This window comes from Photobacterium sp. WH77 (genome assembly GCF_022014395.1).
GTDB classification, from domain to species: Bacteria; Pseudomonadota; Gammaproteobacteria; order Enterobacterales; family Vibrionaceae; genus Photobacterium; species Photobacterium arenosum.
Map to the genome: position 1 here is coordinate 57,672 of NZ_JAKLTE010000003.1, position 57,671 is coordinate 115,342.

Consider the following 57,671-nt stretch of genomic DNA (forward strand, 5'->3'; position numbering starts at 1 on the left):
AGAAAAACTACAAACCAATTACGGCAGTGTCGAGACCATACGGGTTGAGCAAATCAAAAAGCCCGACCGGGAAGTCAAATTCTGGTTCTCACCCGAGCTGGACTATCAACTGGTTCGCGGCACTTATAAGCGCAAAATTCTCGATTTAAAAGCCGTACTGCGCACGAAACGGGAAGTCTGCCCGCAAAGTTATTTCAGCAACAATCTTGATGAGATGACAGTCAACACAGTCACTGATCAGAAATAGCCGGCGTGCCGCGGCTATTTCTGGAACGCTTTACCGCCAATCATTTTAAAGGCAGGCGTGCCACGTATCAGGGTATCGCGGGCAAACACTTGCTCACAATTCGGGCACTGGCAGGGTAAAAGCGTATAATCTTTCACGATTCTTTCTTTGAAACACTTCACCAGTGCCCCCTTTCCCCCTTTGCGGTACTTAAACAGACGCGTACGGCACTGGCTGCAGAAAATCTCAACTGTGGTGTCCGGCCCTTTCTTACTGGGCTTAGCCATGAATCCGCGCCGGAGAGATCAAACGGTCAATCACGGGAATATGCACATCTTCCACCCCGGCCAGATTGCCGTATTTCGGCGATTCACGGTCGTTTTCCAGCGGATGATGCCAGCCGAACGTGGTTTCAATAAACGTCTTTGCGAACGCATCGGAAATGCTCAGGCACCCCGCCAGCACTGTGTCGACGTAGGTCTGCATAATAGGTTGATTCGCGCAGGGAGGCGCTGGATTGGCTTTCACATACACCCAGACAGGCGCATCAAATTGCAGAATGCCATTGTGAGTGATCAGTGACGGATCCACTTCCACACGAGAATAACCCCGCTCCCGGCGGTCGAAATGCGCCAGTGTGTTATCTTCCACTTTCAGCAGCACGCCGTTACATCGGCCTTTGCCCAGCGACGCGACCAAAGGCGAGATGGCATAACTGCCATCGACTTTGCCCCAATGGCGCTGCAAGCCCTCTACCACAGCCGGGACAGCCTGTCCTGTCTGCCCGGTCAGCTGGCGAGACGCGCGATTGATTAAGCTACCGTAGCCGAAGATAAACATGGTTTCCTCCCTCGAAATTCACCGGATTAACGACCTGGCCAGTCTGGGTTGCCTAATATGGCAACCCGAAAAAGTGTGAGAAGCGCTGCCAGGCTTTTCGCAATGATACCAAATCGCCACGAATAAATCGGATGTCTTTTCCGGGACGCGCCTGTGCCAGACGAGAAAGATCGATCCTGGCAACACAGCCGAGCTTAGGGTAACCGCCTAACGTCTGCCGGTCGTTGAGCAGCACAATCGGCTGACCATTGGGCGGGATCTGCACCGCCCCCAGCGCAATGCCTTCCGAAACAATACCCGGCGGGCCACCGAGTATGGCATTGCCTTCCAGACGGCATCCCATCCGGTCGCTCTCGGGTTTCACGTGGTAATGGTTATCGAAAAACTGGTTCCGGGCCTCGGGTGAGAAATAATCCCACTGAGACGAAGCCAGCAGATGAAGTTCAATCGGCTTGTCATAATCGGGAATGAAACGAGGCGGTACATAGCGCGGACTGTGGCGCACTAAGCTGGCCTGAATCGGTAGCTTGTCGCCTTTTTGTAGCGGACGCCCTTCCACGCCGCCTATCTGATTACGCACAACAGTTGAGCGGCTGCCGAGCACGCTTGGCGTGTGAATGCCTCCTTGAACAGCCAGATACGCACGCAGCCCTGATCGGGCATAACCAAGCTGCAGCGTCTGCCCTTTTCGCATCATAAAAGTCTTCCAGGTATAAACCGGTTCACCATCCAGACTGGCCTGCATGTCCGCCCCCGTCAGGGCGCATTCAATATCGGCATGGGCCTTAAAGCTGGCCTGACCCAAAGTGATCTCCAGCTGCGCACAATCCATCGGATTACCCAGCAAGTAATTGGCCCAGCAGTAGGCATGCATATCGGCGGCACCTCCCTGGCTCAGGCCATGACTGGCAACGCCCAGACGTCCCGTATCCTGAACCAGTGTCAGCGTACCTGGCCGTATTACTTCCAGTGTGGCCATATTTCACCTCCCAGCGACTTAAAGGTTGAGCGATCGACGGGCTGAAAGCGTACCTGATCCCCGACAGAGAAAGGCGTCATCGGCTCCCGTTCAGGGTTGAATAATGACTTGGGGCAGTTACCAATGATTTGCCAGCCGCCGGGTGACTGCGCCGGATAAACGGCCGTCTGACGATCGGCTAACCCGACACTGCCCGGCGCAAGGCTTAATCTGGGTTCGGCATGACGCGGCATGGCAATGGCTTCATCAACACTGGCCAGAAACGCAAATCCCGGCGCAAAACCGATAGCACACACGGTGTAGATTGGCTGGCTGTGCAGCGCAATCACCTGCTCCACACTCAGCCCCTTAGCTTCTGCCAGAGGAATGAGATCCGGCCCGACATCGGGATGATAATAAACCGGCAGTTCGATCACCTTCCCCACAGCCGACACAGGTTTATCCTGCCACTGGCTGTGGCAGAGGCTGATACGCTCTCTGAGCAACCGCTCGGTAATCTGATCCGGGTGAAAATGTATCAGGATAGAGGTGTAAGAAGGCACAATTTCAATCAGCTGGTGCGGAAAATCAGCCTGGATCTGGCTGACCAGCCTTCCTATCAAAGGGGTAAGGCTCAGATCTATCTCATCTGCCAGATGGACCATGAGGCAGGTTTCGGAAACTGAATCAAAACGAATCATAAGGCCATCGCCTTTCTGATATCAGCGATGGTAGCAATTGATTCCGGGTTATCCCCGTGTACGCACAGGGTATCGGCATGCAGAGCAAGAATCGTCCCGCTGTGTGTGGTCACTGTGCCTGAAGCCAGCTCCATGGCCTGCTGCTGAATTCTGGCCGGGTCATGATGCACGGCCCCCGGCTGGCTGCGCGCGACCAGATTGCCTGCTTCATCGTATGCCCGGTCGGCAAAGGCTTCGAACAGCAAGGGCACACCGAATGCCTGCGCGGCGGTTTTTGTCTCGCTGTTATCAGCCCTGGCCAGCACCATAAGGCTCAGCGGTGATGACCGCTGGCGGTTCATGGCAGCGAGCGCCTGCAAAATGGCGTTCAGCACCTCAGGTTTGGCCATCATGTCGTGATAAAGCGCGCCATGCGGTTTGACATAAGACACGCTGCTGCCATGCAACTGGCAAACAGCGTCAAGGGCGCCGGTCTGGTAGGCCACCAGGTGAGTGATGGCCGCCGGGCTGTGCGGAATACTGCGCCGTCCAAAACCCGGTTTATCGTCGTAACCGGGGTGCGCACCTACCGTCACCTGATGTTCCACCGCACAGGCCACGGTGTCAGACATAATATCCGGATCAGAAGCGTGGAAGCCGCAGGCAATGTTTGCCATATCCACCCAGGGCATGACCGCCTTGTCATCGCCCATTTGCCAGCTTCCGTAACTTTCACCCATATCACAGTTCAGTTTCATGCGAATCCTTAGCACTCGTTCATGTCATCATCCTACCTGATTAAATTATAACGAGTTTGTCAAAGATTCACCGCCATTTGTTCTGTGACCCGGCAACCGATCAGGCACATGACTGACATCAGAGCCTGAACTGACTTCGAACCTGTCCGCCATCTGGCGCAACCGGGAAATGGCATTCTGAACCAGCACAGTGCGGCGACTGAGCTGTTGTGATGAGCGGGTCAGCAGCTCAGTGGAATGCTGAGCGGCCTGCGCTGTGTCGTGATGGCGCTCGCTGTTGCCTGCCAGCTGATTGATCACCTCAAACATGGCTTCAACCGCCTGCCGCATCTGCTGGTTACGCTCTCCGGCATCAATCACGACTGTGCTCTGCTCCACATCCCGGATACCCTGCTCCATCGATTGCACGGCCACAGCCGATTCAAGACGCAGTTTCTCCATTAACGAACCGATATGGTTGGCCGCCTCTGACGTGCGGCTTGCCAACTGGCGCACTTCATCCGCCACCACAGAGAAGCCGCGGCCATGATCGCCGGCCCTTGCCGCTTCAATCGCCGCATTCAGAGCCAGCAGATTGGTCTGCGCCGTGATGTCGGTGATCAGCTTTACGATATCGCCAATCTGACTCATTTCGTTGTTTACCCCATTCACACTCTGTGCTGAACGCTCGACAACACCTTTGATATTGTTGGTATTGGCTAACGCCTGCTGGTACTCCTGCTCTGCTTCCACCACCACCAGGTGCATGACATCCTGCATCTGATGCGCCGACACAGATGCAGAGCTGATATCGCTCTGCTGGCTACCGGCAAGATTCAGCATCGCTGCAATCGCGCTTGAGGTGTCATTCGCTGCGCCGTCCATCCGCTCACAACGGCGAAGCATGGACTCACTGACTTCCCGGACTTCGTTCGCCGCGTGTATCATTTCACTGATCACCCCATCCAGATTGTCGATGAAACTGTTGATCCAGCGCCCCATCTCACCGGTTTCATCGGGTTGAAAGCGTTCGGCATTCAATCGCTGCTGAAGATTTCCGTCGCCTTCCGCAAGCGCCTGAATTACTGAGGTCATTTCCTGCATCTGCTTCACCAGCGGGCCAGAAGCCGTTAAACGAAACACCATTAAGCTCAGCAAAGCGGTCAGTATTCCCAGGCCCGCCTGGGCCAAGGGACCCAGCCCCTGAGTCACGCTTATCAGCATAGGGAAGAAAATCGCGGCCGCGCTGCACATGAAAAAGGTGTTGCTGAGCCGGTAATGCAAAGACCGGTGACGATACACTTCCTCCAGATCGGCTTCACACATCATGCCCCAGCGATCCGGCGAGCCAGGCAGTTGAAAAGTCACCCCTTTGCCAATCACTGGAATGTGGCGATAGTCTGAATAGCCGGGATAGGACACGAACAGATTTTGTCCGTGCCGGATTGTCTCCCTGACCCCCGGATGCAGCTCTCCGGTGGCCGGATCGGTAAAGCGGATCTCAAACTCAGTATGCCGGTTGACCCTGACCGTGCCGTACTGGGTATGAATACCGGATTTCAGGTTTTCGCCGTGGGAGAAGGTATCGTCTTCAAAGCGTGAACGTGACAGAGCCGTACCCGGCAGCAATTGCGGGTCAAACGCAGACTCCACCATGAAAATATAGTTATCGCCCGATTCAGGATAGATGTGTCCGGCTTCGCGCTGAATTAAATCACTGATGACATCATTAGGCAGCCTGGCACACAAGCACCCCTGAACCTGTGTGGTACCATCTGCCAGCGTGACAGTTATCGGCTGATAGAACATCAGGGTCACTGCGTCATGAAAAGAAGAGGTGGTGCGACCCAGCCGCTCTGTCACTGGATCAACATAAGGGCCATGCAGAAAACGCGCCCTGAGCCCGTTCTGCAGCGCCTTCTGCGCCACCAGTGTTTGCCCTTTGTGGCCCTGATGGGTCGAGGTGCTGACAAGGCCATGACTGTCAGTGATAAACAACTCAGAAAAGTGCGCCGCCCGTCCTTCAAGCCTGCGCAACGCGTCATCGCGTTCATCCTCGGGTTTGGTGGCCAGATACAAGGCCGCATCCTGTAAGAACAGCCATTGGTTCTCCACCCAGGTTTCTAAAATTCTCACCCGTGTCTGTGCCACACTGGTAAAGGTTTGTTGCAAATCATCCTGACGCTTGCGGTTGAGCCAGCAAGCCCGTCGCATTGCCAGTTTTCCCGAACGCCCCCAAACGGGTAACCAACGTTTTTCCTGAGCGGACAAATCCATTGTGCAAACTCCCTGCATCTTGTCTTTTTGTGTCGTGTCTGTCGTAACTTATTGTTGTTTATATCAACAGATTGCAATTTCAGTGCCACTGAAATTGATTGTTACAGAGGGGAATTGCTCGATATTTGCACGAACAATGCACCAATACAGTTCAACAAGAGCAGCTGTGCATCTTTAGGGTGCAATACCATGATTTTATGGTGGAACCAAAAAGATTGTAGAAATAGAAAGGCAGACTCACTGAGTCTGCCTTGGGTCTTACACAGGTTAAGAGAAACGTGTGACTGCTAGAGAATTTTTGACAGAAATTGAGCCAACCGCGGATGCTTGGGTGAATCAAAAATGTTCTCGGGCGAGTCACTGACCAGCAACTCACCGTCTTCCATAAACAGCACCCGATCGGCCACTTCACGGGCAAAGCCCATCTCGTGCGTCACCACTACCATGGTCATGCCTTCTGCGGCCAGATCCTTCATCACATCCAGCACCTCGCCGACCATTTCAGGATCGAGCGCAGAGGTGGGTTCGTCGAACAGCATCACGTCCGGCCGCATGGCCAGAGCCCTGGCAATAGCGACGCGTTGTTGCTGACCACCGGATAACTGCGACGGATAGACATTCATTTTATCCGCCAGACCGACCCGCCTGAGCAGTTTTTCGGCTTCCGGCTCTACATCCGCTTTCGTGCGCCCCCTGACTTTCTGCGGTGCCAGCATCACATTGCCTTTTACCGTTTTATGGGGAAACAGATTAAACGACTGGAATACCATACCAACGTTCGCACGCAACTCATTGATATTGGTGCTTTTGGCGTACATGTTCATGCCATCAATCTGAATCTGACCTGAGGTAATCACTTCCAGCTGGTTCAGCGTGCGCAGAAAGGTGGATTTACCCGAGCCAGACGGCCCGATGATAACGACGACCTCGCCACGTTTCACCGTTGCACTGACATCTTTCAGTGCATGGCACAGATTGGGGTAAATTTTATTGACCTTGTCGGCGACTATCATGTCATCGCCCTGATATGTATTAGTCACTGCTCGCCAACCTCTTCTCAATTCGCTGTACGGCCCACGACAGGCTGGTCGTCAGGAGCAAATACAGTCCTGCCACCACAAACCACACCTCAAACGTGGCGAAACTGCCGCTGATGACCTCGCGGCCGGCCTTGGTCAAATCGGTGATAGAAATAACCGACACTAGCGATGAATCTTTGATCAGCGTAATTAACTGACCCGCCATTGGTGGCAAAGTGCGTTTAAAGGCCTGCGGCAGGATGACATACATCATTGCCTTAGGGTAACTCATGCCCAGAGAGCGGGCTGCTTCCATCTGCCCCGGCGGAATCGACTGAATACCGGCCCGGATAATTTCCGCAATGTAAGCGCCGGTGAAAATGGACAGCGCCACCACACCCGCGGTAAAACGTTCCAGATCGAAAATCGTACCCAGGAAAAAGTACACGATGAAAATTTGCACCAGTAACGGTGTGCCGCGGATAATTTCGACGTACAGGAAAGCCAGATTTTTGGTTACAGGATTATGCGATATCCGCATCAATCCGGCCATCAGGCCCAGAATAATGGCGAAGAACAGTGACAGAACCGAGATTTTGAGGGTCACCCACAAGCCAAGAGTGACAGGACCAATGGTCCACTGATCGCTGCTGGCAATCACATCACCTTCAAAAACCAAATCGCCCTGTTGCACCAGGCGGGCATCATAAGCAGGGATCTGCTGAGGCACATTACTGTAGTCAAGGTTGATGGTAATTGAGTTATCAGCGTTAATTTGAACGGTACCATCACCCTGCGCCCTGAACTCTTTAGGGGTGGTATCCACGATGAATGGCAAAACACGGTGCCATTGCCAGTTGTAATTGATGCTTTGCGAAGCCTGATACAGCCCCGTCATCAGCAGCGCCAGGATGACGACAAATACAGTTTGCCAGAGCCACCGGTTAGACGTCCTAATCATATACTTCTTCCTTAGGCGTGTCGGAATGAGAAAACAGCGCGAACGCACGGCTGGCCCAGCGGCCAGCCGTTATCAGGTTTTATTGCACCTGGCTCAGCCAGCTGTTGTCTTTAAACCACTTGTCGTAGATTCGCTCATAGGTTCCGTCGCCTTTGATCTGGCGCAGGAAGTTATTAAGGAAGTTCAGCATGTCCATATCGCCCTGGGCGACTGCCCAGCCTAATGGCTCATAGGTGAATGGCTGCTCAAGGTGAACCACTTTGCCTGAGTTCTGCGAGGCATAAATGGCGTTAAACGGCATGTCGTAAATAAAGGCATCCGCTTTGCCGTTTGCCACTTCCAGCACAGCATCAGACTGGGTTTCAAACACATTGAGCTTAGCTTTGCTGATCATACGCTTGATCGCTTGCTCACCTGTAGTGCCAAGCTTAGTCGCAATGGTGTACTTGCTGTTGTTCAGATCTTTGTAACTTTTGATCTTACCTTCAAGCTCAGGATTGAGCAGAATAGTCTGACCCACAATGATGTAGGGTTCTGCGAAGTTTACGCGCATATTACGTTGCGCGTTAATGGTCATACCCGCATTAATGATGTGACACTTACCGGTCAGAAGAGTGGGGATAATACCGTCCCAGGCTGTGTTGACCGGCACATATTTCACCCCCATCTGGCGGGCCATCATTTTACCGATATCAATATCAAAACCAACAAAAGAGCCGTTTTTGCTTTTCATTTCAAACGGCATATAGCCTGCGTCAAAACACACGCGAAGTTCGCCGGTTTTCACAATATCGTCCATTACCGGGCCAGCAGTGGCAGACACTGACGTGCCTAACAATGCACAAGCTGCCACAATACCGCTTACGAATTTACGCATAGACATCCTTGTATCCTTATCGTTATCAAAATGCTGATGTATCGAACTAATACGAGGATGGTTATAGCAAATTAAATCTTGCAAACTCAATTGAGATTGAACAGAAAATAATCAGGGTAAATATCAGGCTTCTGCCACTTTATGGCATAAACAAACGCAAATATGGAATTAATCAGCACTAAGTCACGACTGAAATCGGGAAAGGCAGCACAGATCGCGGAAGTCACAGCCAATCACAATGGATGATATTTTAGTTGATTATTTGACAGTGGGCTCATTATTAACAAATTTAACACCACAGATGACAGGAAAACCTAACGATACGGCAGACACATAAATAAGAATATTATAAATCCAGATATGTGACACACAGTTCATTAATATCAATACTGTCAGGCATTTCATTCAGCGTTTTAGCTACAGCTCTGTCCTGTATGCCTTCAATAACACGCAGACCCGAACCTTCATCCGCCCTCAGCGCATTCACACTGTCGTCACTTAAAAACAGCAGCCATAAAATACCATAGAATGTATGAATACGACTGACATCTTCTCTGGTATAAACCTCTTTACCCTCACCTTCAATCGTGACTTTACTGCGCACTTCAGACAGCCAGTAGGTCGGAAATAATCCTAAGGTATAAGTCGAAATAATACCGGAAATATTTTCATCAGCGTAGTCATTGACTGCATCGGTATACACTTTCATTTCATAATAGGCCGGCGTATACCGGCATTGATCAATATAGGTATCAACAACCACATCTTCCAGATCGCCTCCTACATAGCCGGCACAACCCTGAAGCATAAATAAAGTAATGAGGCTGGACAGGGTCTTTTTCATATTAACTCTTCCCAACAGAAGCCGGGTCAGCAGATAAAAGTGTGTTGCATATCTTAACGATAGTTAAAAGCAGTGCAAATAAAAGCAGGTATGCTGGGAGGTTGTTCAAAAAAAGCCGCATAACAACAGTGTCCGACATTCAGGAGCACCTCTTGCTGCGGCTTTTTCCAACAATAATGAGAAACTTACTTCTCTACACGGTTCATATATTTGTGTTCCAGTGTATTCACACGAATGCGATCACCGGTAGCAATATACTCTGGCACCTGAACCGATAAGCCAGTGCTCAGCACAGCAGGTTTTGTCCGGGCGCTGGCAGAAGCTCCTTTGATTGAAGGGTCGGTTTCTACAATTTCCAAATCGACTGTAGACGGCAATTCCAGCGCAACCGGCGCGCCATTGACCACCAACACATGCAGTCCCTGAATGTCTTCAGTAATGAACAGCAACTCTTCTTCAATCACATCTTTGTGGAAGTGATACGGGGTGTAATCCTCATTGTCCATGAAGACATACTCTTCACCGTCAATGTAAGAGAAAGACGCGGCATGGCGACTAAAGTCTGCCAGTGTGATGATGTCATCGGCTTTGAAGCTCACATCCGCTTTCGCGTTGGTTGCCACATCATACATACGCATACGGTAAAGGCTGCTACCTGCGCGGCCACTCGGTGTTAACTTGCTAATGTCTTTAACAAAGTACACCTTACCTTCGTGTTCAATAGCTGCAGACTTTTTAATATCACTTGCCTTTGGCATAGTCATAAACTCCAGATAGACATTTGTCGCGAGAAAATAGCACGAAACGGCATGAAGACAAGTAGACAGTGAAAAAAAAGTGACCTTTCTTATCGTTCCGCTTGAACAAACGAAACAAGGCTCTAAAAACAGCGGGCTGGCCCCTGTCAGCCCGGCTGTGGTGCACCATCTATGGTGTGGTTTGTACATATTGATAGGCAATGGTAATTGTGGCACCTACCGCCGGAATTGCGGCACCGGTGAACACAACGGCTTGCGACAACGGATAATATTGCCAGCCATTCGCCGTGCTGCGCTGTATCGCAACACCATTCACTTTCACTGATAAAGAAGAAGACAGGATCTGATGGGTTGCGGCCAACGACAATTTGTAGCCTGCACTGGTTGCCCCTGCATTATTTGCCACCGTATTCATGAAACTGTCGTATTCTGAAATCAAATCAATGTTCAGTATTTTTCCCAGCGTAGATACCGCCAGATCATCATATTGACTGATGCTAGCATCCCCCGGTTTCACAATGGCATAGACGCGATAGTCCTTATCCGTGAACAGGTTTTGACTCGGGTCAAACGGTGGATTATTACCGTACTGACTCGGCTCATCACTGACAATAATGACTGAAAGTGACGCACCAACCCGGGGATACCCGGCCAGAGTGACTGTCCCGTTCACCGGATCCAGCGCCTTTTCAGCAAAAAATATCCCTCGCTCCGTCGCACTACCGTGGGTACCCGGAATGAAGTCCGCTTCAATTTGCGTGGCATCATTGGTAAACCCAACGCCGCGTAGCTCATCCGAGTCTGTTGTGATCGTACCGACCTGATAATCGATTCCGGAAGCCCCGATGGTTTGAATAAAACTTTGGGTCAAGCGGCTCAGCTCATTCTGTTCATCAGACATACTGCCGGAGTTATCAATCACAAAGAGAAAGTCGGCTTTCGAGCGAGTCTGTTCAACAGCGGTAAACTGATCTGACTGTAACAGCAGGGTTGAACCCAGCGCTGCACTGATAGTTTCGGATGTCGTGGCGCTGATGACATCCGCATAACGTCCCACATGATTTTTATCCACCAGTGTAGCCGTCATAATCAAACTATCCAGCAGCTGGTCATAACTCACAACCAGATCAAACTGGAACGTCGAGACTGCCACTTCTGTCGCCGCTGGCATTAACGAATCTGTCGCGCCACCAATCACATTCACAGCCATTTGCTGAAGCAGGAGATGGAGCAAATTGGTTGGCAGCATGGCAGTATTGAGTGTGATGTTATAGCTGGCAGACACATTGCCATTTTCCAGCACAGTCTGTGAAAGCTGTTCAATCCGATCTCCCGCGGATGGCAAATGCTGGCTGACCGCATTCACCATAGTTTGCAGAATTTGCTGAGCTGTAGTGCCCTGATTCAGTGCACCTCGTTCAGCGACAAAACCCACCAGCTCTGTCTCTTCCGGTGTTGGAATGGCCATCATTCGCAAACTCGCAGATGCCGTTTTCGGATCCCCGTAAATCACGGTGCCAGAGATATCACCCGTGACCGGTGACATTGTAAAATCATCCGGCAGAAATACCTGACGGGTTTCAAGCGATACTGTTTGAGTGGCCGACGGGGCCTGGCTGACCGTGATCGTAATGGATTTAGACTGCAGTACCTGCTTACCGCTGTCGTTCTGCTTTTCAATGCTCACCGTGTAGGTAAACTGTCCGAGATCCGGACCGGCCTGAAGATCCAGGACATGTGGCTCGCTGCTTCTTGGAGACAACAATTTTCCGTTCTGATCTGTCCATTGGATCACATCAACTTGCGAAGCATTGGATATCGTTGCCTCAAGCACAGAAAAACCGTTACTCAGCACTGTCGCAGGCGAGGCAGTGAGCGCATTAATCACAGACTCCGGCGCATTCAGCGTTCCGTCGCTGCAGAGAATCTCAGTGTCTGTAATTTCATCACTGTCCAGTATCTGATTGTTATTCTTATCCACACCCAAGTAGATCTTCTGCCCCCCTGCCGGGCAATTCACATCCTCCCTGGCAATAAAGGCAATCCCAACCAACGCCTCATCAAATATTGGGTTCCCTTCACTATCTGAACTTTGCTGACCGTTGTGACAGACATACTTTGACGATACGTACTCCACCTCATCCAATTGCGCATTCTGGTTTTCATCGTAACCCGCAATTATCCGCAGCCCCCCGGAGGCACAGTGCGAATCGTTGGCGGCTAACGTTTCAGTTCGAATCAACGCATTTCTCTCGGCGCCGGAAGCATCATCATCTTTATCATCATCCCAGCAGGCAGTTAAGACGCTGGTCAGTACTGCCAGCAGCGCGACTTGAATATCCTTTCTCATGTTCTCACCTAACTCATTGACGTTTATCTGTTCTGTAAACACAACAAATCACCATCAACACCTTGATGCGAGCATCAGGTGTACGTCAGACAGACTTCGATTTGATATGGCGGCAAATTGCACAAGCAGACAAGTGCAACTATGCAACGGAGTGTGGTTGAGTCCATTGAGAATTGGAATCTGTGCTGGCATTTGAGCAGGTGAAATTCATAATTTCACCAAAAAAGTTTGATGTAATCGACACCATTTACATTCAACAAAAACGATCACGCCGCTGAAAAAAATCCCTCCAGGTTTACACCAAGAGGGATTTAGCCAAGGTCGGATGATCAGGACGCCAGATTCATCACAATCCGACCTGTGATTTCACCTTTGAGCATGTCATCAAAGATCTCGTTAATGTCTTCCAGCGCTTTCACTTCAGTAATGGCTTTCACCTTGCCTTCCGCGGCAAATTGCAGGCATTCCTGTAAGTCCTGACGCGTGCCGACAATCGAGCCAATCACTTTAATGCCATTCAGTACGGTATCAAAGATAGGTATCGGCATTTCTTCAGGCGGCAGGCCCACCAGCACACAGCTGCCACCGCGGCGCACCGAACGGTAAGCTTCTTCAAACGCAGGCTTGGACACTGCCGTACACACAACACCTTGCGCGCCTCCCACCAGTCTGTGAATCGCTTCGGACGGTTTTTCTTGCATAAAATCGATACAGTGCACAGCACCCAGTTCTTTCGCCAGCGCCATTTTCTCGGCGCCGGTATCCACCGCGATGACGTTCATTCCCATGGCTTTGGCATACTGAACCGCCAGATGACCTAAACCACCTACACCTATAATAGCAACCCACTGGCCAGGTTTGACCTCTGTCACTTTCAGCGCTTTGTAAGTGGTCACTCCCGCGCAGAATAAAGGCGCAGCATCAACATAAGACAGCCCGTCCGGAATTTTCACCACATACTCACCATGAGCCAGGCAGTACTCTGCATAGCCACCGTCGACAGAATAGCCGGCATTTTGCTGATCCAGGCATAAGGTTTCTCGGCCAGATAAACAATACTCACAATGACCGCACGCCGAATACAGCCAGGGCACACCCACCCGATCACCTATCTTGAGATGATGAATTTCGCTGCCCACCTGGACAACTTCGCCGACCCCTTCATGACCCGGCACCAGAGGCATTTTGGGTTTCACCGGCCAGTCGCCGTGACAGGCATGTAAATCGGTATGACACACCCCACAGGCATGAATTTTCACCAGTATGTCACGGGGTTTGACAGCAGGCAGGGGAATATCTTTGATTTCCAGTTTCCCTTTGAATTCATTCACAACAGCGGCTTTCATGACTGCGACTCCTTATGAGTGGTTAAGCAGCCATTGTTGGTGAAAAATTCACCCAGTTTATAGATCTGGATCAATATTCATCTAATTGAATAATGTTTTGTTGCCCATGAGGACAAAAGTGTGAATGCTGACACCAGCTAATGAGCCCTGAACCGCGGTTTACTTTATTCCAGCTGATGACAAAAGTGTTTCAACGCGATACCGCAACATCATCAGGTTTTTGGTCTGTTTATCAGAACAAAATCCAAGCTTGCACGTGGGTTTCATCCCGCTATACCAACCCCGCTAACCCCCTGCTTTCAGTCATTACGTTGTAAATTTACAACAAACTGAATGACAGAGATCACAGCCGGCAACTCATATTGCCAGTTTTTTGTTTAACTTTCGGGTCAAATTTTCTTGTCTTTCAGGTCAGGTTTTGGTTAAATACTCTGGTTTTCGAGTTAATCTTAGTCATAGAGAAGTTGAATGTTGTCATTGAACCAAATTTCACATCTGAAGTTATTTTTCTTCACTGTGCTGATTAGCCTGTCATTCCCGATTGGCAGCTATATTATGGCTTCCATGGATCCACTTGTGGTGACTTGGGTACGTTACCTGCTGGCCAGCCTGCTGTTTGTCGGGTTTCTGGTCGCTAAAGGACAGTTCCGTATCCCCTCCGCGAAAGATTTGGGCCGATACACGCTGATCAGCTTGCCGCCACTGGGCTATTTTGTTGCCATGTTTATTGCTCTGCGCGACACCAGTCCGCTCGACGCCAGCGCCCTGTATACGACTGTGCCGTTAATGAGCGCCATTCTGGCTGCGTTCGTGTTCAAACGCAGTACCTCAATGTCTGTCACGCTGGCTTTGCTGGGCGGTATGCTGGGTGCCGGTCTGATTATTTTCCGTGGCGATCTGAGCGCTGCCGGTTCTATCGCGATGACAGCCTCTAACAAAATTTATCTGCTGGGCTGTCTGGGGATGGCGCTCAATCCGATCATTGTCAAAAAGTGTTACAGAGGCGAATCTTTCGTTCACCTGACCTGCTGGACACTGATCTGTGCAACAGGCTTGCTGACCATCGCCACTGCGCCGCAACTGGTGCAAGTGCAATGGATACAAATTCCTGCTGATATCTGGCTGGGTATCGGGTATCTGGCGGTGTTCGCAACAGCTATCAGTTTCTTCCTGTTCCAGCAAGGCAGCGTTGCGCTGGCTCCCGAACAGGTATCGGCCTATACCTATCTGATCCCTGTGCTGGTACTACTGGTTAACCGATTCACCGGCAGCCTGGTTCCGTGGGAAGAAGTCAGCTATGGCGTGGTCACTGTCCTGCTATCAATGACGGTCATGATCCGCCGCGGCTCGCCCAGCACAAATGCAGTGGTTGCCAAACCCGAACAAGAAGCGCTGGCAAAATAATCTCAAGTAATAAAAAATACCGCCTGAATGACTCGGGCGGTATTTTCATATCAAAGAATGCAAACTGATATTCCGGCAGCCGGGTGTCTGTTAACAGACCCGCTGCGGACTCAGTCTCAGCGCAACAATAGACATCGGCATCTGCTTATTAAGCGCAAATGTGTCCCCTCAGCTAGATTTCTTTTGAGCATCAACAATACTGGTAATGGTATAGACGCTAATCCAGAAGAAGTTTATGACAACCCGACACGAGTTCCTGTGCCAACAAATCTGTCTTATTGATGGCGTAGTCCCCAACAGCGCTATTGTGCTCAACAAACACCAGAAAATGGCCTGGAGCCCGTTCCAGTTCTTCCGCGGCACTGCACAGCTGTTTTATGCCGATCTTGCTCAGGGGGTGTTGGTACTGCCCGACTTATTGCTGGCTAAACCCGGCCAGACTTTCATCATGGGTGACTGCCACCTGACTAACTTTGGCTTTCTGACCGAAGAAGGATCACAAGGTGATCAGGTTATCTTTTCTCCTGACGATTTTGATGATGCCTGTGTCGGGTATGGTGTCTGGGATCTGGCCCGCTACCTGACCAGCCTGGCACTGGCCAGCGATTTCGGCTGTGGGTTATTAGAAGGACGATATCTCACAGAAGAACTGGCTATCGACGACGATTTAAACGCAGTCAATAAAGACGACATCCATCAAGCTTGTGAAGCCTTCCTGTCGGCTTACTTAAAAACATTGCAGCTTGTCATTGAGGACAACGATGCCAGATACAATGTCCTGAAAAAATTCGATGATGATCATGTACTTGATAAATATTGCCGCAAAGCCACTAAGCGAGCCGCAGGCGGGAAAGACTTTCTGAGTAAAAGCCAGTTAGCCAAATCCACCACTTTTGAAGATGGCAGGCTTCGCTTTGCTGACAAGCCGTTAAAATACCAGCGCATTGATGCTGCTGACTATGAGGAGGCGGAGACAACATTCCGGCCTTATCTGGATGATGAGGTGCTGGATATAGTGATCCGTCTTGATGCCGGAACTGGCTCCAACAATGTCGGGCGTTATTATTTTCTGGTTGGCCCGAACGACGTCAGGAGTATCGATGACTTACCCCTGTGTCATATTGTTGAAGTGAAGCAGCAACGCCAGGCTGCCCCCATATTCGCGTTCCCTGAGGTCAGTCCCGTCAACTCGCTCAATCCGGCGCATCTGACCGCTGACTGCCAGCGTTTTATGCAACGTCGGCCTGATCTCATACTGGACGAGGTTATCTGGCGGGGTAAACACTGGCTGGTCCGTTCACGACACCATGCGCGTTTGTCGGTCAAACCCGAAGATCTGGTCTTAAATGACAAAGATCCCTGCACCGCCTTTTGCCAGTATGCCTCCGCCTGCGGCGAGGCATTGGCGCTGGCCCATTCACGCGGCGACAGGCGCTCAGTGCGTTTCGAACAATTCATGAGCGAAAGCCTGCCCGGTAACGTGGACGCATTAATCACCGCCTGCCAGCAATACAGTGAGCAAGTTATTGAGGATTATAAAATCCATTGTGCGTTGCTCGAAAAATAAACACCATCAACACTCACAAATCAAACCCACACCAATGAGTCTGTAGCCTGCTCTCGCAGAAAAGAGAATACCTGAAACAGCCCCAGCACTTCACCTCCCCGACGGTATTTCAGTAGCAGTCCTCTGTCTCCCATTGACATAGCGCCATCAATATAAACCCGGTTACCGCTGACCTTAGGTTTCAGGCCTGACACTATATTGTGCCCCATCAACACCGCATCTATATGAGATACGACACTATGTTCATCCTGCGTGAAAACAGCCCGGTCCCAAACTGCAAAATGTTGATCTTCTTTGCTCAGAGTGTGCTCGTTACAGCACTGAGTGAACTGTTGCCAGTCATAGGGTGCTGGCACTGCGGCATGCACCAGGCCAATTCGGTGACCGTTGATCTGAAGGGTATAACAAAGTGGTAAACTTGCCGCAAAATTCAGCATTTTTCTGACCTCAGCAATGGCAACATCTTCATGCCAGCGGCCGCCATTCATGATCCATAAAGATCTGTCGGCATTATTCTCCAGGGCATTGAACGCCATTTGTTCATGGTTTCCCTGAATGGCATACATCGCCGGACAATCCTGCACGGTTTTTAATAACGCCATAGAATCCGGGCCTCTATCTATCATATCGCCCAGAATAAACAGCCGATCCCGGATTTCACCATCAAGCGGGTAACGAAACCCCACCTCCTTGAGTACATCTTGCAGCAAAGCATTCTGTCCGTGCGGATCAGACAGAAAATAAATGTCGTAATGGGGGTCGAGCTGAAGGTATTCGTTCATGGAACCGCCCGGAATCATTGCCTGTTCTTAACTTAAGTTTAGCAAGGGACAATGTTGCCGGGCATAGTGCTTGCTTTGTCTTTTCTTTGCTCCCATGCCAAATCGTTACTTTTCTCGTTTTTCCAGCTCAGCATGATCAAGACAGCCTGCCAGCATAACGGTCGACACCTGAATGCAAAGAGTGGTCAGACAACTTACTGAGTCTGCTCCCCTTCCCGTGCAATCACTTTATAAATAGTTGCACCAATTACGGCTCCAACGATAGGTGCCAGCCAAAAGAGCCAAAGTTGCGCTATCGCCCAATCACCCACATAGACAGCAACCCCAGTACTTCGCGCAGGATTCACCGAGGTGTTAGTCACAGGAATAGAAATAAGATGAATCAAAGTCAGGCACAGCCCAATCGCAATGGGAGCAAAACCGGCCGGTGCACGTGAATCCGTCGCTCCCATAATGACAATCAGAAACATCATGGTCATCACCACTTCACAAACCAGTGCAGCTAGCAAAGAATATTGCCCGGGTGAATGATCACCATAACCGTTTGATGCGAAACCGGCAGATACATCGAAACCGGCCTGACCAGAGGCAATCACATATAGCACCCCACCTGCCACCAAGCCCCCCAAAACCTGAGCCACAATATAAGGTAATAGTTCAGTGGCAGGAAAACGCCCCCCAGCCCATAATCCGACAGACACAGCCGGATTAAGATGGCAGCCTGATATATGACCAATCGCAAATGCCATGGTCAGCACCGTTAAACCAAATGCCAGAGAAACACCCAGTAAACCAATACCGACTTCTGGAAATGCAGCTGCCAGAACAGCGCTTCCGCAGCCGCCAAGCACCAGCCAAAAGGTACCGACAAACTCAGCCAAATACTTATTCATATCCTGTATCCTTCTTCTTTATTTACGATTTCTGAAGTTTATGCAGGTGTAAAAACAGATAACACAGCATGGGCTGTAAGCGACATAAAGCACTGCAAACTGGATGACTACCGGCTGCCGATTAATCACGTGCAGATTCTGTTTAAGGTTAAGTATATAAGAGTGCAGGAAAAAGAGGACTCAATGATCTTAGTTATCAATATTAAGTCAGGATCTTACTTGATAAGATTATTCACCAGGACATTATCACGCTGAAAAAATAGCCTGCCGTCAAGTGATCAGCAAGCTATTTTCAGTAACATACACAATTAACGCCACATACGTGCCAGTACATCCTCATGGCTTTTACGGATACGGTGCCAGAACGCCATCACAATATGGCCAAGAGTAAAGGCCAAAAGCAGCCAGGCCAGCTCTCCGTGCAGCAAATTGCCCAGCCCAACCATCCACTCAATTTTTGCGCTGTCAAACCCGTCCATTAACGGTATTCCGAAGGGTGAAAAAGCACGGCCAGAACCATACTGCCGGATCAGAGCCAGAGTGGGGATGATAATCATCAGCGCATATAAGGCTTTATGGCCCAGTGCAGCGACACGGTTGATGGAGGCCGGACGGCGCGACAGATTAAGAACCGCCCACACAAGGCGTAAAGCAATGATAATGAACAACAGAAAACCCAGTGGCTTATGCGTTGCCCACATCAGTTCATCCAGCCACGAGTCTTCAAGTAATGCGTGCGTTACTGCCGACAAAAACTGCCAAAGCAGTAGCAGTGCCATTCCCCAATGTAAAAACCGACTTATCACACCATAGCGCTGAGCATTATCCAGAACCGACATAACATTATCCTTATTGCTTCCTAATAAGCACGTTAGACGCTGATCTGCAGGAAAATATCCCGTGAAAGTGGCATATTTACATTTACTTACGTAAACAAGGCAGAAGGAATTACCGGCAGACAGTGAAAAAAGCCACGCTGAAACGTGGCCCTGATACAAAGTTACATTGCCTCGGCTTCTGCAACCTGAGGATGGTTATCACGGAAATATTGCCATTGCTCAACGCGACGCCCGTCAGACAGAATACAATAAGTCACTCGCTTACCATCTTCAGTCACCATATCCAGCTTCCCGCCCTTCTGAACACAATACACGGCAGCCGGGTTCGCGGATCCCACCGGCTCGCTCGCTGGCTGACTCACACATCCGAACAGCAAAGTGGCTGCAGCCATTGAAACGAATACATACGCTTTATTCATTCTCATCTCCCAATTGATACGCTTTTATTATGGCAACCAGTATAAAGACAATAAGCCATATCATGTCTTGCTCTTGTAAAAAGGTTTGTTAAAACGCTTGTCCGGTAAATAAGCTCCTCCGGCTAAACGTAAATCCCTACATTTACTGAGTGAAAGTATCTTATCACTGTTTACCGCAACCAAAAGCAATAAATAAAGCGTCGTGAGAATGAAAAACCTCCACCTAATAGACCAGAAAAAACCTCAGGCTTGAATGCAAAATTCAGCATTCAGTCACAATCAGACTGAAAACCAACGCCCGGTCGCATACCGCCTACTCAAGCAATAAAAATGACCAGTAATGCCAGAATAATGCATGACAATAACAAACCAGCCCACCCCAACCTGATCGTCACTTCGGGCGAGAAGCGGGTACTCCAGTCAGGAAATAAAATGGCACAGAGCGAAGCGGCAGGGAGCAGCTCACAAATCAAACCTGCGCGCTTGATATGCAGGGGAAAGTCCGCAGAAAAATAAATATAAGCCGTGATATAAACAATCATCACCAGCACAGAAAGCAATGCGTCAAAATAAATAACATCCTCTTTGTTGAAGTAAAAATAAAATGTCACCAGACACAGCGCTATTATTGTTAATGCCATTATTATCTCTTGCGTTGTTTAGTGTTGATGCCGACGCTTTGCGCAATGCTTACAGCGCTTCACTTTCAAGATCCCGTGCCTTACCGGGATACACCCAGCATACATAAAATGGCAACCATCATGATCACAGGGTTTATCGTGGTCTCTGCCACAAACAACATACATAAGGTGTTGATGAACCCCACCAACACAATGCCTGTGGTTTGATAAGCGTTCAATTTTACCTGCCTGACTGGATCGTCAATGAGTAGGCGACAATGTCATGCAACATATGTAATACCCGGTTTTTCGCGCCTTAACGCAGATTTCAGATCACCGATTTGCCAAAACGCTATCGAATGTATATACATTGTATATGTGTGTGTAATAGTGAGCCGTCATGGTTAGTCGCAAGAAATCAAAAGCAATGAAGAAAGACAGTCAGTTAATCATCAGAATTAATGGTGAAGAACGTGATGCCTTTGTTGTTTTATGCGAAGAAATGGATACCAGCGCCGCACGTGAAGTGCGTCGGTTCATCCGTCAGTTTGTGAAAGAAAACGCACAACCACAGTGACCAGCGGCTTACCACATGCATGCGGCCAGAACGGCCAGGTTGATAGGTTAGGTGAAAGCTGTTCCTTTCATGTCAGCCATTTTTCCTCAAACGTTAATGAAACCGGAGAATGAAAATGGCAAAAGTGACCAAAAAAGCAAAAAAACTGCAAAAAGAAATCAAAGTGCGCAAAGCGAAAGTCGCCAAGCACGAAGGTAAACTTAAGAAACTGAAGAAAAAACTGAAAAAAGCCTGATTTTTCAGCGAAAAAAATCCGATGACGCCGCGTCATCGGATTTTTAAATGATTCGGGTTTTAATTTGTTTAAACGGTTAAACCCGCTGCTGTCATCAGTGCACGAAATAACCAGGAAATGCAGGTTAAAGCTGCCACACTGATGCTCCAGATCAGCACCATCCACCCATACTGTTTCAGAGTATCCGTCATCATCTTCATCCTCACCTCCTGTCAGTGATAGCTTTCCTGCGGATCCACTTTGCCGCTGAACACGGTGTAGCTCCAGAAGGTATACAACAGAATAAAAGGAATAATGAACAAAGCGCCCACCAGCATAAACCCTTGGCTCTGAGGCGGGGCTGCTGCCTGCCAGATTGACACGTCCGGCGGAATAATATTCGGCCACAAGCTGATTCCAAGCCCGCTGAATCCCAGAAAAATGATGCCAAGTGCAGCCACAAATGGCTGAATTTCCCTGCGTTTTTTCACTGAAATCACTAACAGTAATGCCAGTAACACGGTCAGCAGCGGCACTGGGGCAAAGTAAATTAAATTCGGCAAACTGAACCATCGGGCAGCAATTTCCGGGTACACCAAAGGCGTCCACACACTGACAACCCCAATGACCGCCAGCAGTTGCAACAAAATTTTTGGTGCCAGCTGGTACATAGTCGCTTGCAGTTCTCCTTCTGTTTTCATGGTCAGCCAGGTACATCCCAGTAATGCGTACGCAATGACCAGCCCCAGACCGCAAAACAGCGGAAACGGTGCCAGCCAGTCAAATGCGCCACCTGCAAATTGCCTGCCCTCAACCGGAAACCCTTCAATCACTGCACCAACCACGATTCCCTGGCAAAAAGTAGCAACCAGCGATCCCACCATGAAGGCTTTATCCCAAAAAACCTGATGCGAAGGCAATGCTTTAAAGCGGAACTCAAACGCCACTCCTCTGAAAATCAGTGCAATCAGCATCACAGTTAACGGGACTGTCAGGGCATCAATAATCACCGCATAAGCCAGCGGAAAAGCCCCGAATAAACTGGCTCCTCCCAGTACCAGCCAAGTTTCATTACCATCCCAGACTGGTGCCACTGAATTGACCATGACATCTTTTTGTTCATCACTTTTGATCAGAGGCATCAAAATACCGATCCCCAGATCAAAGCCATCCATAGTGATATACATCAGTGTGGCAAACACAATGATGCCAAACCACAATACCGATAAATCCACGCCCATCGCCGTGTCTCTCCTTCTTAATCATTCAACATTCATGGATTAAATCCGACCGGAAACTGTCGGCAGATCATGGGCGATGTCTTCATCACCCGGCTGCGGCCCTTTCTGAATCTGATGAACCATATAGTAATAACCAAATCCGAATACCAGGCTGTACACCACGAAGAACGTCAGCAGGCTGATACTCATATGCAAGTCGCCATGAGCAGACACTGCGGCATCCGTTCTCAGCAGCCCGTGAACCACCCAAGGCTGACGCCCTACTTCCGTGGTGATCCAGCCTGCCAGAATGGCAACCAGCCCGGCTGGCCCCATCCAGAGAGAAAACGTCAGGAATCCTTTATGCTGATACAGTCTGTTTTTCTTGCGCAGCCACACACTGACCAGCCCCTGCCCAATCATCAGCAACCCCAATGCCACCATGATGCGAAATGACCAAAAGATTAACGGTGAGTACGGACGTTCATCTGCCGGGAAATCCTTTAACGCCGGAATGGGTTCGGTCAGGCTGTGCTTCAAAATCAGGCTCGCCATAGCAGGAATTTCAATCGCATAATCGGTGCGCTCTGTCTCCATGTTCGGCAAACCGAACAGAATCAGCGGTGTCGGTTCTCCGGCGCTGTTATCCCAGTGCCCTTCAATTGCAGCGATTTTGGCCGGCTGATACTTCAGGGTATTCAGTCCATGCAGATCGCCGATAAATGCTTGAATGGGGGCCACGAAAACCAACATCCACATGGAAAACATAGTCCGCACCGCACTGCTTTGATTGCCCTTCAGCAGATGCCATGCCGCAGACGCGCCGACAAACAGGGCACAGCTCAGGAAAGCCGCTACGCCCATATGCATCAGCCGATAGGGAAATGACGGGTTAAAGATCACCGCAAACCAGTCAACAGGCACCACTTGCCCGTCAATGATTTCGTGGCCCTGCGGCGTATGCATCCAGCTGTTCGACGCCAGAATCCAGAACGTCGAAATAATGGTGCCGAGCGCCACCATGCAGGTCGCAAAAAAGTGCAGATTATCCCCGACGCGCTTCCAGCCAAAAAGCATGACGCCCAGAAATCCGGCCTCCAGAAAAAATGCGGTCAGCACCTCGTAGGTCAGTAACGGCCCGGTTATGCTGCCGGCAAACTCAGAAAAGCCACTCCAGTTTGTGCCAAACTGGTAAGCCATGACTAACCCGGAAACCACACCCATACCGAAGTTCACGGCAAAAATTTTTGACCAAAAGTGGTACAGCGCTTTGTAATCTTGCTGACGGGTTTTCAACCAGAGACCTTCCAGAACCGCCAGATAGCTTGCCAATCCAATGGTGATGGCCGGGAATATGATGTGAAAAGAGACAGTAAATGCGAACTGTATTCGCGCGAGCATGAAAGCATCGAGTCCAAACATAAGCTTCCTATTGAGTCATTGAAAAGCATGCTTATATTGAAAGAACCCGACTGAAAAAAAAGATACAGAACCAGACTTAAAACCTATAACAGTTTTATTAAACAATTGTTATATTTTCAGTAAATTCAACCACGGGATCTGAGGTTAAGATTGGCGAAGTATGAACAGTTGGCGTCTCAAATCCGCCAACAAATTGAATCTGGTATCTGGCGTGCCGGTGAAAAAATGCCATCGCTCCGGAAGCAGGCAGCGCACTCTGGTATGAGTCTGATGACCGTCATGCATGCTTATCAGCAGCTGGAATCTCAGGGCTGGCTGGTTGCGCACCCCCGTTCCGGTTATACGGTGGCCGAAAGCATCCGAATCAGCCCCCAGTCACACAACGCAGCAGTAGAAACCGCCGAAGCTGTCGACATCAACAGTTTCATTTTCGATGTTCTGCAAGCCTGCAGAAAGCCGTATATGATCAACTTTGCGTTTGCCTACCCGGACCCCAATCTGTATCCACGGCATCAGGTAAATAAATCCCTGATGCATGCCGCCCGCAGCATACCGGTTTCCAATGCACTGGATAACTTGCCGCCGGGCAATGACACACTGCGCGCTATGATTGCTCAGCGCTACGCCGCAAAAGGCATCAGTATCGCCCCCGATGAAATCGTGATTACCGCGGGTGCGCTCGAAGCCCTGAACCTGAGCCTGCAGGCAGTAACCCGCCCCGGCGATTGGGTGGTGGTGGAATCTCCGACATTTTACGGTGCGCTTCAGTCGCTGGAACGTCTCGGGCTTAAAGCGCTGTCGGTGAGAACAGATCCCAAGACCGGCCTTGATTTAACCTCGCTTGAACGCGCGTTTCAGTCACATTCGGTCAAGGCCTGCTGGCTGATGACCAATCACCAAAACCCGCTCGGATTCACGCTGACAGAGCCAAAAAAGCGGCAGTTAATATCGCTGCTGAACAAATACCAGGTTGCGCTCATCGAAGATGACGTATACAGCGAACTCTACGCAGGCAATGAACAACCACTCCCGGCCAAAGCGTTTGATGCCAGTGGGAATGTGATGCTGTGCTCATCCTTTTCTAAGTCATTGGTCGCCGGCTTCAGAATCGGCTGGGTGGCCGCCGGGAAGCGGGCCACAGACATTCAAAAACTTCAACTGATGAGTACCCTGACCACCAGCGTACCCATTCAGCTCGCACTGGTTGATTACCTCAGTACCCGAAACTACGAGCACCATCTGAGACAGCTGAGGCGAACCCTAGACAAACGTAAAAAAGCCATGTGCAGGCTGCTGACACAAATGCTTCCCCCTGACGTCGAAATCGAGCCTGCGGAAGGCAGTTATTTCGTTTGGCTGCGATTACCTGTCACCTCAGATACGATGGCAATTTACACCCAGGCACTGGCAGAAAACATTACGATCGCACCGGGCAAGATGTTTTCTCCCGGCAAACAATTTAACCACTGCCTGAGGCTGAATACTTCTTTTGAGCTGGATGAAAGTCACACAGATGCCATTCGACGGCTGGCGGAAATCATTAATCAACACCTGGAACAACAATAAATAGCAGGATGCCGCTTCCCCTGCTTTGATTATCTGACGCATTGATGAAGATTTCACAGCGTCACGTTACCGGGAAATATTCCATCACTCAAATTCTTAGGTGAATGACAGCACGGATTTCCTGCGCCAGCTATAGGCACCACCCCGCTTGGCACAAACCTCTGCCCTTTATTGAAAAAACCGATTGTTGTCATTGATAAAAACGTCTTTATTCGATTGCCAGTCGGTCTATATTCAAGTGTGTAACTGAGACACACCACACCCTACACTAATTCTCAAGGAGCAATGTATGAGCAACGGCAAAGGTACCACTACGGGTGGATGCCCAGTAATGCATGGCAGCAATACCAACCTTCGCGGCGCGGGGACAAGGAACGAAGATTGGTGGCCGAATCAGCTGAACCTCAAAATCCTCCATCAGAACGATAAAAAGTCAAACCCTCTGGGTGAAGGCTTCAACTATGCAGAAGAATTCAAAAAACTCGACCTGAAAGCCGTTAAGCAAGATATTGAGAACGTGTTGACCGACTCGCAGGATTGGTGGCCGGCAGACTACGGTCACTATGGCCCGCTCATGATACGTATGGCCTGGCACGCAGCAGGCACCTATCGTACCGGCGACGGCCGTGGCGGTGCATCAACCGGTAATCAGCGTTTCGCGCCATTAAACAGCTGGCCGGATAACGGCAACCTGGATAAAGCCCGCCGCTTACTGTGGCCGGTAAAACAAAAATACGGCAACAAACTCTCCTGGGCAGATCTCTTTATTCTTACCGGCAACGTTGCCCTTGAATCCATGGGATTCAAAACCTTTGGTTTTGGTGGCGGACGAACGGATATCTGGGGGCCGGAAGAAGACATCTACTGGGGCGCTGAAGACGTCTGGCTCGATAACAAACGTTACAGCGGCGAGCGTGATCTAGAAAACCCGTTGGCCGCCGTGCAAATGGGCCTGATCTACGTTAACCCGGAAGGACCGGACGGCAACCCTGACCCATTGGGATCCGGCCGTGATGTCCGCGAAACGTTCGCCCGAATGGCGATGAACGATTATGAAACCGTCGCGCTGACGGCAGGTGGTCACACCTTTGGTAAATGCCATGGTGCCGGCGATGCGGCGCTGGTTGGTCCTGATCCTGAGGCAGCTCCTATTGAGCAGATGGGCCTCGGCTGGAAAAACACACATGGTAGAGGCAGGGGCCGTGATTCCATTACCAGCGGCCTGGAAGGTGCCTGGACACCGACACCAACCAAATGGGACAACACCTACTTCGAAATGCTGCTGGGTAATGAGTGGGAACTGACAAAAAGCCCGGCTGGTGCCAACCAATGGAAAGTGAAAAACGTCACGGATAAAAACCAGGCACCCGATCCGGAAGATGCTTCACAACGCGTCAATATCATGATGACAACAGCGGATATGTCGATGCGCGAAGATCCTGAATATCGCAAGATTTCAGAGCACTTCCGTGCCAATCCTGAGGAATTTGCCGATGCCTTTGCCCGGGCCTGGTTCAAGCTGACTCACCGCGATATGGGCCCTAAAGCGCGCTATCTTGGCCCTGAAGTGCCCGCAGAAGAGCTGATCTGGCAAGATCCGGTACCCGCCGTCGATCACGATCTTATCAACGACAGTGACGTTTCTGCACTGAAGCAAACCATTCTCAACTCTGGCTTGAGTGTGACAGAACTGGTTTACACCGCCTGGTCATCAGCCGCCACATTCCGCGGTTCTGACTGCCGTGGTGGCGCAAATGGTGCCCGTATTCGTCTGTTACCGCAAAACGGCTGGGAAGTGAACCAACCCGGACAATTGAAGAAAATCCTGAGCACCTTTGAAGGGATTCAGAAAGACTTCAACTCAGCACAGTCAGGTAACAAGGCTGTGTCACTGGCTGATCTGATAGTCCTTGGTGGCGATGCTGCTGTTGAGAAAGCCGCAAAAGACGCAGGCATCAGCGTGAGTGTGCCCTTCTCACCAGGCCGCACCGATGCCACCGATGATCAGACGGATGCAGAATCGTTCGATGTGCTCGAGCCTGTCGCTGATGGTTTCCGTAACTACATGAAAACCAAATACACAGTTTCGGCCGAAGAAATGCTGCTGGACCGTGCCCAGCTGCTCACCCTGACGGCACCTGAAATGACAGTGCTGCTCGGGGGGATGCGTGCACTGAATGCCAACTTCGGTGGTTCGAAACACGGTGTATTCACCGACAAACCGGGCGTGCTGACAAACGACTTCTTTGTCAACCTGCTGGATATGAACACAGAGTGGCAACCCACCACAGAAGCCGCAGATGAATTCGAAGGCCGTGACCGGAAAACAGGCCAGGTGAAATGGACCGCAACCCGTGTCGATCTGGTGTTTGGCGCCAACTCGCAACTGCGTGCCATCTCGGAAGTGTATGGCGGCAGCGATGGCAAAGAGAAGTTCGTAAACGACTTTGTCAGCGCCTGGACCAAAGTCATGAACGCCGATCGATTTGATCTGAAATAAACCCTGACCACCCCCTCCCGATCCCGGGAGGGGGTGTTATATCTTCAAAGACTTAACATCATTCTCAGATAAACGTATTCTCTTTTCAGTCATGTTCTCAAGCATTCCCCGGCAAACGTTGCAATTGCAAATCAGTTGCAATACCAGCAAGCGTATCCTCCCGGCTTTACCCGTTAGGCAGAAAGTCAGAAATCCCAATGAACCTGTCATATACTTCAGAGAATAAGACTGAAAAATATCTCGCTGACTATAGGGCTAATGCTTTGACACATGCATTTTCTGTAATTTAAACGATAGAAGAGGCTTATGATGATTGTAGGATATGCGAAATTTTCTAAAAGACACCCTTACTTTCATATATTTCTCATTTCATCTCTCACCCTGACATTTTTAATTTCCGCTTTCATACTGATTGAATATGAAACCATTGAACTGGCTGGGGTGATTATTTTAATTGGCAGTACCTTGCCCTTTTTTGCCAAAGCGTCTAAATACAAACAGCAATATTTATCTGATTAGTTTTCATGAAAAACAACCCGCTGAACATCATCAATGGGCTGTATTCCTGATACAGCCCATGACGTTATACCCCCCTGCTAGCTGAGGTCATAACCTTGTAAGTTATAGAGCTTTTTGAACTTTTCCTGTTCGCCTTCTTGAGCTGGGTACAGCAACTGAATCGCAACGGGTAACTCTGTATCCGGGTTGATAAGGTAGTTCCCATCCTTAGGCGTTTTTAGTTCAACCACACCTTCTGAACCATCAAGCACAACTTCCGGCCATGTAACACTCGCAATGGTTGTTCCTGGAGGCAAGTCGGAAAACGAGACTTTCCAATGTGTAATAGGATCAGATGAGGCTTTCAGCAATATTTCATAGCTATAGATGTAACCTTGTGATTCCCAGTCCTGCCAATATGATTTGAATTCTGCTCGACTTAATATTGGTTGCAGACCAGAAGCTGAACGTTTAAGTGTAATATCGAATCCTGGCCCCTTTATTCCTTCATGGTTATAATAGTTTACCTGCCCGACAATAAACTCTTCTTCACCTGGTGGTATATCATCCACAAGTAGTGAAATTGTCCTGTTCCTTGTCCAACCAGCACTCTGTTCAGCCGTACTTGTAACAGAAGCTGTTTTCCCATCGGCAGAAATAAATAATTCAGATCCAGAACCAGGATACGACATATGTGTAACACGCGCATTGCCTGTTAATGCAGCTTCAATTCTTGCGCCAGGTATTTCTGGCTCATTATTCGAATCAACGACAAAGTTCACGGTAACCGCAGAGCCTTCAGTCACATCAGGTATAAAATCTTGCTTAATCTCATGGATAATTGCAGCCATAGGTGTTCTCCATATTAAAAGTCATCATTACTTCCATACTGCCATCTGAGATTAGTTCAATCACACCTAGTGACACAAACATCATTACACAACGTTGAAATAAAAAGTAATTTTTTAAAAATCGCGAAATTACAATAATCTTTCAAAGTAACAATTAATAATTCAGCATCGAAAACCTATTGTGAGCAACAGGTACTAGCATCAAGCAAACAAAATAAAAATCACAACAGAATACACAGGCGTCTGTCATTAAAATGATGTTCATCAAAGATTATGGCGATATCAGTGCAGCGTCTCATTGATAGTATTGAAGGACTGACAAACGGGATCGACCAAGACAGAAACAATGCAGGAAGTATTTCACATCCTGTTACTTTCAAATGAAAAGCATAGTATTCAGATGCACTGGGCTACACAGATTTACCGCCACCGTTGGCGTCACGGGAATTCGTACTACACTGAAAATAAGCCTCTCGTGACACCTCAGTAAAACGGGCTGCCAGTCATTCACGACGGCAGCCCGCCTGATAAGCCCTGTCTATCAGTTCATCAGTCTGCTTTATTGGACTGGCACACAAAAACAGTATATTTTTTAGGGGTATATTTTACCTGGCTGTTATCACGATGAAACCGACTCCCCTTTGCTTTTCCGTACTCCTTCTTGCCGGCGGGCAAGGCTCCCGAATGGGAGGCAAAGACAAGGGGTTGGTTTCCTTTCGCGGCAGGCCGTTAATTGCCAGCCTGTTTGACGTTGTCAGACCGCTGACAGATGACCTTCTGATCTCCTGCAACCGCAATACCGAGCAGTATGCCACTTACTGTGACCATATACTGACTGACGATATCAGCGGCTTTCCCGGCCCGTTAACCGGCATACTGAAAGGACTGACTGCGGCAAAACACGACTGGCTGCTGCTGTTTCCCTGCGATGCGCCCATGATAGACCAGTCCCTCGTCAGCCAGATGCTGGATGCCGCCTCAGCCGATACACCGCGTCCCGTCATGGTTCGGCAGGGCCAACAGTGGCAGCCAATGTTCAGCCTGATCCCCAAGCCTATGCTCCCCGTATTGCAACAGGCCTGGCAGTCGGGCGAGCGCAGTCTGATGGCGATCCTGACTCGTCATGATACCGTGGCAGTAGACTGCGCGCTGAACGATCCCCGGCTGCAAAACATCAATACCCCACAACAATTACTCGATTTACACCATTATTGATAGATGCCGTTTTTAATTCAGACACACGCAGCTTCCCAAATAACACCAACCTAAGGGTGTGACTTATAACGCAACCAGAGTCAGGCGACACAAACAATAAAAGGCAACAGACGGGCCTTATCGGCCCTTCAAAACAAGCCATTGGACTTCCGCCGGGCTGTTGAGTAGCCTGTCTGTATCAGGGTTTAAAACCGACGTCAGGCAATAAGATGAATGATATTGATAACAAACAATCTGAAATCGCAGATGTGAATGCGGCACCGCCTGCGCCTGATACATTCCGTTATGTTGAGTTGCACGATGACATTGCGCCAGACAACCCAATCACACACAGTGCCGTGTTAGCCAGCGAAACTGCGCTGTCTATCAGTTACAACGGTATCAGTCAGGCCGTGATGATGGTGACACCGGGCAATATTGAAGATTTCGTCAAAGGCTTCAGCCTGAGTAACGATATTGTTCGCTCGGTGAGCGAAATCTACGACATCACCCTCACTGCTGGCTGCGATTCCCACCATGCCGAAGTCAAGATTTCAAACCGCGCTTTCTGGTCACTGAAAAATCACCGCCGCCAGCTGGCAGGCACCAGCGGCTGTGGCATTTGTGGTGTGGAAGCCATCGAACAGGCACTGCCGCCCTTAACCCCGCTGACACCGGTTCCGCCCCCGCAAGCCAGCCTGCTGCACAACCTGCGAGAGCGTATCACCGAGGCACAGACAGTGGCCCGCAGCAGCGGCGCCCTGCACGCTGCGCTCTATGTCGATGCCGGGGGGAATATTCAGCTGTGCCGGGAAGATATCGGCCGCCACAACGCGCTGGACAAACTGATCGGCGCCATGGCCACAGCCCGCATCAATCCGCAGTCCGGCTTCGCCGTGATGACCAGCCGCTGCAGCCTGGAACTGATTCAGAAAGCTGTCCGGGCCAAGATCAGCACGCTGGTGACCCTGTCCGCGCCCACAGCCATGACAGTGCGCTGGGCGCGACACAATAACCTGAATTTAATCCATGTGCCTCACCGCAGTGCGCCGAGGTTATATAGTGGTAAAGGCATTTAAGTCATCAGCGCAATTATGCTCTCTTACAGAGAAACATCAGCCATGCGGGGAAGCTAGTCCTTTACCTCATAAGTTTTCCGCCATACTCTCACTTGTTTCACTTGCGATGCGTCGCCGTAAAAAGTGAAGGCATATTTTTTCGCAGCTTCGTTGGGCACGATGAACTCAATCTGAAGCCCGTTTGACAGGGCATGAGAAAAGCCGTCTTTATCAATGGTCAGTAAAGCGCCTTCTTCACTCAGCCCTGTGATTTTCACCGGCTTGTGATGACGATTTTTGAAGCTGAGTTCGACAACCGTCTGATTCGAATCTTTCTTAGGAGACAAGCTCAACAAATCAATGTCGATATACTCAAGTGTCTCTTTTTCATTCGTCACGACAATGGAGCCATCGGAACTTTCTGTCGCGCTTCTTCCCTCTTTGAAACCCTCAGTGACACCACTTGAGATTTCTTTCGTAAATTTCACAAGTCCCTTTGTCATATCACTAATAGTGTCTTTAACTTCGGCATGAGCACTCATTGCGGAAAGCCCAAGAATGATCAGTAACGTTAGTTTTTTCATTTTCCTTTAATCCTTTCATGCCAACTGACAAGTATCATTGCTTTAATCCGGCCACAGACCCCAGCCGTCAACTCCCAGTACAGAATAGTACAGAATGCGACCTGCAGACATGGGATATGAAGCAACACTCCTCCGATGAAACTAAACATTCCGGCTTTCCGGACAAAATCAAATGTATTTCAAACAGTACCAGCCTAGAAATCCACCTTCAATGAAACCAAAAGCCGCACTTTGACTGAATATCAAAGATATTCTTTATTCGAATAATATAATACCTTAAAGGAAGATACAGACTCTAAAGAGCAATGTGAAACTTAGGATGATATGAAAACATATTTGAACATTGTATCTTTGCAATAAATAGATTTAATTTTAATTAAAAAATCAACACAATTATTTAACAATATAAAAACACCCCATGTCAGAGTATTGTCAAATAAAAAATTAAATGTATAATCTTCGCGCTTATTATCATTATTATCTATTGGATATCTCATGCAAGTATTGAAAAGCCTAGTTGTTGCAGGTGCGGCACTGACTGCTGTTGGTTGTTCAACAATTTTGACTGACGAAAATCAGCGCATTAATGTTGTTTCTTCTTCTGGTAAGAAATTCACCGTGGAAGTTGATGGCATCGAGCAAACTGCGCCGGGCATTATCACAGTGAAGAAAGAAAATAAAAACAAAACGCTGAAAGTAACTTCAGAACAATGTGAGCAACAAATCGCACTGAACAAAGAAGTTGAGCCTACTTTCTTTGTGAACATCCTGTCTGGTGGTGCATTCGGTTCAACAACCGACTTCGCTTCTGAAAAGATGTGGCGTTACCAGGATACCCTGCAAATTAACTGTAACTAAGTTTCAGCTAACCATGCAGTTTGATGAACAACTGATGTTGAGAAGCCTCTTCGGGGCTTCTTTTTTTTGTGTCTCGGCCTTCCAGCCTGCAGTAGCGTTAACCATTGTGCCTTCTGCCGCTGTGAGCGATGACGCCTTTGCCTTAGCCCAGTTCGCCACATTGCTTCACGTGAGTGATCAGTCACTCAATATAGACGACGCCAGTTTTTATTTCTCGTCCCAGCCAACAAATATTCAGGCAGAAATTGAAGCCAATTTAGCGCAACTAACAAACCCTGCAAAGGCTCAGGACTACACCTGTCGTTTTCCGGCCAGAGCACAATGGCTGACTGAATACAGCCCTCAGGTCGCCCCACTTGATTTTTCCCGCTGCCCTGAGCTACAGGAATTTTTAGATGCGGTATCTGCGAAGACAATCAGTCTTGCCTATGCCTCAGAAAACCTGATGAGCCCCAGCAGCTTCATGGGCCATACTTTTATCAAGCTCAGTAAGAATGAAAAAGATCCAGGCCATGCTGTCTCATTTTTTACGGAAGTAGATGGGTTCAATTTACCCAAAATCATGTTCGATTCTCTGGTCATAGGGAAAGAAAGCTATTTTATTGTTTCGCCCTACCAGGAAAGCCTGAATTTTTATAAAGACATCGAAGGCAGAAATGTATTTGAATACCAGCTGGATATTTCAGCAAAAAATAAAAAACTCATTCAACTACATTTGTGGGAGTTAAAAGATACCCGAGTTGATTATTTTTTCCACAACCAAAACTGTGCATCCATTACGCTGAATTTACTGGCGATTGCCAACCCGGAACTAATGAAACACCGCCGCGACTGGCTCAGTCCGCTGGATGTAATACAACTGGCGAGCCAGCATCACATGATTCAGCAAACCAGTATTACGCCTTCAACCGGCTGGAAGTTGCGTGCATATGGCGCCAATCAGCAAGATTCAACCAAGCAGTTGCTGCTGGATCAACTCAGTACAGGCGATTTACAAACCCGCTTCAGCGACACAGACGTTCCCATCGAAGAGCAATTCCTTACCTGGGAATTCGCTCAGGCTATGAACCAATATTTGCTGGAGAATGAGAACATTACTCCTGAATCTTATACTGAAAACAACAGGAGACTGGCTGCCTATGAGGCACAGTTTACCTCCTACGCGGTCGACTTGAGTAATTTCAAGAATCCGATCAAGCGGAATAAAGATGCCCAATGGCAGATCGGAGCACGCTGGTCGCCGGAAGGCGTTCCGGAATTAACAGGGACTTGGCTACCCGCCTCACATACCCTGATGGACGATAACCGTAATGCGTTCAGTGAATCATCGCTGGAGCTGCTCAAGATATCCGTTAGCGCAAGTAAACAGGAGCTTAATCTGGACAACTTCACCTTATATGGCATACACAGTTACCTGCCATATGATCCTCTGTTTGGCGGCCTGTCTGGTCATTTTTCCGTTCAATGGGATCGGGGGACTGATTTCACCGAACGGGATAATAAGCGCTTTTTTATCGCAGGCGGATTAGGACTGAGCCACCAGGTAAACAATGCGGTTAATATTTTTGCGACTTTCGGTACTGAGCTATCGATGAATACCGAAAAGGCATGGGGAGCATTCGCTATTGATATGGGCCTGTTCAGCTACTTCCGCCACGATATAAAAATGGCGCTGTCGGCGAACACCGTCTGGAACCAATATGCGAAAAGTGACTTCAAATATAAAGGCTCTGTCACGATGACGTATCTTGGCCTTGAAAACAGTGCTGTTGATCTTGGCGTTCAATATGCTGACATGGCGGGTCTGAGCGAAGGTCAGTTGAATGTGGTCTATCGCCACTTCTACTAGCTTTGACCTAGTCACTTATCCGCCCAACTGCCATGACTGTGCAAGCCACAATAACCTGAATTTAATCCATGTGCCGCACCGCAGTGCGCCGAGTTTGGGTTCAGTGTATATTTCAGTTGAGTTTGATTGTATGTCGCGCTTGAGTCCGGTGGTTTACTTGGCATGAACTGATGCGCGCCAGACACTCTTTGCTGGCTCAAAGAGTGCCCAGAAAAGCCTTTGATTTCGTTGGTGTTATCCGGGACGGTTGTAGGCGCTCCCGGCGCCGACAACCTAAAAATTCGTCCTGAATTTTTCCCTGTGGGAGTGGGTTTCTTGGATTCAAATATTGTTGTTGGGCAGAAACGATTTCAGGCATGCATCAATGACATCACCTCCGTCATTACCGCGCAGGCGGTAATCCATATAGCGAGTACCGTTAAAATTGCTATATCTGAGTTTGCTGGTATGTCGCGCTTGAGTCCGGTGGTTTATTTGGCATGAACTGATGCGCGCCAGACACTCTTTGCTGGCTCAAAGAGTGCCCAGAAAAGCCTTTGATTTCGTTGGTGTTGTCCGGGCCGGTTGTAGGCGCTCCCAGCGCCGACAACCTAAAAATTCGTCCTGAATTTTTCCCTGTGGGAGTGGGTTTCTTGAATTCAAATATGATTGTTGAGCAGAAGCATTGTCAGGCATACATCAATGACTTAACCTCCGTAATTACCGCGCAGGCGGTAATCCATACAGCGATTACAGTTACAAGTTGCTATGTCTGAGTTTGCTGGTATGTCGCGCTTGAGTCCGGTGGTTTACTTGGCATGAACTGATGCGCGCCAGACACTCTTTGCTGGCTCAAAGAGTGCCCAGAAAAGCCTTTGATTTCGCTGGTTTTGTCCGGGCCGGTTGTAGGCGCTCCCAGCGCCGACAACCTAAAATTCATCCATGAATTTTTCCCTGGAAAGGTGGGACATTCTATTTTCAAACTCGTTTTTGGACAAAAGTGAGCTAGACGTTACAGACTAGCTCTCCCGTATAAGATTAGTAAATGTATGTAGAAAGTATCAGGGCATAATTAATGACCTGCCCCCGCAGCTCCGCGCTGTCTGCTGATTCCTCCTGCAGCCTTATGGCAGATACCAGTCTACGAGTTCCCTAACATTATCTGAGGAGCCAATAACATCTGGCTTAAACAAGATATTTTCTTCAGAGATAGATTCAACGTACATTGATATTTCTTTAATCTCTTCTGGAGGAAATCCATACCGTAGCAACAATGTATGAACAGTATCGTTAGTGCCGTACTTTAATAGCTCTACCATCTTTAACGCCTTGGCATCTTTAGTATAATTATGATAAATACTAAAAGCTCCGATAAGCACGTCTGATAAAGAAAATGAGATTACCGTATCCAAATAATCGTAGGTATCAAATACGACAGCATCGTAACTCACGTCCTTAGATTTTGTATTTTTAAACAGTGGATATTCATTAAATACCCCACTATCTGGTAGTTTATTCGCAGGCTGAGTGAAGTTGGCATCCAAGTTTTGGTTTTTGCCTCTATTTGAAATATAGCTATACCTTATTCCTACAATTTCCTTAAAGCTTCGTCCTTGAATCAAATGAAAGAATATTTCGATTGCAGTATCAAAGACGTTCTTCTCTCCAGAAAACAAAGGTCTACCTAGCGAGATTTCATAAATAGCCCTTAGACAATCTTTTGTCACTAGCCTATTTTCTCTATTGCCCCTGCCAAACAGCTTTGCTCCAAATCCATCTTCATACATAAAATATAAAACGGACTCCATTAGCTCTAGGGCTTCTTTCGTTGAGAGCCTATCCACTTTAGTTAAAGGAAGATTCATCTCTTCATCAAATGTACCTTCGATTATTGAAGAAATAAGCTCTCTTTCATCATCCAATCCTTCTATATCTTGTTCGAGAAGTGATTCTTCAGATAAAGTAAATGGTGTATTTAAACGCGATGAAAGTAATACAGGATTCTTTGTATATACATACCCAAAATCAAACACTGCATCCTTAGAAAGTCGTCCACTACGTCCTATCAAATTTTTGAATGCTAGTGCTTTGTCTTCTTCATCACCACCCTGCATTCTCATATTGTCCAACCAAACAACATCGAATGGCATGTTGATACCTTGGGCTAATGTACTAGTAGCAAAGCAAATCTTTGCATGCCCCTGCCTGATAAATTCTTCAATCAGGAACCTCACTTCAAGAGGTACAGAACCATGATGAATGACTACCCCTTTTCTTAGCAAACTAACAAGATTAGAACGATGGTCTTGCTCATTTGCTCCAATCAACAATTCAACCTCTTGAATTATAGATGTTGCAGATTCATCTTCAATTAAGCCAAATCGGTCGACATACTTCTGAAAATCATCGATAAAGTCCCCTCGATATAATGACGCTTTAGACACAAAAACCAGAACTGTATGAATACCATTGAAAGCAATTTTCTCAAATTTTTCATTCAGTTGGATACTATTCTTTACATGATGACCTTGCTCTTTATACGGTGAGAAATAGTAGTCTTTCTTGTTACTGTGACCAAATACAAATGCTTTACCAACAGTATTATGAGGGTATGACCGAGAATATGCTTGACTCTCGTCCAACGCGTGCTTCTTCATTTGGGCGTCAGGGTTATCGACAAAAGGATGTGCAAATACTAGTTTTGCTTCTGGGTAGGCAGCCTTAACTCGCCTAACTAAAACATCAAAAATAACCCCTCTTTCAGCTTCTTCTGATACTTGAGCCTCATCAAAAAAGAATAACGAGATATTCAATTTGTCTTTATGTGAAAAAATTTCTCTAGCGCGCTCAGGGGTAAGAACGAAAATTCGTCTCAACTTTCTGCTTGTAAACACACAATCAACAAAGGAAGAGATCATAACCTGCTTATTGTCCTTAAAACGCTCCCTCAAGGTCGCCATATACTCAGCAATAAGTGCTCGAGATGGAACAACTATTACGCTATCTTCTTCTTGCTCAAAAATATAATCCCTTAGAGAAAAAGATTTACCTGCACTGGTTGGCGCTGATATTGAGGTGTATCTATTTTCTTCTACCGCTAATCGCACACTCGCTTGGACTGGGGTAAGCCATTCACCAAATCTTTTTTTGTTTTCTCGTCCAATTCCTGCCAATAAAAAAGAATATAAGTCCGTTGGGTTCTCATCTTTATAAAACAATCCAAGAACTGACAGCACCTTAGATTCAAAGCTTTTAAAAACTTCAGAATGAAACAGTTTGTAATAGGTTAACGCCTGTATGACTTCACGATCCACTGGGCCATCTTGATGAAGTGTTTCTATTAATTCGCCAACACTAACTTGCGGGTGAGCATCTGCCTTAATGCTTCTAATATCTAACATACAACAACTCCAATGACGTAAGCACATTGAACTTTTTCAAACAGTCCAGACTCCTGAATGCTTTCTATTGCATTATCCATTATTGAATCGTGATCTTTTGAGTTTATAGAAAATGCAGCTATGGCACCAAACTTGTCATCGTCCAAATTCTCTATAGATTTTGGGGACACTAAATTGACTAAATGTGCCCGATCCCTAAAATGCTTTTCTTCATTAATGAAGCCTTCTGCTTGTGGTATTGCTTTACCATGAGGGTTTACACTCCCAGAAAATTTTGCCTCACCAAAGTTTATTAGCTGTTCTGTACACTCGGTGTGGAAATCAAAACCTTCATTTTGTTTGAGCTGAGGTTTCCATATCTCGGCGATAGGTAGTGCTATATGATCAAAGATAACTGATAATGAACGAGCTGAACTGATAGAAACCATAACTTCGCCAAACTCAGCACCTAATTGATGGTCACCAGAAAACTTCTTAAAGATCTCCACTAAAGCATTAGCGGTCTCTCTAGCTGTATACTCATAAGTCCTTCTGGTACCTTTATCTAGATCAAGCATCCATGAAGAATCAAGCACTGCCGAAGTTAGTTTTTCAGAGATCTTGTCTAAATCGGAAACAGCCACAATACATGCTTTGACGTTGCTGCTGTCGTGGTAACGAGAATGGGTACATCCCCATTCTTTATCAATTTTGTCCAAATGCATCACCTAACCAATCTATATGAAAGGTTGCTTCAAAATTGAAACTACAACCATTCAAGGTATCTGTTATGTGTATAGTAGCATTAGTTGTTTTTTATAAACCCAATATATTAATGATTTAAATCACGATTTATATCATTAAATGCGCTCATCAATATCACATCTAGGATCCTAAGCCATTGGGAAACATCATCAGAAGCAATTACTTCATAGCTCTGAAAGCAAAAAATGACAAGAGTCAGGTTTGGCTTTTTGCCCTCCATTCGCTCTGCTGCTGATTGCAACTCATTTAGGGGCAAAAACGAGTTTCGAGCCAAACTATTTCCTCATCCCCAGGGTAAAAATTCAGGACGAATTTTTAGGTTGTCGGTGCCGGGAGCGCCTACAACCGACCCGGACAACACCAAAGAATAACAAGGGCTTTCTGGGCACTCTTTGGCCCGACAAAGAGTGTCTGGCGCGCATCACACAATGCCAAGAAAACCACCGGATTCAAGCGCGACATACCTCAGCCGTACCAAAATCCCCAGCCTCAACACCCCAAAAACGCCAAAGAAACCCACTCCCCAAGGGAAAAAATACATGGATGTATTTTTAGGTTGTCGGTGCCGGGAGCGCCTACAACCGGCCCGGACCACACCAAAGAACAAAAAGGGCTTTCTGGGCACTCTTTGGCCCTGCAAAGAGTGTCTGGCGCGCGTCACACCATGCCGAAAGAAACACCGAACTCAAGCGCGACATACCTTCAACTCTACTGATATCCCGGTACACACCCTCCCCTATCCCAAAACTCACCTTTGAAAATACCACTCACTGACATATAACTATCAGACTGTGCTCAAAATTCGCCCACCACGCCAGTCAAAAGGAAGTAACCATGACGGAATATCTCATCTATGCCTTTATCTATCTGATTGCAGCCGTGATTGCCGTGCCGCTGGCGCAGCGCTTTGGCCTCGGTTCCGTGCTTGGTTATCTGATTGCCGGGGTGGTTATCGGGCCGGTCATCGGCTTAGTGGGTGAAGAAACCACCTCTATTCAGCACTTTGCCGAATTTGGTGTGGTTATCATGCTGTTTCTGGTCGGCCTTGAACTGGAGCCAAAATCGCTCTGGGCCATGCGGCACCGGCTCATCGGACTGGGCGGGTTGCAAATTGGTCTGACAGCCTTGGCTTTTACCGGCGCTGGGCTGCTTTTCGAATTGCCCTGGACGCTGGCACTGGCAATTGGCCTGATTCTGGCGATGTCCTCAACCGCCATTGTGCTGCAAACCTTCAACGAAAAAGGGCTCGGCCGGACCGAAGGCGGTAAAAATGCATTTTCTGTATTGCTGTTTCAGGACATAGCCGTCATCCCCATGCTGGCGCTGCTACCGCTGCTGGCATTGCCCGAGTTGATTGCGCAGGCACAATCAGTGACAGCGGCGGCGGCCGAACACCATGAAGAACTCAACCTGGTAGCGGGATTGCCCGGTTGGGCTTATGGTCTGGTGATCACCGCCTCCATCGCCTTTGTGGTGGTTGGCGGCCACTACCTCAGCCGCCCTTTGTTCCGCTTTGTCGCCGCTTCAGGTCTGCGGGAAATTTTTACCGCCACCGCTCTGATGCTGGTGCTGGGTGTCTCTATCCTGATGAGTTTGGTGGGTTTATCGCCGGCGCTGGGGACTTTTCTTGCCGGTGTGGTACTGGCAAACAGTGAATTTCGTCATGAATTGGAATCCAACATCGATCCCTTTAAAGGGCTGCTACTGGGCTTGTTCTTTATAACAGTTGGTGCCGGTATCAATTTCAACATTCTGTTCAGCGAATTCTTTACTGTGATTGGGCTGACACTGGGCATCATGCTGGTAAAAGCGCTGGTGCTCTTCCTGCTGGCGTTGATTTTCCGGATTCGCAACAGTAACCGCTGGCTGTTTGCCCTGAGTCTGGCTCAGGCCGGTGAGTTCGGGTTCGTTCTCATCAGTTTCACCGTCCAGAATCATGTTCTGCCCCCAGCTCTGGCACAAACCTTGTCTTTGGTGGTTGCGCTGTCGATGATGTTCACCCCCGGACTGTTCATTTTCTACGACAAAGTCATATTGCCGCGCTTTGAGCATTCCTCCAATGAGCGCGAAGCCGATACCATTGATGAACAGGGCACAGTAATCATTGCCGGAATCGGCCGCTTCGGGCAAATCGTTAACCGCCTGCTGATCGCCAACGGCATCAAAACCGTGGTGCTGGATCACCAGTCGACCATCATAGATACCATGCGACGCATCAATACCAAGGCCTATTTTGGTGATGCCACCCGCCCGGACCTGCTGCACACAGCAGGAATAGAGCAGGCCGCCATGGTGGTGGTTGCGATGGACACCCCGGAAAGCAGCATTATGCTGGTCAAACATATCAAGCACACTTACCCTAACGTCAAAATCCTGGCCCGCGCCTACGACCGTGGCCACAGTTACCGGCTCCGTCAGGCAGGTGCTGATGTGATTGAATCTGAAACCTACCATTCAGCACTGGAAATTGGTGCCGCCGCCCTGCGGGAATTGGGTCTCCCGCCTCGCCTGGCACAGCAACAGAAATCCGCGTACAAACGCGTGGATGATGAGCTGTCTGCCGGTCTCTATCAGGCCTGGCTGGGCGAGTCGAACGAAGGCGAGCGGTTTGATAATAACTACCTCAAACTCTTCAGGCAGTTTGAAGACAGAATCCACGAAGAAATGGCATTTGAGCGCTCAAATCATGATACTGAAGAAAACCACAAAGCATGAGTCGCGCTTGATCTAAAAAACACCATAAATTGACAGGTTGTTTCATGATGCTTGGTATGACAAGGGTCGTGATTCAGCCTCATCCTTTACTGACAATTTTGATAAAAATGTATTCAGTGATCTCAGTCGAAAAAATACTTTAAAATAAGACATCTCATTCTCCAATTTATTTCTTCGGGACTATATTCAGACTAACTCCAGATATTAATGAGATTAACAAGCCGTATCAATGGAATTATTGGAGTTATAGCTAGTTTTGTTTTTATTCACAAAAACATCACCAAACTTTAAGACAAATGATGATAATCCAATGAAAAGGAGAATATAATGACTCAAGCACTAACCAACTTAACTATCCAGTCTGTCGAAACTCGTGGACCATTATATGAGCGCGGTTGGGAGTTTTACTCTGTCGATTTAAACTCAGGTGTTGGCGGAAATTATATTTATGTTGGTTTTCAGAAAGAAGAACAGCCAAGCGATCCAATCACTTCCGTCACCTTCAAAGCTTATGATACAAAACAAGATAACAGCATGCCGGGCTGGGAGTGGTCTGCAGATGATTTGAATGCCGGTGCTGGTGGTAAATATATTTACATGTACTGGAAAAAAGGTGAACCAAATAAACAGCCTATTACTAGCCTGATGTTTATGGTTCTTGAAGAAAGTACACCACCAACAATGGGTGGCTGGGAAGTCATTCATCAAGATTTGAATGAAGGTTCAGGTGGCCCTTATATCTGGCCATATTATTCAAATGAATTCTCTGGCAACCAAATGAAATTAAAAGTAAATAAAAACAAACCAGAATAATAGATTTATAATTATTACTTAAAAATTTATTTTTATGACAGGTGCAAAATATAGCTTATTTTGCACCTTTTCTGATCATGTAAAAGCATCACTCCAGACCTTATTTATTGATTTTTAATGTTTGATGTGAACGATCCATTCGAAGCAAAATTCTGTCTGTTTACCAGTCTGTAATAAACAGGCATAGTCAGGCAATCATTCATTGTTGATATGAAAGAAGGGTCCATGACGCTACCGCCTCGCTCAATTTTAGATTTAGCCCCTGTTGCTGAAGGGGCCGATTTTTCGTCCACTTATGCGCGCTCTGTATCGCTGGCGCAACACGCTGAAAAATGGGGTTACAAGCGGTTCTGGCTGGCAGAACACCACAACATGCCCGATATTGCCAGTGCTGCCACCTCTGTGCTGCTCAGCCATATAGGAGCGCACACCTCTTCCATCCGGCTGGGTTCGGGCGGGGTGATGCTGCCCAATCATGCGCCATTAGTGATTGCCGAGCAGTTCGGCACCTTGGAAGCGCTGTATCCCAATCGCATCGATCTCGGTCTGGGCCGAGCGCCGGGCACCGACTATCCCACCATGCATGCGCTGCGCCGCGATCCGGAGCGCATGGACCCCAACTTTGATGAACTGCTGGAAGAGCTGCAGTTTTTCATGGGGCCGGTGTCACCCAATCAGCCGGTCAAAGCGTATCCTGGTTCGGACTCTTCAGTCCCCATCTGGCTGTTAGGTTCCAGCACTTACAGTGCCCGACTGGCCGGTATTAAAGGTCTGCCGTTTGCTTTTGCCTCTCACTTCGCGCCGGATGCCATGATGAACGCAATACAGATCTACCGTGAGCATTTCCAGCCTTCAGAGCAGTTGGATAAGCCGTATGTGATGATAGGCGTGAATATCATAGTGGCGGATACTGATGACGAAGCGCAGTATCTGGGTACCACGGAAAAACAGAAGTTTCTTAATATGACCCGCGGCGTTCAGGGCAAAATCCCGCCACCGGTCTGGAGTATGGAGTCAGTTTGGCTGCCTCATGAGAAGTACCAGATCGAAAAACAGCTGCGGGAATCCATTCACGGTGATCAGGACACAGTCCGGACCCGCTTGATCGAATTGACAGAACGTACACAAGCCGATGAAATCATGGCTAACGCCCTGATCTTCGACCATGAGAAAAAGCTGCGTTCCTACGAGTTGCTGGCGGGGCTGTAATAATGGCCGGGAGTGGTGACACTCCCGGCTCTTGAAGCCGACATGAGTTTATACCGCCTGCGTCGCTTTCCTGAATACCGACAGCCTTGGCACCAGTAACCCCAGAATCACAATCGCAATCCCGACCAGTTGCAGCTGCGTCACGGCCTGCCCCATCAGGTACGCAGTGAGCACGGCAAAGACGGGCACAAAATTAAAGAACAGTGCCGCCGTAGGCGACCCCAGCTCCCGGACACCGTTCAGCCACAGCAGATAACCCGCCACAGTACCGAACAAACCGATGTACGCCACTTCAATCAGTCCGACTGACGAGCTGCCCAGCAACTCGGCAAAGGGTTTCACCTCGGGTGTAGCCAGACACATCAGGCCAATCACAGCCGCCCCGCTGACCATGCCGACAAGCGTATAGGGGATCACAGGTACCCAGCGGCTGATTCCCTGGCTGCAGTAGGTGTAAAAGCTCCATGCCAGCATGCCGGAGAAAATCATCTTATCGCCCTGATTAAACGCCATGTTCAGTAGCGCTTCCAGATGGCCATTAGTGATCACCATCAGCACACCAGACAAGCTGACAACAAGGCTGAAGCATTGCGGCAAGGTAGGTAAAGTCCGCCTTGCTACACAGGCTATCAGCGCCGTCATCAGAGGACTGAGGGCCATAATCAGCGAACCGTTGGTGGCCTCCGTGTGCTCCAGCCCGGTGAACAGGCCCAGGTTCAGGCCACCGACACCCACTGCACTGACCCCAATCACCCAGCACCATTGCTTCACCGTTAACACAAAACGTTCTGATCCAATCAGTTTCAGATAGATCGCAAGACAAATTGCCGCGATCACAAAACGCCAGAACACCAGCGTGAGTGCATGCACTTCGTTAAGTGCATGTTTACCAATTGGAAAGCAGCTGCCCCAAAAGAAGGTACAGATAATGAGCAGAACAACGGCTTTCGTTGTTGATGAAGCATTCATAGTCACTCCAGATGACTTGTCACATGATAACCGCTAGTCTATTGGTTTCATGATCTGAATAAACAGGCATTATCAGCATGGTAAATCCCAAAAATGAAATCTAACTACTCTCTCGACGATCTGCGCTGTTTTTGTACCGTCGCCCGGCTGGGCAGCTTTAAAACAGCCGCTGAACATTTAAGTATGCCACTGTCGACACTCAGCCGGCGGATTCGTCAGTTAGAAACAGACCTGCAGTTGCGATTGCTGAACCGGGATGCCCATAGGGTTTCGCTGACCCATACCGGTCAGCAATATTTTGAACGCTCCAGCACACTGTTTGATGAGCTGAGTGATATCGGGGAAGATCTGCACAGAGACAAGCATGAGCCGAAAGGAAAAATTCGTATCAGTGCGCCGATCAATGCAGGCTCCCAGTTTCTGCGTGATATCTTTTTCGACTTTTTGCTGCAGTATCCTGATATTCAGTTAGATCTGCAGTTTTCCAACACTCTGATTGATATTGAAGCACAGGCGATGGATGTGGTCTTTCGTGTCGGCACCCCTGCGGTAGAAAACTGGATAGCCCGTCCGCTCAAAGATATTCACTTCATTGTCTGTGCTCATCCCGGGTATCCGGTGCAGTCCATCACTCACCCGGAGATGCTGAGCGACCATCCGTCGATCCTCTGTCATCCCATGTCGCTCTGGCAACTGGTGCATTCAGAAACAGGCACGGAATATGATCACCAACCCGTCAAAGGCCTGCGTCTGGAAGTCGATGAAATCCGCTTGCTGACCCATGCCATCCAGTCTGGCCTGGGCATAGGTTATATTCCTGACTATTTTGCCCTTCCTATGATCGCAAATGGCGAACTCAACAGAGTCCTCCCGGACTGGTGCAGCAAACCCCGCACCCTGTTTATGCTCTATCGCGACCGCGATCATCTGCCAATGCGGGTACGGCTGTTCGTTGAGTTCGTCATGACACGGTTTGAGGCGATAGCATGATCCGTTACCGGCTCTCGCAACACGGTCCCTGCTTACGCAACAAAAAGTTAGCGCCTGAGAACCTGTTCAAGCATAGAGGTGGCTTTCACTGACAGGCTCAGCAAAACCATCAGAACGGCAATGATGATATGAAACCCACTAAACTCTGCTGTCATACCTGCGACAGACAAGCCAACTGACAGCATGCAGCTGACACACGCGTTATTTTTTGAGGAGCTGCAAGATGCCCGTGAAACCTGTTTATCCCTGCCTTTACCATCAGACAGACGTCTGTCTGCATGGCTCAATGCACTGCACCTGGATCAGCAAAATGCCCCGTCACTGAAAGTGTTAAGTGAACAGGTTGGCGCCAGCAGTAAAACCATCAGCCGGCTGTTTATCCGGGAAACCGGGATGCCTTATCAGGACTGGCGCCAGCAATGGCGGTTACTGAAAGCCATCGAGCTGTTATCTGCCGGGCTTCAGGTTAATGATGCAGCGTACCGGCTTGAATTTTCCAGCGACAGTGCCTTTATCGCGTTTTTTAAACAGCAAACCGGACAAACCCCGTTGCACTATATTCGGGGCGGACACTGAGCCTCCGGCAAAAAGTCAGAGCTCAGACGGCTCGATCTGCCAGATGATCTGCCCGCCCTGCTCACCCCGGCAAAGGCCCATAATCACAGTCTCTGTCAATCCGGCCGTCTGCTCAGGCAAGCTGGTCAAAACGGCCGGATTCAACAGATGCTGCCAGGCCTCCCCATTGTATTGCGAAGCCTCCCGAGAGGCCTGAAACAGCCTCTCGGGTGACAGTGAGCTGTTTAGCACAGGAGAGAAGCTGACTGCACTGTACAGCAGTATGCCGACGCATGTGTCCTGCCAGATATCACTCATGATGCCTCTTGAACGCTTTCCAACGTGGGGGGCTCTGTTGTCGCCTGTGCTTTCTGCTGTCCGCGTTTTGCCAGCAGGTAATAAAACAGCGGTGTCAGCAACAGACCAAACACAGTCACACCTATCATGCCCGAGAAGACCGCCACGCCCATGGCCTGACGCATCTCGGCGCCCGCGCCGGTGGAATACACCAATGGCGCCACACCCATAATAAATGCAATAGACGTCATCAGAATCGGACGCAGTCGCAACCGGCTGGCTTCCAGAATCGCGTCTTTCACCGAATAGCCTCGATCCTGCAGCTCTTTGGCGAACTCCACGATCAGAATCGCATTCTTGGTTGCCAGCCCGACCAGTACGATAAAGCCGATCTGGGTCAGGATATTGTTATCCCCGCCGTAGAGCACCACGCCACTGAGCGCAGACAGCAGGGTGAGCGGAATAATCAGAATGATCGCCAGCGGCAGGCGGACACTTTCATACTGAGCGGCCAGGACCATGAACACCAGCAGGATCACCAAGGGATACACGTACAGGTTAGAGTCCCCGGTGATCATCTGCTGATAGGTCAGCTCGGTCCACTCATAGCTCATGCCCCGCGGCAGGGTGTCAGCCAGTATTTTCTCAATGGCCGCCTGCGCTTCCCCGGAGCTGTAGCCGGGAGCCGGTCCGCCATTGATTTCAGCCGTCATAAAGCCGTTGTAATGCATCACGCGATCCGGTCCGGCGCTGTCTTTCACATTGATGAAAGAGTCAATCGGCACCATGTCCCCCTGCGCATTGCGGACTTTGATCTGGCCCACCTGCGCGGCATCCTGACGATATGCCTGATCCGCCTGCATATTAACCTGATAAGTACGGCCAAACAGGTTCAGATCATTGACGTACGTTGAGCTGAGATACCCTTGCAGGGTCTGGAAAAGCACATCCAGGTTCACGCCCTGCTGCATGGCCTTAGTGCGGTCGACCTCGATATCCAGTTGCGGTACGTTGACCTGATAGCCGGAAAAGACCCCGGCCAGCTCAGGGATCGCAGCTGCCTTTTGCATCACCGTCATGGTTGCCTGATGCAAGGCCTCAAAACCCAGCCCGTTTCTGTCTTCAATCTGCAGCCGGAATCCGCCGATAGTGCCCAGGCCCATCACAGGTGGCGGCGGGAAGACAGCAACGAACGCCTCTTCAATGCCGGCATACTGCTGATTCAGCCGGGCAGCAATCGCGTTGGCACTGGCTGCCGGATCCTGACGTTTGTCGAAATCATCCAGCGTCACAAACACGATGCCGCTGTTGGACGCATTGGTAAAACCATTGATGCTCAGTCCGGGGAAACCCAGAGTCTTGGTGACACCAGCCTGCGCCAGCGCCAGATCGGACATCTTTTCCAGCACCGCATCGGTGCGATCCAGCGACGCGGCATTCGGCAATTGCGCAAAGGCAATCAGGTACTGCTTGTCCTGCGCCGGAATATAGCCGGTTGGCGTGGTGGCAAACTGATAGCCCGTGAAACCCAGCAAGGCAACATAAGCCACCGATGCAATGGCACCGGCCCGGATGACTTTGCGCACTACCACGCCATAACCGCCCGACAAGGCACTGAAAAAACGGTTAAACGGATTGAACAGCCAGCGGCCGAACAGCCGGTCCATACCTCGGGTCAGCCAGTCTTTCGGCGCATCATGGCCTTTGAGCAACAGCGCCGATAACGCCGGGCTCAGGGTCAGCGAATTGATCGCGGAAATAAAAGTAGAAATGGTAATGGTGAGTGCAAACTGCTTGTAAAACTGGCCGGTCAGTCCGGTCATAAAGGCCGTCGGAATAAACACCGCCGCCAGCACCAGTGTGGTGGCCACAATCGGCCCGGTCACTTCGCGCATGGCTTTCACCGTCGCATCGACCGGGGACAATCCTTCACTGATGTTCCGCTCGACGTTTTCCACCACCACGATGGCATCGTCCACTACGATGCCGATTGCCAGCACCAGGCCAAAGAGCGACAGCGCATTGAGGGAGAATCCCATCAGAAGCATAAAGGCGAAAGTGCCGATCAGCGAGACAGGCACCGCCACCAGTGGAATAATTGACGCCCGCCAGGTTTGCAGGAACAGCACCACCACGGCAACCACCAGCAGCACTGCTTCCAGCAGGGTCTGAAAGACCGCTTCAATTGATCCGCGCACAAAGACAGTTGGGTCATAGGCGATTTCGTAAGATACGCCTTCCGGGAAATCTTCCGCCAGACGCGCCATGGTATCGCGCACATCATTGGAGATTTGAATCGCATTCGAACCCGCGGCCTGGAAAATACCGATGGCGGCGGCATCCTGATTATCAAGCGTGGAGCGCAGCGCGTAGGAATCTGCACCCAGCTCAATCCGCGCCACATCTTTCAGGCGGCTGATCTCACCCTGCTCCCCGACACGGATAATGATGTTTTCAAATTCCTCTACCGTCGACAGACGCCCTTTGACATTGATCAGTAACTGATAATCCGAATGGCTTGCAGGCTGGGTACCCAAACTGCCTGCCACAGCCTGCTGGTTCTGCTGGCGGATCGCCTCGGCGATGTCGGACGGCGTGAGGTTCAGCGCGGCGACCTGATTGGGATCCAGCCAGACCCGCATGCTGAAGTTGCCGGCACCAAAGGAGCGTACTGAGCCGACACCGCTGACTTTCGCCAGCTCATCTTTGACCTTGAGATTGGCAAAGTTGGACAGATACAGCATGTCATAGCGGTCGTCAGGCGAGAACAGATGCACCACCATGGTCAGGTTCGGCGAAGATTTTTCCGTCACCACGCCTTGCCGCTGCACCTGCTGTGGCAGACGCGGCAACGCCCGGTCAACCCGGCTTTGTACCTGCGAGACGGCGAGATCTACATCTGTGCCGATGGCAAAAGTGATGGTCAGTGTCATCATGCCGTCTGCGGTGGACTGCGAAGACATGTACAGCATGTTCTCCACACCATTGATTTCCTGCTCCAGCGGCGAAGCCACTGTCTGGGCAATCACGCCCGGATTAGCACCGGGATAATTGGCCGTGACCACCACTGTCGGCGGCACCACTTCCGGATATTCAGTCACCGGCAACTGCCAGACCGCAATACTGCCGACAATGACAAACAGCAGCGACAACACAGAAGCAAATACCGGTCTGCGGATAAAAAATTGTGAAAACATAGTCTGTCCTGATTACTGTGCGTCGGTTGATTGGCGGGCGGTCAGCACACCGCTTGCTTCCACACTGTTGTCTTCTGTGTGCCACTGCTGATAGCGGTGAATATCGGCCAGTTGCTCTGTGGTGGCCATTTCCACAACTTTCGGCGCAACCTGCATACTCGGCCGGATCTTCTGCAGCCCGCTGACCACAATTCTGTCCTCTGTCGTCAGGCCGGATTGCACCACACGCAAACCGGCGACTTTCTCACCCAGGGTCACTGGCTGGTAAGTCACCACGTTGGCATCATCGAGCTTAAGGACATACTTCCGGTTGAGATCGGTGCCGACGGCTTTTTCATCAATCAGAATCGCGTCATAAGGTTTGCTGGCGATCAACCGTAAGCGGGCAAACAGGCCGGGCATCAGCATCTGGGCTTTATTCTCAAAGGTGGCCCGCATCCGAATCGAGCCGGTCTGCTGATTGACACTGTTATTGATAAAATCGATATGGCCCTGATATGAAAATCCGGCATCGCCAGACAGTGCCATCATCACAGGACTGGAATCACGGGTTTCCGACACACGCACCAGATGGTTGCGGACATAATTGAGGTAGGTCTGCTCATCGACATCAAACCAGGCGTACATCTGTTCGGTCGACACTATGGTCGTCAGCTCGCTCTGGCCACTGGTGACATAATTGCCCTGCGTGACCTGCGCGTGTGAGACTCTGCCGTCAATCGGCGACACCACCTTGGTGAATGACAACTGCAAGCGCGCGTGCTTGAGCGAAGCTTTCAGCGCATCCAACTCGGCCCTGGCCTGCTGTAATGCCGCCTGACGGTTGTCATAGACATCGGCAGAAATGGCTTTGGTGGCGTTCAGTCGTTTGGCGCGGACAAACTCACTCTCGGCCAGTTTTAACTGACTCTGCAAACTGGCCTGCTGCGCTTCCAGCCGTTCAACTTCGGCGCGAAACAGGCGATCGTCAATACTGAACAGCACATCACCCTGATGAACCAGATCGCCTTCGCGGTAAGCCACTTCAGTCACGTAACCGGAAACGCGGGGTTTGAGCACCACTGTCTCGGGTGCCTGCAAACGGCCTGTGTATTCATCCCACTCAGTGATACGTTCACTGAGCACCGTCGCCACATTGATGGCAGGCAGCGGCGGTGATGCCGGAGATTCATTGCCGATAGCTGTCCCGGAGGCGGACACCAGAAAGACAGACATGCCACCAAGAAGCTGTTTCCTGAACACGTTTCTGAATGGGGTGAATAGGGTCATCAGGCAATCCTCTCTGACTTTGATACGCGAAATTCGATAAATGCAATGTCTTATCCGAACCACTAAAGAGGGATCGGATTTCACCTTGTCATTCTATGTTCCATTCAGCGTATTGATATTGTCGAAAGCTCGGAGAAGATTGCCTATTTCTACAAACAGATCAATTCAGCAAGTAATCACACCAGTAGCGGTAAAGATTACAGACTCTTGAGTCTGTAAAAGACAGAAACGCGCCACAGCTGATATCTTGCCTTTTCCTACACAATCCTTGCCTAATCCTCTAATTGTCATTATGAGATAAAACAGTGGCAGTACGCTTGCCTTATACTCTATAGTCGTATGTGGATGAGAAAATGGTGAGTGACACTATGACGGGTACCCAACAAGAATTAATCAACCTGGTGAATCGGCATATTGACGGGCCGGGACTGACCGAAACGGCGTTGCCGGAGATTAAGCTGGTGCACAGCACGGAAAATACCTCCTGCTCACCCACCATCTACAGCCCTATGCTGTGTTTGCTGCTGCAGGGCGAAAAGCGCATTACGGCCGGGGCGCGTGAATTGTTACTGAAAGAAGGCGATTTATTACTGGTGCCTGTAATGATGCCTGTTGTCGGCGAGATCCTTCGCGCTTCAGAAGAGCAGCCTTACATCGGTATCAGTATTTCGCTGGATCTCAAGGAACTGACAGATTTACTGATCACCATGAACGAGCCACCCGAAGCCATTACCAAGTGTCCTTACTGCATCAGAACCGTGGCATCTGATGACGATATACTGTCGGTGTTCAAACGTTTTCTGGCCTTACTCGACCATCCGGAAGATGTCCCCGTTATGTTGCCGTTGCTTAAACGGGAACTCATGTTCAGGCTGCTGAAAAGCCCGGTAGGGGTTCAGCTTCGCCAGTTTTTGTTACGGGATACCCAGGCCAACCGCATCAGTAAAGTCGTCGAGCTGATCCAGCAGCGCTTTAAAGAGCCAATCCGGGTGCAGGAGCTGGCCGATATGGTTCATATGAGTCAGTCTTCGCTGTTCAACGCTTTCAAAGCCGTGACATCCATGACGCCGTTGCAGTTTCAGAAACAACTCCGGCTCAATGAAGCGCGCCGGATCATGCTACAGGACGGCATAGACGCCTCCGCCGCCAGCTACAGAGTCGGCTATGAAAGCCCTTCCCATTTCAACCGCGAATACAGCCGGCTGTTTGGCATCCCACCGATGACGGACATCAGCCGCCTGAGAGGCCACAAGCCAATGGTCGATGACAGGGTTCAAATGTAGTTCAGAGCTTTACCAACCCACTGAGTAAAAGCGCAGTAATGAGATTGCAGTGATCCTTTGAAGCAATCCTCACCGCCATAGGCGGTGGTTTAGGGATGACAATAAAAAGTGGCAGACGACGCTGCCACTTCTAAGCCTGTTGCTTACAACTACTGAAAAACGAGTGCTGAATAAATCAGGGCTTCAGTTTGAGCACAGCATCAATATCTGCGGCGCTGTGTCGCTCAGGGAGCACTTCCCATTCTTCACCGGACGTTCTGTTCACAATACGACCGCGCTGTACCGCCGGACGTTCAAGAATCGCTTTCGCCCACCGCTGCACATGCTGATAACTGCCGGCATCCAGAAACTCTGCCGCATCATAGGCATAGCCCAGTACCAGATTGCCGTACCAGGGCCAGATCGCCATATCAGCAATGCTGTATTCTTCACCGGCAATAAAGGTATGGTTTGCCAGTTGCTTATCCAGCACATCCAGCTGGCGTTTGGCTTCCATGGTGAAGCGATTGATCGGGTATTCGAACTTCTCCGGCGCATAGGCATAAAAATGCCCGAAGCCGCCGCCCAGATAAGGCGCAGAGCCTTGCAGCCAGAACAGCCAGTTCAGTACTCGGGTACGCTCGGCAATGTCGACCGGTAAAAAGTAGCCGAATTTTTCCGCCAGATAGACCAGAATAGAACCCGACTCAAACACATTGACAGGTGCGGGGCCGGATTGATCCACCAGCGCCGGAATTTTTGAATTCGGATTAACCGCCACAAAGCCCGAGGAGAACTGATCGCCATCGCCTATGTTAATCAGGTACGCATCATACTCGGCATCGGTAACACCCAGCGCCAGCAGCTCTTCAAGCATAATAGTAATCTTCTGGCCATTTGGCGTGGCCAGAGAATAAAGCTGTAATGGATGGGCACCCACAGGCAATGCCTGCTGATGTCTGGCACCGGAGTCGGGACGGTTGATACTTGCCCACTCACCGCCGTTTTCAGCATCCATAGTCCAGACTTTCGGTGGTACGTATTCATTTGCCATTCTGTTTACCTCATTGAATAAATTCGACCCTGACTGATACATATTGGGCCATTCTCTGCCAAATCACGGCCTCAAACGCTTGTGAGTTAGAACCCTTTACTATTAACAAGTTTCACAAATTATATAGGCCTGAATGACAAGGTTGCCTGAAACGCTTTTGCCTGTCCCGTCAGAGCAATACACACTTGGCTGCATAATTCAGCCCGCCCAGGCGCTTTGACTCTTTCACAAACCCTGCGCATTAACCCTTGCATAAACCCTGCGCATTAACAAAGAAAGACCGATGCACAATCAGAATATTGCAAAACCTGTGAAACCATCAGGGTGTATTCTTCATTATTTGTCCTTTTCAGATATATCTCTGTATCAAGGCACAAAAACACACACACTTTTACTTAGCATCAGGCACCTTATTATAAATAAGCTGCTTTACTTATTACCCCCATTTCCTGCTATGACTACTCTTGGCTTGTGTTTACCCTCTGTGAACAATAAACCAAAGCGTTAAAACGCCAGTGGCTAAAAATAGCCACACAATCATAAAAAACAACCGCAACAATCAGTAATAAACATTAAATTAATAATGACTGTTCGTTCCATGCTTCAGATGAGAAAATTAATTTAATTAATCGTTCAATTAAAAACAAATCATTGTTACCACTCTCTTAAACAAAGCCAACAAAAACAATGTCAACCTTTGTATGGATATTATTTATCACATTAAAAACCCTGACAAATAATCGTGACTCAAGTCACATCAGAAGACATTCCATCGACGAATTACTTTAATAAAAACAATAATATTGTCAGGGTATTAAAGGACTGACACTGAAAATTGCCACTATTCAACCGGATAAAAACCGCAATTAACCGTGCATTAAAACATCACGGATTAATTATTGTTGTCTGAAATGGCTTTAACGCATTCCAACAAGGAGGGACGTGATGTTTATTCACCGTCATATCAAGCAAATTGCTGCAATGTCTTGTGTTGCTGCAACTTTAGGATTTTCCACTCTGGCTAATGCAGATACCTGGCGTTACGCTCACGAAGAATATGAAGGCGATGTACAAGACGTTTATGCCCACAAATTTAAAGATTATATTGAAGAGCACTCTGACCATAATCTGAAAATATACCGCTTTGGTGAGCTGGGCGAATCAGACGATATTATGGAGCAAACCCAGGCAGGAATTCTGCAGTTTGTTAACCAGTCACCCGGCTTTACCGGCTCGCTCATTCCTGAGGCACAAATTTTCTTCATCCCTTACCTGATGCCAACAGACATGAAGGCGGTAATCAATTTCTTCAAAACCAGTAAAGCAGTGAACAACAACTTCCCTGCACTGTATGAAGAACAAGGCTTAGAGCTGCTCAAGATGTACCCTGAAGGCGAAATGGTGATGACGGTTGATGAACCTATTACCTCTCCGGAAGAGTTAAAAGGCAAAAAAATCCGAGTCATGACTAACCCTCTGCTGTCCTCCACCTATGAAGCTTTTGGCGCTACCCCGACCCCGCTGCCCTGGGGTGAAGTATACGGTGCCCTGCAGACCAATATGATTCAGGGCCAGGAAAACCCTATCTTCTGGATTGAGTCCGGCGGTTTGTACGAAGTCTCGCCAAACCTGATCTTTACGCACCATGGCTGGTTCACCACAGCTTCAATGGCCAACAAGAAGTTCTTTGATGGTCTGTCAGACGAAGACCAGGAAATGGTAAGGCAAGCGGCGGAATACGCGTTCAGCGAGACCATGAAACACATTACGGGTCTGGCTGAGAAATCCCTCGCTAAAATCAAGCAATCCAGTGACGATGTCACGGTAACGCGCTTATCTGCCGAGCAAATTGCAAAATTCAAAGAGCGTGCACCCCAGGTAGAAAAAACCTTTATTGAAATGACAGGGTCGGACGGTCAGAAACTGCTGGATCAGTTCAAAGCTGACTTAAAAGCTGCTCAACAATAATAAAGTCGTACGAGGTACCGCCTGACAGGCGGTACCTTACTGTTTGAGGAAGTTGTTATGTCCGATTCCGAATCATTGGAATACCACTCGGAATTGCCCGGTGTGCTCGGCAAAGTCGATACACTGATCAGTAAAATTGAATCCTTCATGCTTGCTACTGGCGTGCTGCTCATGGCCCTGAACACCTGCGTAAACGTAGTAGCGCGGTTCGGCTTTGGCCAGGGCCTGTTTTTCTCCGGCGAAATCAATCGCATACTTATTATTCTGATTACTTTTGCCGGCATCGGTTATGCTGCCCGCCATGGCCGCCACATCCGTATGTCTGCGTTCTATGACATGCTGCCTTTCAAAGGCCGGAAAATCGTCATGATCCTGATTTCAGTCATCACTGCCGCTATCATGTTCCTGCTGGCTTATTTTTCCTACCAGTATGTGCTGTCTGTTTTTGAACGTGGCCGTATTTTGCCAGCATTAGGTTTTGAGATTTGGTGGATATATATCTGGGTTCCCCTGGGGTTTGCCGTCACTGGTGTGCAGTACTTGCTGACTGCCTATAAAAATGCGACCAGCCCGGAAATCTACCTGTCCACCGGTGTGCTTGACGAGTACACAGATACCAAAAATAAAGCATAAAAAATGAAGTACAGAAGGTATTCACCATGGCAATGACCTTAATGCTGATCATGATAGTGATGCTGTTGATCGGCTTCCCTATGATGATCCCTCTGATTACCGCCGCCCTGACCGGTTTCTACATGATGTTTGGCGGTATGGGACAAATGGATACTTTTATCCAGCAGGTGCTGGGTGGGATCCGGCCGGCCTCTCTGATAGCCGTCCCTATGTTTATTCTGGCCGCTGATATTATGACCCGCGGCCACTCTGCTGATCGCCTGATCAATATGGTGATGACTTTTATCGGCCATATCCGGGGGGGGCTTGCCATCAGTACCGCCGCTTCCTGCACCCTGTTTGGCGCAGTTTCGGGCTCTACTCAGGCTACCGTTGTCGCCGTGGGTTCCACGCTGCGCCCCAAGTTGCTCAAAGCCGGTTACAGCGATTCTTTCTCGCTGGCCCTGATTATCAATGCCAGTGATATCGCCTTTTTGATCCCGCCCAGTATCGGGATGATCATCTATGGTGTCATTTCGGAAACCTCTATCGCTGAGCTTTTCATTGCTGGCGTCGGCCCCGGTCTGATGATTCTGCTGTTCTTTTCTCTGTATTGTCTGGCTTACGCCACCATCAATAAGGTACCGACAGAAGAACGCGCCAGCTGGTCTGAGCGCTTTGATGCCGCTAAAAGCGCCATCTGGCCGCTGATGTTTCCGGTGATCATAGTAGGCGGGATTTACGGCGGCATCTTCAGCCCGACGGAAGCCGCAGCCGTGTGCGTGCTTTACGCCGTGTTTCTGGAATTCATTGTTTTTCGCTCACTGGGCAGCAAAGATATTTACGCCATTGCCAAATCCACCGGTTTGATTACCGCGGTTGTTTTCATTCTGGTCGGTGTAGGGAATGGCTTTTCCTGGATCATATCCTTCGCGCAGATTCCGCAAATGATCCTGGAAGCGGTCGGCATTGATGAAATGGGCCCGCTCGGGGTGCTGGCATCCATCTCTGTGGCTTTCTTCATCGCTTGCATGTTCGTCGACCCGATTGTGGTGATTCTGGTGCTGACGCCAATTTTTGCGCCAGCCATCGAAGCCACCAATCTCGATCCGGTTCATGTCGGGATCATTATTACCTTGCAGGTGGCGATCGGCTCCGCCACACCGCCGTTTGGCTGTGACATCTTTACTGCCATTGCGATATTTAAAAAACCCTATTGGGAAGTGGTGCGAGGAACTGGCCCCTTTATTGCCATCTTGCTGCTTTCAGCCACCCTGCTCGTGATCTTCCCTGAAATTGCTTTATTCCTGCGTGACGTTGCGTTCGCAGACTAGCCACCAGCAGGGTAAAGTCCGCGCCCTGCTCAGGTACAGAGCAAAAAAATGGTTCCCGCTTTAAGCACAGACAGTATGTCAGCCAGTCTATTCACGTACGAATGTATTCACGTACTCAGGCTGGCATACTGCCTGCTCTTCTGGGCCTTTTATCCAGCGCCCAAGCACTAACCAAATGCCATCTACTGGCCAGCAAGCGTAATGCTTCCCTGGTTTCTGCCAGACAGCCAAACCCGCCAAAGAAAAGAAACCGGTTACAGAAACCGGTTACATTCTGAAATTGAATGATCTACACTGCACTCAGGATCCAATATTGTTCATGAGATCGTTTTGCCAGCACAAGGGGGTTACAGATGTCACAACAAGGCTTTCCGACTGATTTTCTCTGGGGCGGCGCAGTGGCTGCCCATCAGGTCGAAGGGGGCTGGGATCAGGGAGGCAAAGGCGTCAGCGTGGTCGATGTGCTGACCAAAGGCGCTCATGAAGTGCCGCGAGTGATCACTGAGACGGTAGAA

At 49.2% G+C, this 57,671-nt stretch carries 53 protein-coding genes (2 of these 53 cut by a window edge); 21 read left to right on the forward strand and 32 right to left on the reverse strand.

Annotated features, from left to right (window positions below; all coding sequences use genetic code 11):
• On the forward strand, positions 1-247 hold the 3' portion of the coding sequence (locus L6J37_RS04085) for a DUF3108 domain-containing protein (RefSeq protein WP_237794217.1). The gene continues 536 nt to the left of window position 1, outside the view; 247 of the gene's 783 nt are visible here — the last part of the coding sequence; its start codon lies beyond the left edge, outside the window; its stop codon occupies positions 245-247.
• Between the two features lie 14 nt (positions 248-261).
• Here the strand turns inward: L6J37_RS04085 and L6J37_RS04090 are convergent, their stop codons facing one another.
• The 13 genes from L6J37_RS04090 to adhP all read right to left on the reverse strand — a co-directional run bounded on the left by L6J37_RS04090 (position 262) and on the right by adhP (position 13,873).
• Positions 262-513, reverse strand: coding sequence for a hypothetical protein (locus L6J37_RS04090; protein WP_192014957.1), 252 nt, complete (start codon positions 511-513; stop codon positions 262-264).
• On the reverse strand, positions 506-1,066 hold the full coding sequence (locus L6J37_RS04095) for a gamma-glutamylcyclotransferase family protein (protein ID WP_237794218.1): 561 nt from the start codon (positions 1,064-1,066) through the stop codon (positions 506-508). Before L6J37_RS04095 ends, L6J37_RS04090 begins: the two co-directional genes overlap by 8 nt.
• A gap of 52 nt (positions 1,067-1,118) precedes the next feature.
• Positions 1,119-2,045 (reverse strand): biotin-dependent carboxyltransferase family protein, encoded by a 927-nt coding sequence (locus L6J37_RS04100; protein WP_192014955.1) that lies wholly within the window; start codon positions 2,043-2,045, stop codon positions 1,119-1,121.
• A complete protein-coding gene (gene pxpB, locus L6J37_RS04105; protein ID WP_237794219.1) occupies positions 2,027-2,725 on the reverse strand; it encodes a 5-oxoprolinase subunit PxpB in 699 nt (232 codons plus the stop codon). The genes L6J37_RS04100 and pxpB overlap by 19 nt, the downstream gene beginning before the upstream one ends.
• On the reverse strand, positions 2,722-3,462 hold the full coding sequence (locus tag L6J37_RS04110) for a 5-oxoprolinase subunit PxpA (protein ID WP_192014953.1): 741 nt from the start codon (positions 3,460-3,462) through the stop codon (positions 2,722-2,724). The genes pxpB and L6J37_RS04110 overlap by 4 nt, the downstream gene beginning before the upstream one ends.
• A gap of 45 nt (positions 3,463-3,507) precedes the next feature.
• A complete protein-coding gene (locus L6J37_RS04115) occupies positions 3,508-5,718 on the reverse strand; it encodes a methyl-accepting chemotaxis protein (RefSeq protein WP_237794220.1) in 2,211 nt (736 codons plus the stop codon).
• A 287-nt stretch (positions 5,719-6,005) separates the two neighbouring features.
• On the reverse strand, positions 6,006-6,731 hold the full coding sequence (locus tag L6J37_RS04120; RefSeq protein ID WP_192015060.1) for an amino acid ABC transporter ATP-binding protein: 726 nt from the start codon (positions 6,729-6,731) through the stop codon (positions 6,006-6,008).
• A 19-nt stretch (positions 6,732-6,750) separates the two neighbouring features.
• Complete coding sequence (locus L6J37_RS04125) at positions 6,751-7,698, reverse strand: amino acid ABC transporter permease (RefSeq protein WP_218383961.1); 948 nt, start codon at positions 7,696-7,698, stop codon at positions 6,751-6,753.
• Positions 7,699-7,777: 79 nt separating this feature from the next.
• Positions 7,778-8,575 (reverse strand): transporter substrate-binding domain-containing protein, encoded by a 798-nt coding sequence (locus tag L6J37_RS04130; RefSeq protein WP_192014950.1) that lies wholly within the window; start codon positions 8,573-8,575, stop codon positions 7,778-7,780.
• Positions 8,576-8,921: 346 nt separating this feature from the next.
• Positions 8,922-9,419 (reverse strand): hypothetical protein, encoded by a 498-nt coding sequence (locus L6J37_RS04135; RefSeq protein ID WP_192014949.1) that lies wholly within the window; start codon positions 9,417-9,419, stop codon positions 8,922-8,924.
• 185 nt (positions 9,420-9,604) lie between these two features.
• Positions 9,605-10,177: an elongation factor P-like protein EfpL gene (efpL, locus tag L6J37_RS04140; protein WP_218383965.1), complete on the reverse strand. Its 573-nt coding sequence runs from the start codon at positions 10,175-10,177 to the stop codon at positions 9,605-9,607.
• A 169-nt stretch (positions 10,178-10,346) separates the two neighbouring features.
• The gene (locus L6J37_RS04145; RefSeq protein ID WP_237794222.1) at positions 10,347-12,527 is read right to left on the reverse strand and encodes a vWA domain-containing protein; all 2,181 of its coding nucleotides are present in this window, start codon (positions 12,525-12,527) and stop codon (positions 10,347-10,349) included.
• A gap of 329 nt (positions 12,528-12,856) precedes the next feature.
• On the reverse strand, positions 12,857-13,873 hold the full coding sequence (gene adhP, locus L6J37_RS04150; protein WP_237794223.1) for an alcohol dehydrogenase AdhP: 1,017 nt from the start codon (positions 13,871-13,873) through the stop codon (positions 12,857-12,859).
• Positions 13,874-14,341: 468 nt separating this feature from the next.
• On the opposite strand from adhP, the gene L6J37_RS04155 reads away from it, so the two are divergent.
• Positions 14,342-15,277, forward strand: coding sequence for a DMT family transporter (locus L6J37_RS04155; RefSeq protein WP_237794224.1), 936 nt, complete (start codon positions 14,342-14,344; stop codon positions 15,275-15,277).
• Positions 15,278-15,512: 235 nt separating this feature from the next.
• On the forward strand, positions 15,513-16,844 hold the full coding sequence (locus tag L6J37_RS04160; protein WP_237794225.1) for a DUF2252 family protein: 1,332 nt from the start codon (positions 15,513-15,515) through the stop codon (positions 16,842-16,844).
• Between the two features lie 20 nt (positions 16,845-16,864).
• Here the strand turns inward: L6J37_RS04160 and L6J37_RS04165 are convergent, their stop codons facing one another.
• From L6J37_RS04165 to L6J37_RS04190, 6 genes are all read right to left on the reverse strand, one after another.
• Positions 16,865-17,626, reverse strand: a complete 762-nt coding sequence (locus L6J37_RS04165; RefSeq protein ID WP_237794226.1) for a metallophosphoesterase — start codon at positions 17,624-17,626, stop codon at positions 16,865-16,867.
• A 194-nt stretch (positions 17,627-17,820) separates the two neighbouring features.
• Positions 17,821-18,519 carry an aquaporin Z gene (gene aqpZ / locus L6J37_RS04170; protein ID WP_218383975.1) on the reverse strand — a complete coding sequence of 233 codons (699 nt, stop codon included), beginning with the start codon at positions 18,517-18,519 and terminating at the stop codon, positions 17,821-17,823.
• 308 nt (positions 18,520-18,827) lie between these two features.
• Positions 18,828-19,358, reverse strand: a complete 531-nt coding sequence (locus L6J37_RS04175) for a cytochrome b (RefSeq protein ID WP_237794227.1) — start codon at positions 19,356-19,358, stop codon at positions 18,828-18,830.
• A gap of 161 nt (positions 19,359-19,519) precedes the next feature.
• On the reverse strand, positions 19,520-19,777 hold the full coding sequence (locus L6J37_RS04180) for a putative hemolysin (protein WP_237794228.1): 258 nt from the start codon (positions 19,775-19,777) through the stop codon (positions 19,520-19,522).
• 317 nt (positions 19,778-20,094) lie between these two features.
• On the reverse strand, positions 20,095-20,418 hold the full coding sequence (locus tag L6J37_RS04185; RefSeq protein ID WP_237794230.1) for a hypothetical protein: 324 nt from the start codon (positions 20,416-20,418) through the stop codon (positions 20,095-20,097).
• Between the two features lie 80 nt (positions 20,419-20,498).
• Complete coding sequence (locus L6J37_RS04190; RefSeq protein ID WP_218383987.1) at positions 20,499-20,636, reverse strand: hypothetical protein; 138 nt, start codon at positions 20,634-20,636, stop codon at positions 20,499-20,501.
• Positions 20,637-20,797: 161 nt separating this feature from the next.
• Here L6J37_RS04190 and L6J37_RS04195 point away from each other — a divergent pair, with 161 nt between their 5' ends.
• Entirely contained in the window at positions 20,798-20,974 is a 177-nt protein-coding gene (locus tag L6J37_RS04195) for a hypothetical protein (RefSeq protein ID WP_192014938.1), read from the forward strand.
• 303 nt (positions 20,975-21,277) lie between these two features.
• Here the strand turns inward: L6J37_RS04195 and L6J37_RS04200 are convergent, their stop codons facing one another.
• Genes L6J37_RS04200 through L6J37_RS04210 form a run of 3 tightly spaced genes read right to left on the reverse strand, consistent with a single transcriptional unit; the run spans position 21,278 to position 23,830 of the window.
• On the reverse strand, positions 21,278-21,409 hold the full coding sequence (locus tag L6J37_RS04200) for a DUF2474 domain-containing protein (RefSeq protein ID WP_218383989.1): 132 nt from the start codon (positions 21,407-21,409) through the stop codon (positions 21,278-21,280).
• 12 nt (positions 21,410-21,421) lie between these two features.
• Entirely contained in the window at positions 21,422-22,429 is a 1,008-nt protein-coding gene (cydB, locus tag L6J37_RS04205) for a cytochrome d ubiquinol oxidase subunit II (RefSeq protein ID WP_218383993.1), read from the reverse strand.
• 39 nt (positions 22,430-22,468) lie between these two features.
• Positions 22,469-23,830 carry a cytochrome ubiquinol oxidase subunit I gene (locus tag L6J37_RS04210; RefSeq protein WP_237794232.1) on the reverse strand — a complete coding sequence of 454 codons (1,362 nt, stop codon included), beginning with the start codon at positions 23,828-23,830 and terminating at the stop codon, positions 22,469-22,471.
• A gap of 150 nt (positions 23,831-23,980) precedes the next feature.
• Between L6J37_RS04210 and L6J37_RS04215 the strand changes: the two genes are divergently transcribed.
• The 3 genes from L6J37_RS04215 (at position 23,981) to L6J37_RS04225 (ending at position 28,415) form a co-directional block, all read left to right on the forward strand.
• Positions 23,981-25,396, forward strand: coding sequence for an aminotransferase-like domain-containing protein (locus tag L6J37_RS04215; protein ID WP_192014934.1), 1,416 nt, complete (start codon positions 23,981-23,983; stop codon positions 25,394-25,396).
• Between the two features lie 289 nt (positions 25,397-25,685).
• Positions 25,686-27,896, forward strand: a complete 2,211-nt coding sequence (gene katG / locus L6J37_RS04220) for a catalase/peroxidase HPI (RefSeq protein WP_237794234.1) — start codon at positions 25,686-25,688, stop codon at positions 27,894-27,896.
• 306 nt (positions 27,897-28,202) lie between these two features.
• The gene (locus L6J37_RS04225) at positions 28,203-28,415 is read left to right on the forward strand and encodes a hypothetical protein (RefSeq protein WP_192014932.1); all 213 of its coding nucleotides are present in this window, start codon (positions 28,203-28,205) and stop codon (positions 28,413-28,415) included.
• Positions 28,416-28,492: 77 nt separating this feature from the next.
• Here the strand turns inward: L6J37_RS04225 and L6J37_RS04230 are convergent, their stop codons facing one another.
• Entirely contained in the window at positions 28,493-29,245 is a 753-nt protein-coding gene (locus L6J37_RS04230) for a hypothetical protein (protein WP_218384006.1), read from the reverse strand.
• 624 nt (positions 29,246-29,869) lie between these two features.
• On the opposite strand from L6J37_RS04230, the gene mobA reads away from it, so the two are divergent.
• Both mobA and fdhD read left to right on the forward strand, forming a co-directional pair.
• Positions 29,870-30,460, forward strand: coding sequence for a molybdenum cofactor guanylyltransferase MobA (mobA, locus tag L6J37_RS04235; RefSeq protein ID WP_237794236.1), 591 nt, complete (start codon positions 29,870-29,872; stop codon positions 30,458-30,460).
• Between the two features lie 209 nt (positions 30,461-30,669).
• Positions 30,670-31,518 carry a formate dehydrogenase accessory sulfurtransferase FdhD gene (fdhD, locus tag L6J37_RS04240; protein WP_237794239.1) on the forward strand — a complete coding sequence of 283 codons (849 nt, stop codon included), beginning with the start codon at positions 30,670-30,672 and terminating at the stop codon, positions 31,516-31,518.
• 53 nt (positions 31,519-31,571) lie between these two features.
• Here fdhD and L6J37_RS04245 read toward each other — a convergent pair whose 3' ends face one another.
• Entirely contained in the window at positions 31,572-32,081 is a 510-nt protein-coding gene (locus L6J37_RS04245) for a hypothetical protein (protein WP_192014928.1), read from the reverse strand.
• A 495-nt stretch (positions 32,082-32,576) separates the two neighbouring features.
• Between L6J37_RS04245 and L6J37_RS04250 the strand changes: the two genes are divergently transcribed.
• Together L6J37_RS04250 and L6J37_RS04255 are read left to right on the forward strand one after the other, a co-directional pair.
• Positions 32,577-32,939 (forward strand): adenosine deaminase, encoded by a 363-nt coding sequence (locus L6J37_RS04250; protein ID WP_218384021.1) that lies wholly within the window; start codon positions 32,577-32,579, stop codon positions 32,937-32,939.
• Between the two features lie 34 nt (positions 32,940-32,973).
• Positions 32,974-34,788, forward strand: a complete 1,815-nt coding sequence (locus L6J37_RS04255; RefSeq protein WP_237794240.1) for an Lnb N-terminal periplasmic domain-containing protein — start codon at positions 32,974-32,976, stop codon at positions 34,786-34,788.
• A 745-nt stretch (positions 34,789-35,533) separates the two neighbouring features.
• Here L6J37_RS04255 and L6J37_RS04260 read toward each other — a convergent pair.
• The 3 genes from L6J37_RS04260 to L6J37_RS04270 form a co-directional block, all read right to left on the reverse strand.
• Positions 35,534-35,707 (reverse strand): hypothetical protein, encoded by a 174-nt coding sequence (locus L6J37_RS04260; protein WP_237794242.1) that lies wholly within the window; start codon positions 35,705-35,707, stop codon positions 35,534-35,536.
• A gap of 184 nt (positions 35,708-35,891) precedes the next feature.
• A complete protein-coding gene (locus tag L6J37_RS04265; RefSeq protein WP_237794244.1) occupies positions 35,892-38,168 on the reverse strand; it encodes a DEAD/DEAH box helicase in 2,277 nt (758 codons plus the stop codon).
• Positions 38,162-38,866 carry a hypothetical protein gene (locus L6J37_RS04270; RefSeq protein ID WP_237794246.1) on the reverse strand — a complete coding sequence of 235 codons (705 nt, stop codon included), beginning with the start codon at positions 38,864-38,866 and terminating at the stop codon, positions 38,162-38,164. Before L6J37_RS04270 ends, L6J37_RS04265 begins: the two co-directional genes overlap by 7 nt.
• Before the next feature lie 880 nt (positions 38,867-39,746).
• Here L6J37_RS04270 and L6J37_RS04275 point away from each other — a divergent pair.
• The 3 genes from L6J37_RS04275 (at position 39,747) to L6J37_RS04285 (ending at position 43,649) form a co-directional block, all read left to right on the forward strand.
• Positions 39,747-41,627 (forward strand): monovalent cation:proton antiporter-2 (CPA2) family protein, encoded by a 1,881-nt coding sequence (locus tag L6J37_RS04275; RefSeq protein WP_237794249.1) that lies wholly within the window; start codon positions 39,747-39,749, stop codon positions 41,625-41,627.
• 327 nt (positions 41,628-41,954) lie between these two features.
• Positions 41,955-42,440 (forward strand): hypothetical protein, encoded by a 486-nt coding sequence (locus tag L6J37_RS04280; RefSeq protein ID WP_237794251.1) that lies wholly within the window; start codon positions 41,955-41,957, stop codon positions 42,438-42,440.
• Between the two features lie 225 nt (positions 42,441-42,665).
• Positions 42,666-43,649, forward strand: coding sequence for an LLM class flavin-dependent oxidoreductase (locus L6J37_RS04285; protein WP_237794253.1), 984 nt, complete (start codon positions 42,666-42,668; stop codon positions 43,647-43,649).
• Positions 43,650-43,697: 48 nt separating this feature from the next.
• Here L6J37_RS04285 and L6J37_RS04290 read toward each other — a convergent pair whose 3' ends face one another.
• The gene (locus tag L6J37_RS04290; RefSeq protein WP_237794255.1) at positions 43,698-44,618 is read right to left on the reverse strand and encodes a DMT family transporter; all 921 of its coding nucleotides are present in this window, start codon (positions 44,616-44,618) and stop codon (positions 43,698-43,700) included.
• A 93-nt stretch (positions 44,619-44,711) separates the two neighbouring features.
• Between L6J37_RS04290 and L6J37_RS04295 the strand changes: the two genes are divergently transcribed.
• Both L6J37_RS04295 and L6J37_RS04300 read left to right on the forward strand, forming a co-directional pair.
• A complete protein-coding gene (locus L6J37_RS04295) occupies positions 44,712-45,608 on the forward strand; it encodes a LysR family transcriptional regulator (RefSeq protein WP_192014920.1) in 897 nt (298 codons plus the stop codon).
• Between the two features lie 183 nt (positions 45,609-45,791).
• Positions 45,792-46,184, forward strand: a complete 393-nt coding sequence (locus L6J37_RS04300) for a helix-turn-helix domain-containing protein (protein ID WP_442957002.1) — start codon at positions 45,792-45,794, stop codon at positions 46,182-46,184.
• A 15-nt stretch (positions 46,185-46,199) separates the two neighbouring features.
• Here the strand turns inward: L6J37_RS04300 and L6J37_RS04305 are convergent, their stop codons facing one another.
• The 3 genes from L6J37_RS04305 to L6J37_RS04315 are packed head-to-tail and all read right to left on the reverse strand — an operon-like array spanning position 46,200 to position 50,926.
• The gene (locus L6J37_RS04305) at positions 46,200-46,481 is read right to left on the reverse strand and encodes a hypothetical protein (RefSeq protein WP_237794257.1); all 282 of its coding nucleotides are present in this window, start codon (positions 46,479-46,481) and stop codon (positions 46,200-46,202) included.
• On the reverse strand, positions 46,478-49,657 hold the full coding sequence (locus L6J37_RS04310) for an efflux RND transporter permease subunit (protein ID WP_237794259.1): 3,180 nt from the start codon (positions 49,655-49,657) through the stop codon (positions 46,478-46,480). The genes L6J37_RS04305 and L6J37_RS04310 overlap by 4 nt, the downstream gene beginning before the upstream one ends.
• 12 nt (positions 49,658-49,669) lie before the next feature.
• Positions 49,670-50,926 (reverse strand): efflux RND transporter periplasmic adaptor subunit, encoded by a 1,257-nt coding sequence (locus L6J37_RS04315; RefSeq protein ID WP_237794261.1) that lies wholly within the window; start codon positions 50,924-50,926, stop codon positions 49,670-49,672.
• A 353-nt stretch (positions 50,927-51,279) separates the two neighbouring features.
• Between L6J37_RS04315 and L6J37_RS04320 the strand changes: the two genes are divergently transcribed.
• Positions 51,280-52,209: an AraC family transcriptional regulator gene (locus L6J37_RS04320; protein WP_218384045.1), complete on the forward strand. Its 930-nt coding sequence runs from the start codon at positions 51,280-51,282 to the stop codon at positions 52,207-52,209.
• 175 nt (positions 52,210-52,384) lie between these two features.
• Here the strand turns inward: L6J37_RS04320 and yghU are convergent, their stop codons facing one another.
• On the reverse strand, positions 52,385-53,242 hold the full coding sequence (gene yghU / locus L6J37_RS04325) for a glutathione-dependent disulfide-bond oxidoreductase (RefSeq protein WP_192014914.1): 858 nt from the start codon (positions 53,240-53,242) through the stop codon (positions 52,385-52,387).
• Positions 53,243-54,187: 945 nt separating this feature from the next.
• Between yghU and L6J37_RS04330 the strand changes: the two genes are divergently transcribed.
• The 4 genes from L6J37_RS04330 to L6J37_RS04345 form a co-directional block, all read left to right on the forward strand.
• Entirely contained in the window at positions 54,188-55,210 is a 1,023-nt protein-coding gene (locus L6J37_RS04330; protein WP_192014913.1) for a TRAP transporter substrate-binding protein, read from the forward strand.
• A 57-nt stretch (positions 55,211-55,267) separates the two neighbouring features.
• Positions 55,268-55,843, forward strand: coding sequence for a TRAP transporter small permease (locus L6J37_RS04335; protein ID WP_192014912.1), 576 nt, complete (start codon positions 55,268-55,270; stop codon positions 55,841-55,843).
• 26 nt (positions 55,844-55,869) lie between these two features.
• The gene (locus L6J37_RS04340) at positions 55,870-57,156 is read left to right on the forward strand and encodes a TRAP transporter large permease (protein WP_192014911.1); all 1,287 of its coding nucleotides are present in this window, start codon (positions 55,870-55,872) and stop codon (positions 57,154-57,156) included.
• 353 nt (positions 57,157-57,509) lie between these two features.
• On the forward strand, positions 57,510-57,671 hold the start of the coding sequence (locus tag L6J37_RS04345; protein WP_237794263.1) for a 6-phospho-beta-glucosidase. The gene runs 1,275 nt beyond the window's last position; 162 of the gene's 1,437 nt are visible here — the first part of the coding sequence; it begins with the start codon at positions 57,510-57,512; the stop codon falls past the right edge of the window.

Bases quoted from the DNA above. Each gene is read 5' to 3' on its own strand.
- L6J37_RS04090 (WP_192014957.1), bottom strand. From the start codon at position 513: ATGGCTAAGCCCAGTAAGAAAGGGCCGGACACCACAGTTGAGATTTTC.
- L6J37_RS04095 (WP_237794218.1), bottom strand. From the start codon at position 1,066: ATGTTTATCTTCGGCTACGGTAGCTTAATCAATCGCGCGTCTCGCCAG.
- L6J37_RS04100 (WP_192014955.1), bottom strand. From the start codon at position 2,045: ATGGCCACACTGGAAGTAATACGGCCAGGTACGCTGACACTGGTTCAG.
- pxpB (WP_237794219.1), bottom strand. From the start codon at position 2,725: ATGATTCGTTTTGATTCAGTTTCCGAAACCTGCCTCATGGTCCATCTG.
- L6J37_RS04110 (WP_192014953.1), bottom strand. From the start codon at position 3,462: ATGAAACTGAACTGTGATATGGGTGAAAGTTACGGAAGCTGGCAAATG.
- L6J37_RS04115 (WP_237794220.1), bottom strand. From the start codon at position 5,718: ATGGATTTGTCCGCTCAGGAAAAACGTTGGTTACCCGTTTGGGGGCGT.
- L6J37_RS04120 (WP_192015060.1), bottom strand. From the start codon at position 6,731: ATGATAGTCGCCGACAAGGTCAATAAAATTTACCCCAATCTGTGCCAT.
- L6J37_RS04125 (WP_218383961.1), bottom strand. From the start codon at position 7,698: ATGATTAGGACGTCTAACCGGTGGCTCTGGCAAACTGTATTTGTCGTC.
- L6J37_RS04130 (WP_192014950.1), bottom strand. From the start codon at position 8,575: ATGCGTAAATTCGTAAGCGGTATTGTGGCAGCTTGTGCATTGTTAGGC.
- L6J37_RS04135 (WP_192014949.1), bottom strand. From the start codon at position 9,419: ATGAAAAAGACCCTGTCCAGCCTCATTACTTTATTTATGCTTCAGGGT.
- efpL (WP_218383965.1), bottom strand. From the start codon at position 10,177: ATGCCAAAGGCAAGTGATATTAAAAAGTCTGCAGCTATTGAACACGAA.
- L6J37_RS04145 (WP_237794222.1), bottom strand. From the start codon at position 12,527: ATGAGAAAGGATATTCAAGTCGCGCTGCTGGCAGTACTGACCAGCGTC.
- adhP (WP_237794223.1), bottom strand. From the start codon at position 13,873: ATGAAAGCCGCTGTTGTGAATGAATTCAAAGGGAAACTGGAAATCAAA.
- L6J37_RS04155 (WP_237794224.1), top strand. From the start codon at position 14,342: ATGTTGTCATTGAACCAAATTTCACATCTGAAGTTATTTTTCTTCACT.
- L6J37_RS04160 (WP_237794225.1), top strand. From the start codon at position 15,513: ATGACAACCCGACACGAGTTCCTGTGCCAACAAATCTGTCTTATTGAT.
- L6J37_RS04165 (WP_237794226.1), bottom strand. From the start codon at position 17,626: ATGAACGAATACCTTCAGCTCGACCCCCATTACGACATTTATTTTCTG.
- aqpZ (WP_218383975.1), bottom strand. From the start codon at position 18,519: ATGAATAAGTATTTGGCTGAGTTTGTCGGTACCTTTTGGCTGGTGCTT.
- L6J37_RS04175 (WP_237794227.1), bottom strand. From the start codon at position 19,358: ATGTCGGTTCTGGATAATGCTCAGCGCTATGGTGTGATAAGTCGGTTT.
- L6J37_RS04180 (WP_237794228.1), bottom strand. From the start codon at position 19,777: ATGAATAAAGCGTATGTATTCGTTTCAATGGCTGCAGCCACTTTGCTG.
- L6J37_RS04185 (WP_237794230.1), bottom strand. From the start codon at position 20,418: ATGGCATTAACAATAATAGCGCTGTGTCTGGTGACATTTTATTTTTAC.
- L6J37_RS04195 (WP_192014938.1), top strand. From the start codon at position 20,798: ATGGTTAGTCGCAAGAAATCAAAAGCAATGAAGAAAGACAGTCAGTTA.
- L6J37_RS04200 (WP_218383989.1), bottom strand. From the start codon at position 21,409: ATGAAGATGATGACGGATACTCTGAAACAGTATGGGTGGATGGTGCTG.
- cydB (WP_218383993.1), bottom strand. From the start codon at position 22,429: ATGGGCGTGGATTTATCGGTATTGTGGTTTGGCATCATTGTGTTTGCC.
- L6J37_RS04210 (WP_237794232.1), bottom strand. From the start codon at position 23,830: ATGTTTGGACTCGATGCTTTCATGCTCGCGCGAATACAGTTCGCATTT.
- katG (WP_237794234.1), top strand. From the start codon at position 25,686: ATGAGCAACGGCAAAGGTACCACTACGGGTGGATGCCCAGTAATGCAT.
- L6J37_RS04225 (WP_192014932.1), top strand. From the start codon at position 28,203: ATGATGATTGTAGGATATGCGAAATTTTCTAAAAGACACCCTTACTTT.
- L6J37_RS04230 (WP_218384006.1), bottom strand. From the start codon at position 29,245: ATGGCTGCAATTATCCATGAGATTAAGCAAGATTTTATACCTGATGTG.
- mobA (WP_237794236.1), top strand. From the start codon at position 29,870: ATGAAACCGACTCCCCTTTGCTTTTCCGTACTCCTTCTTGCCGGCGGG.
- fdhD (WP_237794239.1), top strand. From the start codon at position 30,670: ATGAATGATATTGATAACAAACAATCTGAAATCGCAGATGTGAATGCG.
- L6J37_RS04245 (WP_192014928.1), bottom strand. From the start codon at position 32,081: ATGAAAAAACTAACGTTACTGATCATTCTTGGGCTTTCCGCAATGAGT.
- L6J37_RS04250 (WP_218384021.1), top strand. From the start codon at position 32,577: ATGCAAGTATTGAAAAGCCTAGTTGTTGCAGGTGCGGCACTGACTGCT.
- L6J37_RS04255 (WP_237794240.1), top strand. From the start codon at position 32,974: ATGTTGAGAAGCCTCTTCGGGGCTTCTTTTTTTTGTGTCTCGGCCTTC.
- L6J37_RS04260 (WP_237794242.1), bottom strand. From the start codon at position 35,707: ATGAATTTTAGGTTGTCGGCGCTGGGAGCGCCTACAACCGGCCCGGAC.
- L6J37_RS04265 (WP_237794244.1), bottom strand. From the start codon at position 38,168: ATGTTAGATATTAGAAGCATTAAGGCAGATGCTCACCCGCAAGTTAGT.
- L6J37_RS04275 (WP_237794249.1), top strand. From the start codon at position 39,747: ATGACGGAATATCTCATCTATGCCTTTATCTATCTGATTGCAGCCGTG.
- L6J37_RS04280 (WP_237794251.1), top strand. From the start codon at position 41,955: ATGACTCAAGCACTAACCAACTTAACTATCCAGTCTGTCGAAACTCGT.
- L6J37_RS04285 (WP_237794253.1), top strand. From the start codon at position 42,666: ATGACGCTACCGCCTCGCTCAATTTTAGATTTAGCCCCTGTTGCTGAA.
- L6J37_RS04290 (WP_237794255.1), bottom strand. From the start codon at position 44,618: ATGAATGCTTCATCAACAACGAAAGCCGTTGTTCTGCTCATTATCTGT.
- L6J37_RS04295 (WP_192014920.1), top strand. From the start codon at position 44,712: ATGAAATCTAACTACTCTCTCGACGATCTGCGCTGTTTTTGTACCGTC.
- L6J37_RS04300 (WP_442957002.1), top strand. From the start codon at position 45,792: ATGCAGCTGACACACGCGTTATTTTTTGAGGAGCTGCAAGATGCCCGT.
- L6J37_RS04305 (WP_237794257.1), bottom strand. From the start codon at position 46,481: ATGAGTGATATCTGGCAGGACACATGCGTCGGCATACTGCTGTACAGT.
- L6J37_RS04310 (WP_237794259.1), bottom strand. From the start codon at position 49,657: ATGTTTTCACAATTTTTTATCCGCAGACCGGTATTTGCTTCTGTGTTG.
- L6J37_RS04315 (WP_237794261.1), bottom strand. From the start codon at position 50,926: ATGACCCTATTCACCCCATTCAGAAACGTGTTCAGGAAACAGCTTCTT.
- L6J37_RS04320 (WP_218384045.1), top strand. From the start codon at position 51,280: ATGGTGAGTGACACTATGACGGGTACCCAACAAGAATTAATCAACCTG.
- yghU (WP_192014914.1), bottom strand. From the start codon at position 53,242: ATGGCAAATGAATACGTACCACCGAAAGTCTGGACTATGGATGCTGAA.
- L6J37_RS04330 (WP_192014913.1), top strand. From the start codon at position 54,188: ATGTTTATTCACCGTCATATCAAGCAAATTGCTGCAATGTCTTGTGTT.
- L6J37_RS04335 (WP_192014912.1), top strand. From the start codon at position 55,268: ATGTCCGATTCCGAATCATTGGAATACCACTCGGAATTGCCCGGTGTG.
- L6J37_RS04340 (WP_192014911.1), top strand. From the start codon at position 55,870: ATGGCAATGACCTTAATGCTGATCATGATAGTGATGCTGTTGATCGGC.